Consider the following 55,987-nt stretch of genomic DNA (forward strand, 5'->3'; position numbering starts at 1 on the left):
GGCGATCTGCTGACCATTGAAACCGCCTGCGTTCCGGGTAAAGGCAAGCTGACCTATACCGGTTCACTGGGTGAGGTTATGCAGGAATCTATCCAGGCTGCGCTGACCGTGGTGCGTTCGCGTGCGGATAAGCTGGGTATTAACTCAGACTTTTATGAAAAACGCGATATCCACGTGCACGTACCGGAAGGCGCAACGCCGAAAGATGGCCCAAGCGCCGGTATTGCGATGTGTACCGCACTGGTTTCCTGCCTGACGGGTAATCCGGTGCGCGCCGATGTGGCGATGACCGGGGAAATCACCCTCCGCGGTCAGGTTTTGCCAATCGGTGGTCTGAAGGAAAAACTGTTGGCTGCACACCGTGGCGGCATTAAGACTGTTCTGATTCCTGATGAAAATAAACGTGACCTTGAAGAAATTCCAGATAACGTTATCGCCGATTTAGATATCCATCCGGTGAAACGAATCGAGGAAGTTCTGGCACTTGCACTGCAGAACGAGCCGTTTGGTATGGAAGTCGTCACGGCAAAATAGTGATTTCGCGCAAATAGCGCTAAGAAAAATAGGGCTGGTAAGTAAATTCGTACTTGCCAGCCTTTTTTTGTGTAGCTAACTTAGATCGCTGGCAGGGGGGTCAATTACAACTCTGTTGTAAGGGCATGACAGTCCTGATATAACTGCTGCGCGGTCGCGCCACGAAGGATTCTGGTGCGATATAAATTATAAAGAGAGGAAGAGAACAGTGAATAAATCTCAACTGATTGACAAAATTGCTGCCGGTGCGGACATTTCTAAAGCCGCAGCTGGACGTGCGTTAGATGCTTTAATCGCTTCTGTTACTGAATCTCTGCAGGCTGGGGATGACGTTGCGCTGGTAGGGTTTGGTACTTTTGCTGTTAAAGAGCGCGCTGCCCGTACCGGTCGCAATCCGCAAACAGGCAAAGAAATCACCATCGCTGCTGCTAAAGTACCGGGTTTCCGTGCAGGTAAAGCGCTGAAAGACGCGGTAAACTGATCGACTTCCCCACTGGGGTCTGTGACGAAGTACAAGGGCGCATCGCAAGATGTGCCTTTTTTATTTGCCAGAATGAGACTTAATGTGACTTTATACGCACTTGTGGGCTGACAATCACCCCGTTTTCTTGTCAAAATACGTCCTCACGCGCGGCGGCCATCACATGCTATGCTGCGCGAGCAAAAGTCATCTACAGCGGAGCGTTGTTACACCATGATGGACAACCTACGCACGGCCGCCAACAGCGTCGTGCTCAAGATTATTTTCGGTATCATTATCGTCTCGTTCATTTTGACCGGGGTGAGTGGTTACCTGATTGGCGGTGGAAACAACTATGCCGCAAAAGTTAATGACCAGGAGATTGGTCGCGCACAGTTTGAAAATGCCGTTGCCAGCGAGCGTAACCGCATGCAGCAGCAGCTTGGCGATCAGTTTTCTGAACTGGCGGCCAATGAAAATTACATGAAGACCATGCGTCAGCAGGTGTTGAACCGTCTGATTGACGAGGCGCTGCTCGATCAGTACGCCCGTGAACTGGGCCTTAATATCAGCGACGACCAGGTCAAGCAGGCTATCTTCAAGACCCAGGCTTTCCAGGCGGATGGCAAATTTGATAACGAGCGCTTCAGCCGTATCGTTAATCAAATGGGGATGACGACGGACCAGTACGCTCAGGCATTACGTAATCAGCTGACGACTCAGCAACTGATTAACGCCGTTGCCGGTACCGATTTTATGCTGCCGGGCGAATCCGACCAGCTGGCGGCGCTGGTGTCGCAACAGCGCGTCGTCCGTGAAGCGACGATTGACGTAAATGCGCTGGCGGCGAAGCAAACCGCCACCGACGATGAAATCAACGCGTTTTACCAGCAGAACCAGGCGCGTTTTATGGCGCCTGAGCAGTTCCGCGTCAGCTACATCAAGATGGATGCTGCGAGCATGCAGGAAAACGTCTCTGACCAGGAAATTCAGTCATGGTACGACCAGCATCAGGATCAGTTCACTCAGCCGCAGCGTAATCGCTACAGCATCATCCAGACCAAAACCGAAGCGGATGCTCAGGCGGTGCTTGATGAACTGAAAAAAGGCGCTGATTTCGCTGCGCTGGCCAAAGAAAAATCAACCGATATCATCTCTGCCCGCAACGGTGGTGATATGGGCTGGCTGGAAGATGCGGCTACCGTGCCGGAGCTGAAAGAGGCCGGTCTGAAAGAAAAAGGCCAGCTTTCAGGCGTAATTAAATCTTCCGTCGGTTTCCTGGTGGCGCGTCTGGATGACGTTCAGCCCGCTCAGGTAAAACCGCTGGCTGACGTTCGTAATGATATCGCGGCGAAAGTGAAGCAGGAGAAAGCTCTGGATGCTTACTATGCGCTGCAGCAAAAAGTCAGCGACGCGGCGAGCAACGATAACGAATCCCTGGCTGGCGCGGCTCAGGTTGCCGGTCTGAAAGTGGTTGAAACCGGCTGGTTTGGTCGCGATAACCTGCCGCAGGAGCTGAATTTCAAACCGGTTTCTGACGCTATCTTCAACGGCGGTCTGGTTGGCGAAAACGGTACGCCGGGCAGCAACTCCGATATCATCACCGTCGACGGCGATCGCGCGTTTGTTCTGCGCATCAGCGAGCATAAACCGGAGGCGGTCAAACCGCTGGCGGAGGTGAAAGCGCAGGTGAACGATATTGTTAAGCACAACAAAGCGGAGCAGCAGGCGAAGCTGGATGCCGATAAGCTGCTGACGGCCCTGAAAGAGGGTAAAGGCGATGAAGCGATGAAAGCGGCGGGCCTGAGCTTCGGAGCGCCGCAGACGCTGTCGCGTACCGGTCAGGAAGCGCTGATCCAGTCTGTCTTTGCGCTACCGCTGCCGCAGGCGGGTAAGCCCAGCTACGGCGTGGGCACGGACATGCAGGGTAATGTAGTACTGCTGGCGCTGGATGAAGTGAAAGCGGGTACGATGCCGGAAGAGCAGAAAAAGGCGATGATTCAGGGCATCACCCAGAATAACGCACAGATCGCCTTCGAAGCGCTGATGAGTAACCTGCGTAAAGCGGCGAAAATTAAGCTCGGCGACATTATCGATCAGCAACAATAATTACGTGCTGCTTCGCAAAAGCAAGTAACGTGATGCAATTATCAAAGGCCGCTTTCGCGGCCTTTTCCACTTCTGCATTTTGCCTTTTGTACTCTTTTTCCCTCATCGCTATCGTGACCTTGCTGTCTACAAACAAGGAGATAACAGCATGAAACGAGGATTGAAAACGCTTCTTACCGTCGCCGTACTGGTTTGCGCAGCAGGAAGTCAGGGCGCTTTTGCCGCGCCTTCCAGCGGGAAGACATCGCCGGCAACAAAGGAGAGCGTGCAGACGCCGCAGGCAAAGGCACCTGATGCGTTGAACGCGCCCGATAGCGAAGGCACCAGGGTGAGTATCAATAACGCCAGCGCCGAAGAACTGGCGAAGGGGCTGAACGGCGTTGGCCTGAAGAAGGCGCAGGCTATTGTCAGCTATCGTGAAGAATATGGGCCATTTAAAACCGTTGACGATCTTAAGCAGGTGCCGGGGATGGGCAATTCGCTGGTAGAGAGAAATCTGTCACATTTGAAGCTGTAAATTTTCTTCGCAAGTTTGCACAGTCGTTATTATTTGCCAGACTGAAGAGGTCACACCAGTGGTGTGACCTCTGACCTCAAAACAACAATTAAAGATAAGGCATTTGCGCTATGCAGACACAAATCAAAGTTCGCGGCTATCATCTCGACGTCTATCAGCATGTCAATAACGCGCGGTATCTGGAGTTTCTCGAAGAGGCGCGCTGGGATGGCCTGGAAAGCAGCCCGGCCTTTCACTGGATGACCGCTCGCAACATCGCCTTTGTGGTGGTGAATATAAACATCAACTATCGTCGGCCCGCGGTGTTAGGCGACGTTCTCACCGTTACCAGTAAGCTGGAAAAGCTGAACGGAAAAAGCGGGACCTTAAGCCAGGTGGTTACCCTTAACCCTAACGGCGAGGTGGTCGCCGATGCGCTTATCACTTTTGTCTGCATTGATCTAAAAACGCAGAAAGCGCTGCCGCTTGAGGGCGAACTGCGCGAAAAGCTGGAGCAACTGGAGCCTTCCCGGTAGGCAACTGTAGGAGTCTGTCCCGGAGGCGGTGCTGCGCACCTGTCCGGGCTACTTCTCCACAACCGCCTGCGATCCGGTAGCCCGGGCAGGCGCATCGCGCCGCCCCCGGGAGCAAGCGCACAGAAAGGGGCAGAACTATCCCCGAAGGCGCTGCTGCGTATCAGACCGGGCTATGCATCGTGAGCCGCCTGCGATCCCGCCACGCAGCCGGGAAATAACCGGCTACTGCAGTCCTGTTTTCTGCTTCATGACCGCCATCACCCCAACCTTATCGCCCAGATACTGGCGCAGCCCGTTGGCGCGGAGGTTACAGGCGGCGCACTGCCCGCAGCCGTCGCCTTTAATGCCGTTATAGCAAGTCAGGGTTTCATGGCGTACCAGGTCCAACTGGCCCCAATAATCGGCCAGTGCCCACGTCTCGGCTTTATTCAGCCACATCAGCGGCGTCTCAAAGCGAATATCTTTCGCCATTCCCAGGCTGACGGCCTGGTGCAGCGCTTTGACGAACTCATCGCGGCAGTCCGGGTAGCCCGAAAAGTCGGTCTCGCAAACGCCGGTGATGATAGCTTCCGCTTTAACCTGATACGCGTAAATGGCCGTCAGGGTTAAGAACAGAATGTTGCGACCGGGCACGAAAGTGTTGGGGATGCCGCTGGCGTCCGGTTCATAATCCGGAACCGGAATGCTATCGCGGGTCAGGCTGCTGACCGCCAGTTCGTTAAGCAGCGTGACATCAAGGACTTTGTGGGCAACGGCGCCCAGCTTTAGCGCCAGTTCGCGAGCAACGTCAATCTCCGCGCGATGACGTTGGCCATAATCAAAAGTGACGCAATGCACTTCATCATACTGTTGCAGAGCCTGCACCAGGCAGGTCGTCGAATCTTGTCCTCCACTGAAGACAACTACGGCGCGTTTCATGGTAATTCCTGACAATCGAAGTGAAGCGCATATGGTAGCGCCTGATGAAGATGACCACCAGCCCCGTCACAGCGTCGAAGCCGGTAGCCAGGCGCTGGCGAAATCAAACCAGCCTCGCGCGTTCAGGCGCAGCCCGTTGACGCCAGGCGGTGCGCTGATGCGATAATTATAATTAAACAGCGGCGTCATGATGGCATCGTCCATCAGTGTGTTAAAGACGTTGCGCAAAGCTTCGCTGCGGCTGCGTTCGTCCGGTAATACCTGAACGGCATCCAGCGTTGCCTGAAGATGCGCATATTGCGCCCCGGTCAACAAATTAGGCCACAGGGCATCGCAGCGTAGCCACTGCTCCAGCGCATAAACCGGCGCTTCGCCAATCAGGCGATCGCCCATCATCAGGTCCGCCTTCGCAAACTGCTGGCAACCATCCCAGTTTTTCGCGTCATGAAAAATTATCGTCAGCTCGCAGCCGAGTTCTGCCAGCCGTTGCCGAAGGCGCTCCGCCATGGCGTGTAGCTCTACGGGAAGGTGATAGAGCAGAGTTAGCCGTTCGGGCAGCGGTGTATCACCATTTTCTGGCCACTGCGGAATAGTCCATCCCGGCAATACTTCGTTGCTCGGCGCGATCAGGTCTTCATCCAGCGGCAGCGTTTCTAACAGACCGGAGCGATGAATCAGCGAAACCAGTCTTTGGGCCTGCGCTTTATTCAGGTGGGGGCTCTGACGCAGCGTCAGATAGCAAAATCCAAGGCTAATGCTATTGCTGACCTGGCGCAGTCTGGTCAGCTCATCAGGGTCGCCAATGGTTATCTGTACCGGATGACGACAGCTGGTGCCCAGATCCTGTTCGAACAGCTGCGGCGTGATCCAGAATTCAACGGCCTGCAGCAGCGGATGGGTGAGATGATAACGCTGATGGTTTTCCAGCCGCACCAGTTCCTGAGTAAATAGTTTCAGGCGAAATGGCCCGCTGCCGATCGCCGGATCGTCCGGATGCGCCAGCACGCTGCAGTAGCTGGCAAGGCGGAACGGCAGCCAGTAATCGGCGCGGTGCAGGGTGATAGTCAGGCACTGAGAGTGGGTGACGCTAATCTCGCTGATACTGGCGAACAGCGTACGCAGCGCGGGGAGCTGCAACAGCATCAGAAGGCGCTGCTGCAGCTGTGAGGTTTTTATCGGATCGCCGTTATGCCAGAACAGGGTGGAACGAATATAAAAGTGCCAGCGCAGACCGTCAGGCGACACCTCCCAGTGATGGGCTAAATCGCCTATCGGGCAGGTACTTTGCGCATCGAAACGGGTCAGGCCGGAAAATATCTCCCCTGCCAGGTGCTGCTCCGCGCGTCCCGGCATAAAACCCGGGCGCAGCGGCTCCAGCGGACGGTAATAAGGAATACGCAGGGTAGGCGTATCGTTCTGCCATTGGCCGCCGAGAAAGGGGGAAAGCAGCGCTTTAAGCTCTACAGGCGCCAGCTGCGCCAGTTCGAGGGCATTCTGCTGCTGTCCTTTATTTAGAGCCTGCTCCATCATTTCATTGCGCAGCGTTTCCGGCGCTTTGTAAAACTGGAGTAGCCCGCGCTTTCCGCGACCGGAGCTGGCCTTCCAGCTTAGCCAGCCGGATTCTTGCGCCTGGCGCAGCAGGGTACGGATATGTCGTTCGCTGCAAAAGCAGCGCTCGGCCAGCTCGCCGACGGTCACCTGCTGCGGCTCGCCGGAAGAGGGTAGCCAGAGTCGCTGATACTGATGCAGACGGTTTAATAGCCTCATCGCTGTTTAGTCCTGCGGTAGATGATAAACCCGGAACAATAAAATTTATCTATTCACTATTACTTCCGTATATCTCAGGCAATACTGCAACACAAGCAAAATCCACCACGATAGGGGGAACAGGACATGGCCAGACTGGCTGCATTCGATATGGACGGTACGCTACTGATGCCTGACCATCGTCTGGGAGAAAAAACGCTTTCGACGCTAAAACGCCTGCGCGATCGCGACATCACTCTGACATTTGCTACCGGCCGTCATGCTCTGGAGATGCGCCACGTTATCGGCGAGTTCTCTCTGGATGCGTTTTTAATTACCGGCAACGGGACGCGCATTCACTCCCTGGAAGGTGAAGAGCTGTATCGTCGCGATCTGGCCCCTGATGTGGCGGAAGAGGTGCTGCATAGCGCCTGGGATACCGCGGCGAGTATGCATTTTTTCAACGACGGCGGCTGGTATACCGGGCAGGAGATTCCAGAAATTCTGCAAGCGCACGTCTTTAGCGGCTTTCGCTATCAGCTATACGATCCAAAGCGAATGCCGGCGCATCAGGTCACCAAAATCTGCTTCTGCGGCGATCATGACGATCTCCGGCGGCTAAGGCTGCAACTAAGTGAAGCGCTCGGCGGCCGAGCGGATCTCTGTTTTTCAGCGATGGATTGTCTGGAAGTTTTGCCCGGGGGCTGTAACAAAGGCGCGGCGCTGGCGGTATTAAGCCAGCATCTGGGCCTGACGTTGCAGGATTGCATGGCGTTCGGCGACGCCATGAACGATCGGGAAATGCTTGGCAGCGTCGGGCACGGCGTGATCATGGGCAACGCGATGGATCAGCTGAAATTTGAACTTCCGCATCTACCGGTTATTGGCGACTGCCGTCATCAGGCCGTTTCCCATTTTTTGACTCATTGGCTGGATTATCCTGATCTTCCTTATTCCCCCGAATAAAGAGACCCTGCCAGCAAGCCGGATATCCTGTGATATCTGGCTTTTTTTATTTTGCCTGCAGCATTTGCGCAATTTGCGCCTGCCAGGGAGAGACGTCGCCGATATTGGCCGCCACCCACTGCGGGTTGTAGTAGCTTTCCAGATAACGTTCGCCGCTGTCGCACAGCAGCGTGACGATAGAGCCGGTGCGTCCCTCTTCGCGCATCCGTACGGCCAGCTGCAGTACGCCCCACATGTTGGTGCCGGTTGAGGCGCCGACCTTGCGCCCAAGCAGCGTTTCCAGCCATAGCGCGGTGGCGACGCTGGCGGCATCCGGTACCCGCAGCATCTCATCGACCACGTCGGGAATAAACGATGGTTCGACGCGCGGCCGGCCAATGCCCTCAATTTTACTGCCGACCGGGCTGCGCAGGCTGGCATCGCGGCTTTGCCAGTAGTCCAAAAACACGGAGTTTTGCGGATCAACCACCAGCAGCTGCGTATCGTAACCCTGACTGCGAATATAGCGTCCGATAGTCGCAGAGGTACCGCCGGTGCCCGCGCTCATCACAATATACGACGGCTGCGGATGCGGCTCATGGCTCATCTGACGGAAGATACTGTCGGCGATATTATTATTCCCTCGCCAGTCGGTAGCCCGTTCGGCAAAGGTAAACTGATCCATATAATGACCGTTCAGCTCGCGCGCCAGCGTTTCGGAGGCGGCATAGATTTCACAGGCGCTGTCGACGAAATGGCAGCGACCGCCGTAAAACTCAATTTGTTCAATTTTACGCTTTGCCGTACAGGAAGGCATCACGGCGATAAACGGCAGGCCTAAGAGACGAGCGAAGTAAGCTTCAGAGACGGCGGTCGAACCGGAAGAGGATTCGATAATCGTCGTTCCTTCTTTAATCCAGCCGTTGCACAAGCCATACAGAAACAGCGAGCGGGCCAGGCGATGCTTCAGGCTACCGGTTGGATGGGTGCTTTCATCCTTCAGATAGAGTTGGATCCCAGGGAACGCCGGCAGCGCCAGACGTATAAGGTGCGTGTCGGCGGAACGCTGATAATCGGCATTAATTTCACTAATCGCGTGTTTTACCCAGGCGCTGTTCATCTCAAATTCCTGTTTGTCATTTTGTGCCCAGCTTAGCGGAAATCGAAGGAAAAATTGTTGCCATTTAGCCTTTCAATTACAATAAAAGGAGTAAATTTTTCTCCTGAGGCGCCCAATGTTAGATAAAATTGATCGTAAGCTGCTTTCTTTACTGCAAACCGACTGCACCCTCTCTTTGCAGGCATTGGCCGATGCCGTTAATCTGACCACCACGCCCTGCTGGAAGCGGCTGAAGCGGCTGGAAGACGAAGGTATTCTTCGCGGGCGCGTCGCGCTGCTGGATGCGGAAAAGGTCGGGCTTGGGCTGACGGCGTTTGTACTGATTAAGACTCAGCACCACAGTAGCGACTGGTATTGCCGCTTTGTCAGCGAGGTCTCGCAGATGGCGGAAGTCCTCGGCTTCTGGCGTATGGCCGGCGAGTATGACTATCTGCTGCGGGTCCAGGTGGCGGATATGAAGAACTATGATGATTTTTATAAACGTCTGGTTAACAGCGTGCCGGGACTCTCGGATGTCACTTCGAGTTTTGCCATGGAACAGATAAAATACACTACAGCCTTGCCTATTGATTAACGGCATCAGCCGCTACGAATTACACACTCAGGATTTAACTGCTTGCGATTATTTGCCCAACTTAGCTGGTATTTCCGCCGGGAGTGGCGCCGTTACCTCGGCGCTATTGCTCTGCTGATTATTATTGCCATCCTGCAACTGGTGCCGCCGAAAGTGGTGGGCATCGTGGTTGACGGCGTAACAAAACAACATTACACCGCGGAAAAGGTGTGGATGTGGATTGGCCTGCTGGTCGTTATTGCGGTGATGGTCTATCTGCTGCGCTATGTCTGGCGCGTGCTGTTGTTCGGCGCATCGTATCAGCTGGCCGTCGAGCTACGTGAGGATTTCTATCGCCAGCTCAGCCGCCAGCATCCGGCCTTTTACCTGCGCCACCGTACCGGCGATCTCATCGCTCGCGCAACCAACGACGTGGATCGGGTGGTGTTCGCCGCCGGTGAGGGGGTGCTGACGCTGGTGGATTCACTGGTGATGGGCTGCGCGGTGCTGATTGTGATGTCGACGCAAATCAGCTGGCAGCTCACTCTGCTGGCGCTGCTGCCGATGCCGCTGATGGCGCTGGCGATTAAGCGTAACGGCGATGCATTACACGAGCGTTTTCGCGTCGCTCAGGCGGCCTTCTCCAGCCTCAATGACCGCACCCAGGAGAGCCTGACCAGCATTCGCATGATCAAAGCTTTTGGTCTTGAAGACCGACAGTCGGCGCAGTTTGCTGCCGACGCTGCGGATACCGGGGCGAAAAATATGCGCGTGGCGCGCATTGATGCTCGCTTCGATCCGACGATTTATATCGCTATCGGGACCGCTAACCTGCTGGCCATCGGCGGCGGCAGCTGGATGGTGATCCAGGGCAGCCTGACCCTGGGTCAGCTCACCAGCTTTGTGATGTACCTCGGCCTGATGATCTGGCCAATGCTGGCTCTGGCATGGATGTTTAACATCGTGGAGCGCGGCAGCGCGGCCTACGCGCGCATTCGCACCATGCTGGAGGAGGCGCCGGTAGTGAACGACGGCAGCGAGCCGACGCCGGAAGGGCGCGGTACGCTTAGCGTCGCCGTGCGCGAGTTTATCTATCCGCAGGCGAACAAGGCCTCGCTGGAAAAAGTTAACTTTACGCTCCAGCCCGGGCAAATGCTGGGAATTTGCGGCCCAACCGGCTCCGGCAAGAGCACCATTCTGGCGCTGATTCAGCGTCATTTTGACGTGACTGAAGGCGATATTCGCTTCCACGACGTTCCCCTGACCCGACTGCAGCTGGATAGCTGGCGCGCCAGGCTGGCGGTAGTCAATCAGACGCCGTTCCTGTTCTCCGATACCGTCGCCAGCAATATTGCTCTCGGTAAACCGGACGCCACGCAGGAGCAAATCGAACGCGTTGCCCGGCTCGCCAGCGTGCATGAGGATATCCTGCGCCTGCCGCAGGGGTATAACACCGAAGTCGGCGAGCGCGGCGTTATGCTTTCCGGGGGGCAAAAACAGCGTATTTCCATCGCCCGCGCGCTGCTGCTGGAGGCGGAGATCCTGATCCTGGATGATGCGCTGTCGGCGGTGGATGGTCGAACGGAGCATCAGATATTGCACAACCTGCGCCAGTGGGGTGAGGGGCGGACGGTAATTATCAGCGCTCATCGCCTGTCGGCGTTGACCGAGGCCAGCGAAATTCTGGTGATGCAGCATGGGCATGTTGCCCAGCGCGGTCGTCATGAGGCGCTGGCGACGCAGCCGGGCTGGTATCGCGATATGTACCGTTATCAGCAGCTGGAAGCGGCGCTGGATGATGTTCCGCTGGAAGATGAGGAGGTCGCCGGTGCGTAGTTTTACTGAACTCTGGCCGACATTAAAGCGCCTGCTGGCCTACGGCTCTCCGTGGCGTAAACCGTTAACGATAGCGGTTGCTATCATGTGGGTCGCGGCGGTGGCGGAGGTGAGCGGCCCGCTACTGATCAGCTACTTTATCGACAATATGGTAGCGAAGAACTCGCTGCCGTTGAAGCTGGTCTGCGGCCTGGCCGCAGCCTACATCGGCCTGCAACTCCTCGCCGCGGGTCTGCATTACTGCCAGGCGCTGCTGTTTAACCGCGCGGCGGTGGGCGTGGTGCAACAGCTGCGCAGCGACGTCATGGACGCCGCCCTGCGTCAGCCGCTCAGCGAGTTTGATACCCAGCCGGTCGGGCAGCTCATCTCGCGGGTGACCAACGATACCGAAGTGATTCGCGATCTCTATGTGACCGTCGTGGCTACCGTCCTGCGTAGCGCGGCTTTGATTGGCGCGATGCTGGTGGCGATGTTCAGCCTTGACTGGCGAATGGCGCTGGTGGCTATTGCTATTTTCCCGGCAGTACTGATCGTGATGATGATTTATCAACGCTACAGTACGCCCATCGTCAGGCGGGTTCGCGCGTGGCTGGCGGATATCAACGACGGTTTTAATGAAGTGATTAACGGAATGGGCGTTATTCAGCAGTTCCGTCAGCAGGCGCGGTTCGGCGAACGGATGCGCGAGGCCAGCTACGCGCACTATCTGGCGCGTATGCAAACTCTGCGCCTTGATGGTTTCCTGCTGCGCCCGCTGCTGAGCCTGTTCTCTTCGTTAATTCTCTGCGGTCTGTTGATGCTGTTTGGTTTCAGCAGCAGCGGAACGATTGAGGTTGGGGTTCTGTACGCTTTTATTAGCTATCTTGGACGACTAAACGAGCCGCTGATCGAACTGACGACCCAGCAATCAATGCTGCAGCAGGCGGTCGTCGCGGGCGAGCGCGTTTTCGAACTGATGGACAAACCGCGTCAGGCGTGGGGCGACGATAGCGAACCGTTGCGCAGCGGCTCGATTACTATCGAGCATCTCTCTTTTGCCTACCGCGACGATAGCCTGGTGTTGCAGGATATCAATCTCGACATACCGTCGCGCAGCTTTGTGGCGCTGGTCGGCCATACCGGGAGCGGTAAAAGCACCCTGGCCAGCCTGATGATGGGCTACTACCCGTTAACTCAGGGAGAGATTCGCATCGATGGTCGTCCGCTGTCGTCCTTAAGCCACAGCGCGCTGCGTCAGGGGATTGCGATGGTGCAGCAGGATCCGGTGGTGCTGGCTGACACCTTCTATGCCAACGTTACCCTCGGTCGAGACATCAGCGAAGAGCAGGTCTGGGAGGCGCTGGAGGCGGTACAGCTGGCGGAGCTGGCCCGTGAAATGGAAAACGGTATTTATACTCAGTTGGGCGAGCAGGGGAACAATCTCTCCGTTGGGCAGAAACAGCTGCTTGCGCTGGCGCGGGTGCTTGTCGATACGCCGCAGGTGCTGATACTTGATGAGGCGACGGCTAATATTGATTCTGGCACCGAGCAGGCGATTCAGCAGGCGCTTGTACGGGTGCGCGAGCATACGACGCTGGTGGTCATTGCGCACCGCTTATCGACTATCGTTGAGGCTGACACGATCCTGGTGCTGCATCGGGGGCAGGCCGTCGAGCGCGGCAATCATCAGCAGCTGCTGGCGGCCAAAGGCCGCTACTGGCAGATGTATCAGCTGCAGCTGGCGGGCGAAGAACTGGCTGCCAGCTCGCAGGAAGAGTCGCTTATCGCCTGATGCACCATAAACAGGCAGCTTCTGCTTTGCGGTTTCCGGTGGTGCAAAAACGTCACAGTACGCGCACTGAAATGGTGCAATTTAAGGCTAAAGCGGCGTTTTGCCGCTTCGTTTCCGCCTGATTCTTCTTTTTCCTCCTCAAAAAGGGCCGCCTGGCGGCCCTTTTTCATTTCTGGCATAGCCCTTGCTTTATTAGATTCGTGTTAGCTGCGGCCATTACCGAATTCTGACTGGAGGGGACTTATGAAGCTGGTTACCGTGGTAATCAAACCATTCAAACTGGAAGACGTGCGTGAAGCATTATCTTCAATGGGGATTCAGGGCCTGACGGTCACTGAGGTTAAAGGGTTTGGCCGTCAGAAAGGCCACGCGGAGCTCTATCGCGGCGCCGAATATAGCGTCAATTTTCTGCCGAAAGTGAAGATTGACGTCGCGATTGCCGACGATCAACTGGATGAAGTCGTCGATGTCATCAGTAAAGCGGCTTACACCGGAAAGATTGGCGACGGCAAAATTTTTGTCGCCGAGCTGCAGCGCGTCATTCGCATCCGTACCGGCGAATCTGACGAAGCGGCACTGTAACTTTCAGACCACACAGTGATGGGGAACGAAACAATGAAGATAGCAACAATGAAGACAGGTCTGGGAGCGCTGGCTCTTCTTCCGGGGCTGGCGATGGCCGCACCGGCGGTAGCGGATAAAGCCGACAACGCCTTTATGATGATTTGCACCGCGCTGGTGCTGTTTATGACCATTCCGGGCATCGCGCTGTTCTACGGCGGGCTAATCCGCGGTAAAAACGTTCTTTCCATGCTGACGCAGGTTATCGTCACCTTTGCACTGGTCTGCGTGCTGTGGGTGGTTTATGGCTACACGCTGGCTTTCGGTACCGGCGGCAGCTTCTTCGGCAACTTCGACTGGGTGCTGCTGAAGAATATTGAGCTGAAAGCGCTGATGGGCAGCTTCTATCAATACATCCACGTTGCCTTCCAGGGCTCGTTTGCCTGTATCACCGTCGGCCTGATCGTCGGCGCGCTGGCGGAACGTATTCGTTTCTCTGCGGTACTGATTTTTGTTGTGGTGTGGATGACGCTTTCTTATATCCCGATCGCCCATATGGTATGGGGCGGTGGTCTGCTGGCTACCCACGGCGCGCTTGATTTCGCCGGCGGAACGGTTGTACACATTAACGCCGCGGTTGCCGGGCTGGTGGGCGCTTATATGATGGGTAAACGCGTGGGCTTTGGTAAAGAAGCGTTCAAACCGCATAATCTGCCGATGGTATTCACCGGCACCGCTATCCTCTACGTTGGCTGGTTTGGCTTTAACGCGGGTTCAGCCAGCGCGGCGAACGAAATTGCCGGTCTGGCTTTCGTTAACACCGTGGTTGCCACAGCGGCGGCTATCCTGGCGTGGACCTTCGGCGAGTGGGCAACCCGCGGCAAGCCGTCTCTGCTGGGCGCCTGTTCAGGGGCGATTGCCGGTCTGGTCGGCATCACTCCGGCCTGTGGTTACATCGGCGTCGGCGGGTCTCTGATCGTAGGGATTGCCGCGGGTCTGGCGGGTCTGTGGGGTGTCACCGTACTGAAGCGCTGGCTGCGCGTTGATGACCCGTGCGATGTGTTTGGCGTCCACGGTGTCTGCGGTATCGTCGGATGCATCCTGACCGGTATCTTCGCCGCGACTTCTTTGGGCGGCGTCGGTTATGCGGAAGGCGTGACCATGGGCCACCAGGTTCTGGTACAGTTGGAAAGTATCGGTATCACCATCGTCTGGTCCGGCGTGGTCGCCTTTATTGGTTACAAAGTCGCCGATATGACCGTTGGCCTGCGCGTACCGGAAGATCAAGAGCGTGAAGGTCTGGACGTCAACAGCCACGGCGAAAACGCCTACAACGCCTGATTCATCGTTACCTTGTTAATCGTAAAAGCGGAGCCAGGCTCCGCTTTTTGCATGGTTAGCTAATCGATTGGATCCAGGGCAATAGCGTTGAGACCCAAAGCCAGGAGAGGGGCATGACGATGATCAGACCTGGTAGTAAATTGGCGACCGGGAATGATTTAATACCGCAAATTCTCAAACCCGTCACAAACATAATAAATCCGCCTAACCCGGAGAAATCAGCAACCATATCAGGCGTTAGCATTGGCATTATTGATTGCCCGATAAAGAGCAGAATCATTTGGACGATAAATTGCGGGATTGCGATAGTGGCGACCGAAAGACCAAGCAGGGTGGCAAAAATACCGGCAGTCAGGATATCGAGAAACGATTTAGTTAACAGTATCGATATGTCGCCGGTTATTCCTTCCTGCATAGCGCCAAAGATGCCCGTTCCCGAAGCCACGAAGAGCACCAGAATTCCAACGAATTTGTCGAGATACTCCTCTTGCGATAACGTGCTGCCGCTTTTCTGTGGGGCAATTTTATCAATGATAAAACGTAGTTTTGATGCGCCACGGCCAATGTTTTTCTCAATAGAAAATATTTCACCGATAATTGCGCCGAAGAGTAACGAGGCGACAACAACGGGTAGCGCATGTAATTTGATAATAACCGTAATCCCCATTCCCATGGAGGCTGCGCCAAAAGTCAGAGGTAGCGCGGTACGGAATTTATCACTTAATCGATCCCCAATTAAGCCGCCGACGATCCCGCCGATAAGCGTTGAAGTAGAGTTAATGATTGGCCCAATCATTGTTTTTCCTTGTTAGTATTTGCTAAATATCGCTTGCTGTTGTCGGACCGCAAACGCACTCACTTTCCGGCAGGTTTTGCGGATTGCGAACCTGCCAAAAGTGAACGACTATTTTTTGAAGCCGGGAATAAAGCGATTGACATCCACTTCAAGGAATTTGCTGCGCTGAAAATTCTCTTTCAGGTTCCAGGGAACGGTACAGTCAAAAATTGTTTTACAGGCGATTCCGTGGCCGAGTATTGACGGGCTGAATGCTGGGTCGGATGAAGGATCGAGCGGGTGACAGCGTACTCCGGGAATAAAAATAGTACTGACATCCCCCTGGTAACGCGTTGTCATTGCCCACATCACATCGTTAATATCAAATACATCCACATCCTCATCAACCAACATGACATGCTTCAATTCTGAGAAAGCTGAAAATGCGAGAAGTGCGGCTTGACGCTGCCTGCCCTCATCTGCTGGTCCGCGTTTTTTTACCTGTAAAACGGCGAGATACTTGCCCGTGCCCGGCGAGGGGCAATGAACGTTCTGCACGAAGCCGGGCAGTGCCTTTTCAACCATTTGTAAAATACTGGCTTCCGTTGGGATACCGGCCAGATTGGTGTGCTCATCGCTTGGCCCGATGCAGGTTTGCAGGATTGGATGACGGCGATGAGTAATGGCTTTGACTTTGATGACCGGCACCTGCGCCTGGGCGCTGCCGGTATAGCCAGGAAACTCTGGCATGGCTTTACCTGTATCAGTGTTCTGATCTTCACGAACCCTCACGTCAGGCAAGAGCTCGCCTTCGATGACGACTTCGGCATTAGCGATAGCCAACGCATTCACGCTGACACAATCGGTGAGTTCTACTGCCTGGTTGCGCAAGCTACCGGCAATTGATAGCTCGTCAAAACCTAAAGGCGTTGTCGGGGGCTCGAAGCAGGCACCGATTTCAATTGCCGGATCGACGCCAATACTAATGGAGATAGGCAGGGCTTTTCCGGCTGCTTCCGCTTTCTGACGAAAAGTATCAAGGTGGCGTCCCGGAACGAAATACATTGAGATTTCATCTTTGCTCTGGACGCACAAGCGATGGATCGTGACGTCATGCTCGCCAGTTTCTGGATCGGCGGCGTAGCACATGCCCAGCGTAAAGTACGGGCCAGCATCTTCCGGGGTATTGGTTGGCGCGGGCAAGATTTTCAGGATATCAAAGTCAGGATCGGTCGCCAGGTGGATAACTTCCTGACATACGGCCTGGTCGCGTGGAATAACAATCGGCGCAATAGGATTGGCGACGGAATCTTTAAGCATAAAAGCCAGGTTTTCAGGCGTGGTGCCAAAAAGGCGGGCGACGCGCTTGCGCGAGCAAAGCAAGCCGATCAAGACTTTGACATCATCGTATCCTTTGACTTTGTTAAAAATCATGGCCGGGCCAACTCGTGTGGGGCGCTGAACGGTGCCATGTGCGCCGACGTAGCGATAAACGCCAGATAATTCTGCGATTGGATCAACGGGTTCATCGGTATAGATCAGTTCATCATCGTAGTGGCTTAATACAGCCAATGCGGAACGCAGATCGGTCACTTTTTGCTGTTCCTTAACCATTAAATTCTCCTTTAAGTATTACTAAACGATGATAGCGGCGGCTATATAGCGCCGACCCTGATTTTTAATCATCGTGACAGGTTTAATTTTCGATAAATAGAAATAAGAGTCCAATAACATTACCCATTGTTTTAATAAGGATCTATTATTAGTGACTTCAAGGAGGCGCTATGGATTATCGGCAACTACATGCCTTTGTGGTTCTGGCTGAAGAGCTGCATTTTGGGCAGGCGGCGTTGAGGCTGAACGTGACGCAGCCTGCGCTCACGCAGCAGATTAAAAACTTTGAGAACGCGCTCGGCATAATGCTGTTTGTTCGCGATCGGCGTCATGTTTCACTGACCGCGGAGGGACTATTTTTGCTTGACGAAGCGCGGATTATTCTGGGCCACTGCGACAGGTTTCTTGAAAGTGTAAACAGTTTGCGTCGCGGGCATCAAGGGCAGTTAAAAGTGGGTTATGTTGGCTCATCTATTCTCGATCCGGCATTAACTTTGTTAATAAAAAATTACCGATATAAGAAACCCGAGACCGATCTGATAATTGAAGAACATAACGCACATGATTTATTAACATTATTATTGGATAAACGGTTGGATATTGCTTTTGTTCGCTCACCGATACCGCAATATGAACAGCTGGAATATATGAATATCGCTACTCGTTCACTTATTGCCGTCTTGCCGCGTAATCATGAACTGGGCAATCGCCGAAAAATTTCTCTGGCATCGCTGCGCGAAGAGCAATTTTTTGTGCAAAAGGATCCCTACGGCGTAGGGCTAGGCTGGTCGGCGGTTAGCGCCTGCCGGGAGGCCGGGTTCACTCCTCAGAAAATTCAGTATACGCGTGATGTTTCGGTAGCTATCGGTTTAGTGTCAATGGGCATGGGCGTTGCGCTGGTGCCTGAAACGCAGAGCTCTGTACTCATGCCGGACGTGAGCTACTGTCTGCTGGAAGAAGCGTATGCAACAACCACCTTAACCTTGTGCTGGCGGCGGCATACTCAAAATAACCTTTTACGCGGATTTATAAACTATACCTGGGACCTTACCGGCCGCCAGCAGTACCAGTCAGCGCAATGTGCGGCGGACCAGTAAGCTGGCGGTTTACGCTAAGCCTGGCGCTTACCGGCGGAAGCGCCTATTTTGCTGGGAAAAGGCTTCGGTTACGCATGACGCCTTCCTGTACTGTCGACGCCACCAGCGTACCGTCCTGCGTATAGAACTCGCCGCGGACAAAACCGCGCGCGCTGGAGGCGGAGGTGCTTTCTACGCTGTAAAGCAACCAGTCGTTGATGTTGAACGGGCGATGGAACCACATTGAGTGATCGATGGTGGCCACCTGCATTCCCGGTTCCAGAAAACCGACGCCGTGCGGCTGCAGCGCAACGGGCAGGAAGTTAAAGTCAGAAGCGTAGCCCAGCAGAGACTGATGGATGCGCAGATCTTCCGGTACAGCGCCGTTGGCGCGGATCCAGACCTGACGCGTCGGTTCTGCAACGTGACCTTTCAGCGGGTTGTGGAATTCAACCGGGCGAATCTCCAGCGGCTTATTGCAAAGAAATTTCTCTTTGACCTGCGGCGGCAGCAGATGGGCCAGCTTGCGGGCGATGTCTGTTTCAGAGGGCAGCGCATCCGGCGCGGGGGCTGCTGGCATGGTTTTCTGATGTTCGTAGCCGGGTTCTGGCGCCTGAAATGAGGCGGTCATGTAGAAAATCGGCTTCCCGTTCTGAATCGCCGCCACCCGGCGGGCGCTGAAGCTATTGCCGTCACGCAGGACTTCAACATCATAGATGATGGGTTTCTGGCTGTCGCCGGGACGCAGGAAGTAGCTGTGAAACGAATGGATCAGGCGTTCTGCGGGGACGGTCTCCTTTGCCGCATACAGTGCCTGACCGACCACCTGGCCGCCAAAGACCTGACGTAATCCCAGATCCTCGCTCTGCCCGCGGAACAATCCCTCTTCGATTTTTTCCAGATTTAACAATGCCAGCAGATTGGTTAATGCCTGACTCATAATTGCCCTCAATCAATGATGACTGCCTTGCGCAGCGCGTTATTGAGGCAAAGTATAACCTGGAATCGTAAGTGGTCCGATGGGTGTAATAAACTGAATAGGGACGTTTTTTCCGACGTAAATCTCCCAGGCTACGGGATTGTTAGTTATGGATGGTTGCAACTATTCATCGCCTGTCGGTTTCAGAACCCCGCTCGAGCTTTCGTGGCGGCCAACCCGTAAACGGGGAAGAGGCGCCATCTTCACTCTTGTGAGCCGAGGCTACGCGCCAGACGAGATGATTCATTTGCTTTTAGCTGCTTCCGGCGGGTGGTAATAACCCCTGTTTCGGCCGACAGAGGATCCCCAGAAAGCGGCATTATGCTCACCGTATCACTTTTGCTGCCGGGACGTTGCAGGCAGTAATAATCTGAATATGGCGCTTTTCCGGGCGAAAATTGAGAACTGTGCCACACTTATTCATGGTGAAAATGTTTCGCCGCATTGCATTGCGGTCGAACATGCTCAAAGGGATGAAAGGAGAAAAGAATGAAATTTGCCTATATGTTAAGTGCTATAGCCGTAGCGGCTACGTTGTCTGCCTGTGCGAATAATCACAACAGCAATGCAGCGAACCAGGCGGCGCCCGATCCTTATGGCATTGCTTCACTAAGCTCCTCGCAGCAGCAGCCTAACGTATCCGGGACTATCAATATTCGCCAGCGCGTGGCGTTACCGCCGGACGCAGTATTGACCGTAACTCTGTCGGATGCGTCGCTGGCCGATGCGCCGGCGCACGTGCTGGCGCAAAAAGCGGTCAGGACCGAAGGGAAGCAGGCGCCGTTTAATTTTGTTCTGCCCTATAACCAGGCGCAAATCCAGCCTAATGCCCGCATTCTTCTCAGCGCGGCGATTACCGTTAACGGTCAGCTGATGTTCATTACCGATACCGTACAGACGGTGATTAACCAGGGCGGCAACCGTGCCGATCTGGTGCTGGTGCCGGTCCAACAAACGGCGGTACCGGTGGCGAACAACAACGTTCCGCCCGTGCAGTAACTCCACATCATGCCCCTTCCCAGGGGCATTTTTTTGTCTTCAATAAATCCAGCGGTAGTGCTGTAGATCAATATGCCCACTGCCTGACACCTGGACTCCTTCCGCTAATAGCGCCTGGCGTTGACGCTGCAGGTCCGGCCCGGTGAGAGAGATATCGCCGTGACGGTTGACCACCCTATGCCAGGGGAGAGTGGAACCTTCCGGCAGACGTTTTAATACCCCACCAACCTGACGCGCCGCGCGCGGTGAACCCGCCAGCTGAGCAACGTCGCCGTAGGTCGCCACGCATCCTTCTGGTATTGAGGCGACAATTTGCCAGACGCGCTGCGGAAAAGTATCGTGAGAATCCATGGAAGGTCCTGTTGCCGGTAAAAGTTCAGAATAAGCGTTACATCATGGGCTGTACAGCGGGTGGATTAAGCCGGGTTTACTACGGTGAATTCCAGCGTCAGACCCAGCACCTGCATACCATGAACATTTTCATGCGGCGTATGGTTAGCAGGGCTTCAAGAAACTTCGGGCGTTCAGACTGGGCGTTAATCATCAGTTTGGCGCGCATGGCCGGGAGCTTAAGGGTTTATATCGGATACACCACGAGACCGCTGGCTTCGATGGGAAGTTTACGTAATTCAGCGTGCTGAAGGACGTCAACGGTTGAGTAAAGCAGCGCAACCGGGGGGACGGCCAGCAGCTGATTAGCGCTAATCGTGACAAAATCAATGAGCAGTCCCGGACGCAAAAAATGTAAACCGTGGAAGGGCACAGACACTTCAGGAATGGGCGGCATTGTCAGGGTGGTGATGAACGCGGTGATTCACTCATTCATATTCCGTTGAGATAGTGCCTTGATGATAAAAGGGGCGGTGAATAATCCACATTATGGCTGCCGGAAGGGGTTTTTGCTGAGAGTATGCTCGCGATCTCTTGAGGGGCGCGGGATCATTTATCGTGAAAAGCCTGTGGAGACGCGACTTTGCGCAATAAACCAGCACCCGATCGGCGGTGGCTTGCAATTCAAGGATTCAGCAGGGATAATGCGCCAGCGCGTTAGGTAACTAGCGCTCTCAATGGGGGCTCTGTTGGTTCTCCCGCAACGCTACTCTGTTTACCAGGTCAGGTCCGGAAGGAAGCAGCCAGAGCAGACGACGTGTGTGCCGGGATGTAGCTGGCAGGGCCCCCACCCATTTCAGCGTGTCCCTGGCGCGATTCGCACAAATCAGCTGCTTCATATCCCCTTCATGGTTAATATCCTTAATTAAAGTGTGAATTTATTTCGTTTCTAAAACTCCATTTTTTTATGCTAAAAATTCACTACGTCATAAATTTGAAATTTAAGTGAAATATTATTGTCATCTTAATGTCATATATCAGGTGCAGATTACTGATGGGAAACTGTTGTTAGATATAAGCCAAAAATATATCTCTGGATCAGCATGTTAAGTTCGTGTATTAGTTATATGATGATTATATTTCACGGGAAGCGTGACTATGACTACTGTGGTTCTGAACGTCAAAATTGATAGTGAGTTAAAAGAAAAGCTGCGTCAGTATGCGGAAGAAAATAACGAAAATTTAGGAACAGCTACGGAGAAACTGCTGCTGCTGGCCTTCCAGGTAGCGGAATCAGCAGACGAGGCGGGGGTTTCGGAAGAAGATATTGATAGCCAGCACACCGAAGAGGAAGCATCTCCATTAACCCCTAAAGAAATCAAAGCATTACGTAAACTCCTGAAGAAGAAAAAATGAAACAACAACTCTCTACAGCCAGCAACTATAGCGAAGCGTGCGCCATGCTGCGTTCCGGCTATGTGAAGCATGTACGCCTGAACTGGAATATCGGTAGTGATGAGTTCTTTCGCATTGCCTCCGACTGGTGTGATACGGGCGCAAAAATTAAAAAAGACGAAGACGGTTTTATTATTTCCCTTAAAGGTTTTCCGATTCCGCGACAGCATTAATGAAAATATTTCATTTTTGTCATCGGACTGACACGACACGAAGACAAACTTGAAGCGCAATTTTATAAAAACATCTCATATGCATCACGGATGATGGCTTTTGACGGGCTGGCTCCAGCCCGTCGATATTTTATTAAATAATTTTCCGTGGGCGGAAGCTCTCTTTCTGCTCCGTAAGACTATGCCATAACGGCTGCAATATATTAAAAGCGTGACGTAGTTCATCATCCGCAAGCGTAAACGGTAAGCGTAAATAGCGGTCAAAGGCGCCCGCCAGGCCAAATCGCGTTCCTGTTCCGATGTGAATTCCCCGGCTTTCCGCGCGAACGGAAAACAGCGTTGCCAGCATCCCGGGTAACTCAACCCAAAAAGAGAGTCCTCCTTCCGGCGGCGTGAAGCGCCAGTGGGGAAAATACTCCGCCATCAGCGCGCCGCACATATCCCGACGGGTTGCCAGCATGGCGCGCCGCGACGGCAACAGCATTTTCTCATTCTCCAGCAGCCAACAGCAGGCCAGCTGCTCCAGCAGCGGGGAGCCGAGATCGAGGGAGTCCCGCGCCTGAACCAGAGATGCAATGGTGCGCGAGGATGCGCGGATCCAACCTATGCGCAAACCGCCCCAGAAGCTTTTTCCCGCAGAGCCGATGGTTATCACCGGAGCATCAGGGTTATACGATGCTAAAGATGGTGGCGGCGGGGCGTCGTACCATAGGTCGACCATCGTTTCATCTACTACCAGCGTGGTGCGGGTTTGGGCGGCGATGTCTGCTACCCGCTGGCGCGTGGGGCTATCCATACAGCGACCGGTAGGGTTATGAAAGTCCGGCATCAGCCATGCCAGCCGCGGCGCCGTTTGGGCAATTGTCGCCGCTAAACCGTCGCAGTCCCATCCCTGCTGCGGTAACGCCACGCTGACCGGGCGGCATGATGCTCCCTGAATCGCGCTAATCGCCATAGGATAAGTCGGCGCATCCACCACCACCCGATCGCCGGGCCCGGTAAATAAGCGCAAAACCAATGCCAGGCCGCTAAGTGCCCCGTTAACAATCATTACTTCATCGCTTCGGGTTGGCAGGCCGCGTTCGCTATAGCGGTGGGCGATCGCTTCACGCAGAAGCGGCAGACCCTGCTGATCGTAACCGGTATTGGCTAAGTGCTGCGGCATGATTTTCAGGGCCTGGCTGAAGGCCTGATGAATTTCAGGCCCGGCGCTGAGCGCGGCGACGGCCAGATTGACCGACGGCGAGTCCGGTTTATTGGTCTTGATCTCCACCGTCCGCTCCGGCAAAGCGATCCGCGAACCGCTTCCCTGACGGCTGTAGAGATAGCCTTCTTCCCGTAGCTGTCCAAGCGCGCTGGCAACCGTAGTACGGCTGATATTCAGCGCCGCCGCCAGCTCCCGTTCGCCGGGCAAACGGGTTTCCAGCGCAAGGCGGCCATCGAGAATCAGCAGGCGCAGCGCTTCCGCCAGCTGACGCCAGAGCGGCATGCGGGAACCGGATTCCTGCCAGTGACCGAGCAGGCGCACCAGCGATTGTGAACCAAAGCGACGAGATGACATAGCAATCCACTTTTTTAAAACTGGCCATTAATTATCAATCCATTTTTACTGATGATGAGGGGAATCGCAATTGTCCTGAGGTGGAAAATGGTACGTCGCTTGCTGCAACTTTATATTGGTCTGGTCCTGTACGGCGTGTCGACCGCGCTGTTTGTTCATGCCAATCTGGGGGCCGATCCGTGGGATGTTTTTCATCTGGGGATCGGCAACCAGTTCAATCTTGATTTCGGAACGGTGATGATTCTGACGGGCGCGGCGGTGCTGCTGCTGTGGATCCCGCTACGACAAATGCCGGGGCTGGGCACGGTAAGCAATGTGATTGTGCTGGGCCTGGCGGCAAACGCCACTCTGGCTATCCTGCCGCCGTTAGAATCGCTGGTGGCGCGTAGCCTGCTGTTGGCCGGGGCTATCGTACTGAATGCGCTGGCGACGGGAATGTATATTGGCGCAGGTTTCGGCCCCGGTCCGCGCGATGGGCTGATGACCGGACTGCATGCACGTACCGGATGGTCGCTGCGCGGCATTCGCACGGCGATTGAACTTTCCGTTCTGCTGATTGGCTGGATGATGGGCGGCAAATTTGGCGTGGGAACCGTACTCTATGCGATAACCATTGGGCCGTTGATTCAGCTCTGCCTGCCGTGGTTTCATCAGTCGGCTGCACGTAAGGCGCTGGCGAAACCGGGCGAGGCCATCTCCTGATATTAAGCTGCTATCCGCGCTGGAGACTAAACTTATCACTGCAGATACGGCCGGATTGTCCGGCGGTACTGTTCACTTCGGAGAGCATACTCATGAAGTACGTTGATGGTTTTGTTGTTGCCGTACCGGCGGAAAATAAGGAGGTATACCGCGCGATGGCGGCAAAGGCGCTGCCGCTATTTAAAGAGTTTGGCGCCCTACGCGTGGTCGAGTGCTGGGCGGATGATGTCCCGGATGGCAAGCTGACCGATTTTCGTCTGGCGGTAAAAGCTGAAGATAATGAAGAGGTGGTATTCAGCTGGATTGAATACCCCTCTAAAGAGGTGCGCGATGCCGCCAACGCTAAAATGATGGCTGACCCGCGGATGAAAGAGTTTGGCGAAAATATGCCATTTGATGGAAAACGAATGATATACGGCGGGTTTTCCCCGCTCCTCGATGAGTAATTCATCTTTGCCATCCCCATAGTCGGTGGGGATGGCGATAGAAGCCCTACAGATTACGCCAGCCGTGCAGCAGCATATAGCAACCCACCACAATAATCAGCGCACCGGAAATCCACGGCGCTTTCCGTGAGAGATCGTTTAGTCCCGGCCAGCGGTTGGCGACGTGCTTCAGGCTCAGGGCGGCAATTGCGCCTGAAGCCACTAAGGTGAGCGCCAGCCCAACGCTAAAACTCATCACCAGCGTGGCTCCCAGCGAAACCTTTTTCAACTGGAGGCAAATAAGCAATACGGTAATTGACGCCGGGCAGGGGATTAGCCCGCCCGTCAGCCCAAACAAAACGATCTGTCCGGTGGTGACCCGCTGTCCGTTAAAGCGGCGGTTGATCTCCTCCGCATGCGCGCGCTGATGGGCGTCCTGCCACTCTGCGGTGGCCACTAGCGGATGCGCGTGAGGATGGTGTTGATGCGGATGATGGTGTGCATGATGGTGGTCGTGGTCGTGGTCGTGGTCGTGGTCGTGGTCGTGGTCGTGGTTATGGTTATGGTTATGGTTATGGTTATGGTTATGATCACGATCGCGTTGGTGTGTACGAGATTCGAGCCAGGTACGCCGCAGCATCCAGCAGGCAATCAGCACAATAAGGATCCCTGAGATCAGCTGAAACCAGGGTTCTGACGTTTGCGCATCCCAACCGCGGCCAAACCACAGGCCTGCCATCGCTACCAGCCAGACCACGGCCGTATGCGATACCGTCGCCGCTAGCCCCAGTAGTACAGCCTGCTTCAACGTTCCGCGCACTGCCACAATAAATGCCGCCATCATGGTTTTCGAGTGTCCGGGCTCCAGACCGTGCAGCGCGCCGAGCAGGATCGCGCTGGGAATGAATAGCCAGGCATTCCCCTGTTGCAGCAGTGAAGTGAAATCGTTCATAACGTGGTCCCTTGCCAAAAGTGATCTTATGCTACTCCCCCCTAGTATATAAATACTACCCCCCCGGTAGAAAAATACTCCCGGGGAGTAGAGCATGGTATGCTGGCCTTGTTACATACGGGGGTCGTTAATGGAAACGATCGAGTCATCAAAGAGTGGAGCGCGTAATGTCACATACTGTTCGTCACAAGAAGATGTTATTGACCCGACTGAAGAAAATTCAGGGGCAGAGCGCTGCGCTGGAAAAAATGCTCAACCGCGAGCATGAATGCGCAGAGGTTCTCCAGCAGCTGGCCGCCATTCGCGGTGCGGTAAACGGCATGATGATGCAGGTTATTCAGGGGCATTTAACGGATCATGTCGTCAAAGAGCCGGAAGAAGGCCAGCGTGAAGCTGACCTTGAAGTGGTCATGCAGGTGATTAAATCTTATCTGAAATAGGCTCAGTAGGTATTTTTCGCAGGCGGCGTTGAATACGCTTTCAGGTTGTTTTCAGCCCACAGGATAAATTTCTCCTTTGGCAGCGCTTTGCTATAAAGCCAACCCTGGGCGTACTGCACGCCGTGAACGCGCAGCCAGTCGCGCTGGCTTTCGGTTTCGACGCCTTCGGCGACGGTCGCCAGATTAAGCGCTTTCGCCATGTCAATAATATGCGGCGTCAGCGGTTTGTACTCCAGCGTATCGACAAACGATTTATCGATTTTCAGGGTGTCAACGTCCAGTTTTTGTAAATAGCTCAGGCTGGAGTAGCCGGTGCCGAAGTCATCAATAGATATACGGTGTCCGGCCTGACGATAGCCGGCGATGACGGGCAGAGTGGTTTGCGGGTCAACGAAGCCGCGCTCGGTAATTTCAAGGATGATCTGCTGAGCGCTGATACCCCAGTGCTGGAGCTGCTCCTGCAGGAGTATCGGCAGCGTTGGCGAACGCAAATCATCGACAGATAAATTGATCGAAATATGCACTTCCGGGCGCTGGCGCAGCCAGGTTCCGAGATCGGCGAAAATTTTTCGCACGATATCTTCGGTTAACCGGGTTATCAGCCGGGTCTGTTCGGCAAGCGGGATAAAAATATCCGGCGATAAATAACTACCGTCAGGCTGCCTCCAGCGGGCAAGTGCTTCCGCGCCGGCGATTTTGCCAGTCTGTAGCGAAATAATAGGCTGATAATAGACCTGTATAGCATTGGAGTTCAGCGCGTCCAGCATCCCGTAACGCGGAGAGCGCAGCCTTCGCAGCAGGCGAAGAAGCAGGAATGAGGCCAGAAGGCTGGTGCATAAACCAATCGGCAACCACAGCATTAGCTGTTGATGTAATTTTTGCTGGAGCGGTAATGTTGATGACCAGGCCGCGATCGCCAGCCCTAGTTCAGGGATGCGGCGGAGGCGATAAACGGTGCTATCAAGCGTCAAGGTTTCGACATCCAGACGCTTAATGTGCTCCCAGGCGGCGGCGTCGAGCGGTTTACTGCTGATGATAATTTGATCGCGCTTCGTGCCAAACAAGAGAGTGTGAATCTCTTCCTGGCCTGACGGAATCACATCAATAAATGAAACCGGATCGATCATCACCACATGATGTTCGCTGCCCATTGCCGTCATTTTATGCTGTAGCCCGAGATCGCTAACCGAGGTGAGCCAGGTACGATAGCCGTCGGCAGTAATATGGTCGGGAGCAGGAAACGTTACTGATACCCGATGATCTTCAAGAGAAGAGCATTGCGGAATACCTCCATGTAACCACAACACTTCCTGCACGTAGCGGTGGGTGTAGGCAATCCGCCGCATATTAAGCAGATGCTGCGGACTGCAAGTCGCGGCGGTATCGGCATCCGCTTCGTTCAGCGCCTCTCTTGCCTGATCGGCTACCTGCTGAACGCGAGCCAGTACCCGAACGGAAAAGTTGTCCAGTCCGGTATAAAACTGCGCTTTGGCCTGCTGCATTGCCAACCAAATACTCAGCGCCACCGGCAAAATAATGGCCAGTATCAGTACCCCTGTAACCAGGCTCACCTGATGCCGGGTCGTCATGAGCATTTCCTAAATTTATTAAGGGGTGCGATGAGTATACGCGAAAGATAAAAAGGACGATTAGGTAAACGGGATAAAAAGGCCCGAACCGCGAGAGAGCAGCGAATTCGGGCTAACAGTGGATGATCCGCGACGCCCGAAGCTGTAAACGGCGCGGAGAAAAACGAGGGCTGGTATGCTGGCAGCCAATAAGCATCGCCAGCACTGGTTCATATTCTAAAGCGCAATCATGACAGCCAGATGTTGCGTTTAGTGGGCATCCGGCGCGGCGATGTCGGTGCTAATCCGCAGGTCGTTTTCGTCGAACACCATGCAGTAGCGATCGTCGAAGGCAACGCTGATTTTCTGCCAGGGGCGAAAGTGAACGTCGCCTGGCAGCAGAATTTTGACGTTATCGTGGCCGTAGCACTGGCCAAATAGATAGGTATTATTACCCAGTCTCTCGACCACTTCACATTGAAACTCAACCACGGTACCGATATTCACATCGGTAGAGAGATGTTCAGGACGAATACCGAGGGTGACGGCAGCGCCGGGCTGCAGCGGTGAGGTGGTGATATTGAGCGTCAGATTATGATCTTGCGCCATCTTCACGCTAAGCTGGCCCGGCTGCCATGCGGTAACCGTCGCGGGAAGGAAGTTCATTTTCGGCGAACCGATAAATCCCGCGACGAATTTATTCACCGGGTTGTAATACAGCGACATCGGCGATCCCATCTGCTCAACTTTGCCGTAGTTCATCACCACGATTTTATCGGCGAGAGTCATCGCTTCAACCTGGTCATGAGTAACATAAACCATGGTCGTTTTGAGCTCGTGATGGAGTTTGGCGATATGCAGGCGCATCTCAACGCGCAGTTCGGCATCGAGGTTAGAAAGGGGTTCATCAAACATAAACACCCGTGGATTACGTACAATAGCGCGGCCGATGGCAACGCGCTGACGTTGACCGCCGGAAAGTTGCTTAGGCTTACGATCCAGCAGATGAGAGAGCTGCAGCGTTTTCGCCACCATTTCAACCTGACGGCGAATTTCATCTTTTGGTACTTTGTTCACTTTCAGGCCATAGCCCATATTTTCCGCCACCGTCATATGCGGATAGAGCGCATAGGACTGGAATACCATAGCGACGCCGCGATGGGCAGGAACGACATCATTCATCACCTCATCGCCAATTAGCACTTCACCTTCGCTGACCTCTTCAAGACCGGCAATCATCCTCAGTAGCGTCGATTTACCGCAGCCGGACGGGCCGACGAACACCGCAAATTCACCATCTTCAATATCAAGATTTACCTGATGCAGCGTCACCGTACTGCCGAACCGTTTGGTGACATTCCTCAGTCGTATATTGGACATCAACACTCCCCGGATTGTTAGCCATTTTTGCCGTTGGGATTTGGGCTGCGATGCGGAATTTGTATAACGTATAACAATTCAGCCGAACGATGCTCAACGACACTAAAATCATGCAGCGACTATAACTTCCACGGTTTTAGCGCCATACAACGATGTTTCATTTCTGCAATGATGATCACACAACGAGTAGCTTCCAGTAGTTTTATCAGCCTTCAAAGCGTAGCGTATAACAAATCAAACATGACGGATGTTTTGTTTATGAACTGGCGTTAATCAACTTGCTAAGAGATTTGCTGAAGTCACATTACTTAATAAAAACCATTAAATTGTTATACCTTCACATGAGGTTGATAATGAAAAAGAACACTCTTGCTGCACTGATCCTTACCACTCTGGCTGCCGGGCAGATAACGAGCCTGCAGGCGCACGCGGCCGGGCAGCTCAACGTTTGGGAAGACATCAAAAAATCCGCCGGCATCAAAGCCGCAGTCGGTGATTTTGAAAAGCAGTTCAACGTTAAGGTGAACGTGCAGGAGATGCCGTACGCCCAACAGCTGGAAAAGCTGCGTCTTGATGGTCCGGCGGGCATCGGCCCGGATGTCCTGGTGATCCCTAATGATCAGCTAGGCGGAGCGGTTGTCCAGGGATTGCTATCTCCATTGACTCTGGATCAGGAGAAGCAGGAGGCGTTTACGCCTGCGTCAATCAGCGCTTTCCATATGGATAACGTGCTTTACGGCGTACCTAAAGCGGTGGAAACCCTGGTACTGATTTACAACAAAGATCTGATCGACCAGCCGCTGGATAGCCTGCAGGCGTGGTTCGACTATTCGAAGAAGCAGCGCGAAGAGGGGAAATACGGTCTGCTGGCGAAGTTCGACCAGATTTATTACAGCTGGGGCGCTATCGGTCCAATGGGCGGCTATATCTTTGGCAAAAACGATAAAGGGGGCTTCAACCCGCAGGATGTCGGTCTCAACAAACCCGGCGCAGTGGAAGCAGTCACTTTCCTGAAAAAATTCTATACCGATAAGGTTTTCCCGGCAGGGATCCTCGGTGACAACGGGTTGAACGCCATCGATTCCCTGTTCACCGAGAAGAAAGCGGCGGCGGTGATTAACGGCCCGTGGGCTTTCCAGCCATACGAAGCGGCAGGCATTAATTATGGCGTTGCGCCTCTGCCGACGCTGCCGGACGGCAAACCGATGAGCTCCTTCCTCGGCGTGAAAGGCTACGTGGTTTCGACGTGGAGTAAAGATAAAGCGCTGGCGCAGCAGTTTATTGAGTTTATTAACCAGCCTCAGTATGTGAAAGCACGCTATGTGGCGACCGGCGAAATCCCGCCGCTGAAGGCAATGATTGACGATCCGCTGATTAAGAATGACGAGAAGGCCAGCGCGGTGGCGGTGCAGTCAGCACGGGCGACGGCAATGCCAGGAATACCGGAAATGGGGGAGGTATGGGGCCCGGCGAACGCAGCCCTGGAGCTGAGCCTGACCGGTAAACAGGAGCCGAAGGCGGCGCTGGATAACGCCGAGAAGCAGATCAAGATGCAGATCGAAGCCATGCAGGCCAGCAATCAGTAATCAGGTGAAGTAACAGAACGGGAGGAGGCCCTCCCGTTTTCAGAAGGAGTCGTGTGTGATTATCAATCCCAGCGAAAATATTGCCGAAGCGCGTGGCGCAGGACGCCACGCGTGGTGCGGCCTGCTGCTGGCTATCGTGCCGGGTTTTGGTCAGTTTTATCACCGCCAGTGGTTGAAGGGGATTGTCTTCCTGGTGCTGCTGAGCAGTTTTATGAGCATTTTCTATGACTTTCTCAGCGAAGGCCTGTGGGGGTTATACACCTTAGGCGAAGAAGTCCCGCGGGATAACTCTATCTTCCTGCTGGCGGAAGGAATAATCAGCGTGCTGATTATCGCTTTTGGTTTGTTAGTCTATTTCCTCTCGCTGCGCGATGCCTGGATTAACGGTAAAAAGCGCGATGAGGGTATGGCGCTGAACAGCGTACGCAAGCAATATCAGATGCTGCTCAGCGACGGTTTTCCCTATTTGATGATTACGCCGGGCTTTATTCTGCTGGTGTTTGTGGTCATCTTCCCGATTCTGTTTGGCTTTGCGATCGCCTTTACTAACTACAACCTTTACCACACGCCGCCCGCGAAGCTGGTCGATTGGGTGGGGTTCAAAAACTTCATCAACATCTTCACATTATCCATCTGGCGCTCGACCTTTTTTGATGTCCTGCAGTGGACGGTGGTGTGGACGCTGCTGGCGACAACCCTGCAATGCACCGTTGGTGTGCTGCTGGCGATTCTGGTTAACCAGAAGGATTTGCGTTTCAAGCCAATGATCCGCACGATTTTTATTCTGCCGTGGGCGGTGCCGGGGTTTGTGACGATTCTGGTTTTTGCCGGGATGTTCAATGATTCATTCGGGGTCATTAACAACGCCATTTTGTCTTTCTTCGGCATCAGTCCGAAGGCCTGGCTGACCGACCCGTTCTGGACTAAGACGGCGCTGATCATGATGCAAACCTGGCTGGGCTTCCCGTTTGTTTTCGCCATGACCACCGGCGTACTGCAGGCGATTCCGGACGATCTCTATGAAGCGGCCACGATGGATGGTGCCAGCGCGTTTACCCGGCTGCGGACCATTACTCTGCCGCTGGTGCTGTACTCGATTGCGCCAATTATTATTACGCAGTACACCTTCAATTTTAATAACTTCAATATCATCTATCTGTTCAACAACGGCGGGCCTGCGGTGGCGGGGTCGAATGCCGGCGGTACGGATATTCTGGTGTCGTGGATCTACAAACTCACCATGTCGTCTTCGCAATACGCTATCGCGGCCACTATTACGATCCTGCTGTCGATTTTCGTCGTCGGCCTGGCGTTGTGGCAGTTCCGCGCCACAAAATCCTTTAAAAATGACGATATGGCGTAAGGGAAGCAACATGGCTAAATCACCGAGTATTAAACGTGAAAAGTGGATTCGCCTGTCACTCACCTGGCTGGTGGTCATCTTTGTCTCGACGATCATTATTTACCCGCTGGTCTGGACGGTAGGGGCGTCGCTGAACGCCGGGAACAGTCTGCTGAGTACGTCGATTATTCCTGAAAACCTGTCGTTCCAGCATTACGCGGATTTGTTCAACGGCAATGTGAATTATCTCACCTGGTACTGGAACTCGATGAAAATCAGCTTCATGACCATGCTTCTGACCCTAATCAGCGTGAGCTTCACCGCCTATGCGTTCTCCCGCTTTCGTTTCAAAGGGCGGCAGAACGGACTGATGCTGTTCCTGCTGTTGCAGATGATTCCGCAGTTCTCGGCGCTGATTGCGATCTTTGTCCTTTCTCAGCTGCTGGGGCTAATCAACAGTCATCTGGCGCTGGTACTGATCTACGTGGGCGGCATGATCCCGATGAATACCTGGCTCATGAAGGGGTATCTGGACGCGATCCCCAAAGATCTGGATGAATCCGCGCGGATGGATGGTGCCAGCAGCTTCCGTATCTTTTTCGAGATCATCATGCCGTTGTCGAAGCCTATTCTGGCGGTGGTGGCGCTGTTTTCATTTACCGGTCCGCTGGGGGATTTCATTCTCTCCAGCACCATATTGCGTACCCCGGATAAGTACACGCTGCCGATTGGCCTGTATAACCTGGTCGCACAGAAGATGGGCGCCAGCTACACCACCTACGCGGCGGGAGCGGTATTGATTGCCGTCCCGGTGGCGATTCTCTATCTGGCGCTACAAAAGTACTTTGTTTCCGGCCTCACCTCAGGCAGTACAAAAGGATAACCCCATGAAAAGATTAACACCCGCGTGGCTTGCTGTTTCTCTGGCATGCTGTTTTTCCGCCGGTACGCTGGCGGCAGATGCGCTGCAAACGCAGGCGTTTAGCAATATGCCCGCTGATTTTATTAAAGGCGCGGATATCTCTACGCTGCTGGATGCGGAAAAACACGGCGCGAAGTTCTTTAATCACAACAATCAGCAGCAGGATCCGATCGCGATCCTCAAGGCCGATGGCGTGAACTACGTTCGTCTGCGCCTGTGGGTGGATCCCAAAGATGCTAAAGGCCAGCGCTACGGCGGCGGCGATAATGATCTGGCGACGACGCTGGCGCTGGCGAAGCGGGCAAAAGCGCAGGGGATGAAGCTGCTGCTTGATTTCCACTACAGCGATTTCTGGACCGATCCGGGTAAGCAGTTCAAGCCGAAAGCCTGGGAGAAGCTGGACTATCCGCAGCTGAAAACCACGATCCACGATTATACCCGCGACACGATTGCCCGCTTTAAGCAGGAGGGCGTGCTGCCGGATATGGTGCAGATCGGCAACGAAATCAACGGCGGTATGCTGTGGCCGGAAGGTAAAAGCTGGGGGCAGGGCGGCGGCGAGTTCGATCGTCTTGCTGGGCTGCTGAATGCCGCCATCGATGGACTGAAGGAAAATCTCACCGGCGGTGAGCAGGTTAAAATTATGCTTCATCTGGCCGAAGGCACGAAAAACGACACCTTCCGCTGGTGGTTTGATGAAATCAGCAAGCGTAACGTCCCTTACGACATCATTGGTTTGTCGATGTATACCTACTGGAATGGCCCGATTAGCGCGCTGAAAGCCAATATGGATGATATCAGCCAACGCTATAACAAAGACGTGATAGTGGTGGAGGCCGCTTACGCTTATACCCTGGATAACTGCGACAATGCGGAAAATAGCTTCCAGGCGAAAGAAGAAAAAGATGGTGGTTACCCCGCCACCGTCCAGGGACAATATAATTATATTCACGACTTAATGCAGGCCGTTGCCGATGTTCCGCAGCATCGCGGTAAAGGTATTTTTTATTGGGAGCCGACGTGGATTGCCGTGCCGGGAAATACCTGGGCGACGCCTGCCGGAATGAAATATATCCACGATGAGTGGAAAGAGGGTAATGCCCGGGAAAATCAGGCGCTGTTTGATTGCCAGGGAAAAGCATTGCCGTCGATGAAGGTATTTAATTAATTATTCAGTTTTACACTTCAGGATGTTTATTATGAAAAAATTTGCGCCTTTGAGTCCGAAGGTTAATACGCTATTGCATGGCGCCGACTATAACCCGGAGCAATGGGAGAATTATCCGGATATTATCGACAAAGATATTGCCATGATGCAGCAGGCAAAATGCAATGTGATGTCGGTAGGGATATTCAGCTGGGCGAAGCTTGAACCTCAGGAGGGCGTATTTGAGTTTGGCTGGTTGGACAGTATTCTGGAAAAACTGTATACCGCCGGAATTCATGTCTTTCTTGCTACGCCAAGCGGCGCGCGCCCGGCGTGGATGTCGCAGAAATATCCTCAGGTGCTGCGCGTTGGTCGCGATCGGGTGCCTGCCCTGCACGGCGGACGGCATAACCACTGTATGTCGTCGCCGGTCTATCGTGAGAAAACCCTGAAGATTAATACCCTGCTGGCGGAACGTTACGCTCAGCATCCGGCGGTGCTGGGCTGGCATATCTCCAACGAATACGGCGGGGAGTGTCACTGTAGCCTGTGTCAGGAGCGTTTCCGCGACTGGCTGAAAGCGCGCTATGAAACGCTGGATAATCTCAATCACGCCTGGTGGAGTACCTTCTGGAGCCACACCTATAGCGACTGGTCGCAGATCGAATCTCCGGCGCCGCAGGGAGAAGTCTCAATTCATGGTCTCAACCTTGACTGGCATCGCTTTAATACCGCCCAGGTGACCGACTTCTGCCGCCATGAGATTGCTCCGCTGAAAGCGGCGAATGCCGAACTGCCGGTGACCACCAACTTCATGGAGTATTTCTACGATTACGACTACTGGCAGCTGGCGCAGACGCTGGACTTTATCTCGTGGGACAGCTACCCCATGTGGCATCGCGATAGAGATGAAACCACACTGGCCTGCTACACCGCCATGTATCACGACATGATGCGCAGCCTGAAGGGCGGTAAGCCGTTTGTATTAATGGAATCCACTCCCAGTGCGACCAACTGGCAGCCAACCAGTAAGCTTAAGAAGCCGGGAATGCATATTCTCTCCTCTTTGCAGGCGGTGGCGCACGGCGCGGATTCGGTGCAGTATTTTCAGTGGCGTAAAAGCCGCGGTTCGGTGGAGAAGTTCCATGGCGCGATTATCGATCATGTCGGTCATCTGGATACGCGCGTGGGCCGTGAAGTGACGAAGCTCGGCGAGATGTTAAGCCAGTTGCCTGGCGTCGTGGGCTGCCGGACGGATGCGAAAGTGGCGATTATCTTCGATCAGCAAAATCGCTGGGCGCTGGATGATGCTCAGGGGCCGCGTAATCTCGGCATGGAGTATGAAAATACCGTCAACGAACATTACCGTCCGTTCTGGGAGCAGGGGATTGCGGTTGATGTTATCGATGCTGACGTTGACCTGAGTCCTTATCAACTGGTCATTGCGCCAATGCTGTATATGGTTCGTGAGGGATTTGCCGAACGCGCCGAAGCGTTTGTGGCTAACGGCGGTCATTTAGTTACAACATACTGGACAGGGATAGTGAACGAGTCCGACCTCTGCCATCTCGGCGGTTTCCCGGGCCCGCTGCGTAAACTGCTGGGCATTTGGGCGGAAGAAATTGACTGCCTGAACGACGGCGAACGCAACCTGGTACAGGGGCTGGCGGGTAATGAAGCTGGCTTGCAGGGGCCGTACCAGGTACGCCATTTGTGTGAACTGATTCATGCTGAAAGCGCGCAACCGCTGGCTACCTATCGCGATGATTTTTATGCAGGAAGACCGGCGGTCACCGTCAATCACTTTGGTAATGGCAAGGCATGGCACGTTGCGTCGCGCAACGATCTGGCCTTCCAGCGGGACTTCTTCTGCAGCCTGATGAAAGAACTCTCTCTGCCGCGCGCGGTTGAGGCTGATTTCCCGCCGGGCGTAGTGGCGACCGCACGCACGGACGGTGAAACCGCCTACGTTTTCCTGCAAAACTACAGCGCGCAGCAGCATAGCGTGGTTTTGCCGCAAGGCTATCTGGACTGCCTCACCGGTACGGCGCTGAATACGCCGCTGGTCTTAAATGCATGGGATTGCCGTATCCTCAGTCGTCGCGCGTAATTTTTCTCTCCCCGCGCCTGCTCCTGCGAGCAGGCGTTTTTTTATCTGCTAATCAGGAGACTGGTATGGTGAGTTTAAAATCCTTTCTGAATTACTTCTCGCAGCCTCGTGCGGCGGTACCTTTAAGTCATGCGGAGCAACAACAGATTGATTATTTAATTCAGGCGTTTGGTGGTGAAGGGAATATTATTAACGTTGACGCCTGCATTACCCGCTTACGCGTCACGGTGAATAATCTATCGATAGTTGATTCTCAGGCCTTACAGCAGCAGGGAGCGCTTGGGGTTATTATTCTGGGGCAGCAGGTGCATGCTATTTTCGGTAAGCAGTCGGATGCTTTACGGCAATTACTTGATGAGCACTTTGCCAGCCGGAAATAAAATAAAACGGGATAACGCAATAATGAGTTATCCCGAAAATATAACAGGCATTCAATGACAATAATCATTACCGGAGGGTAATTAACAACTTTACAGTTGGCGATAAAACAGTTAAACGGCTATTACCACCAGGCTTCGACCTGTACACCAAAGTTCCATGTATTATTGGCGGTCCGATCTTCGAACGGCTTACCATTTTCAGAATCATTCAGGTATGAAGCGAAAATTCGTAGTTCCGGGCGCGACATAAAGTCAGGTCCATCGGCCAGGCCCAGCGCAATGGTGTATTTCTCACCGGCTTGTTTGTAATCGGTATTATTTTTGTAGCTATCTTTTTGGTAGAAGCCGCCCACTTCGCCAATCAGGCGTACATATTCGGTGAACTGATACTGCCCGCGCGCCACCAGCGACAGCATGCGTGTTTTATCCGTGTAATCGGTGATGTTATCCGCGGAGCCCCAGGTCAGGACGTGGTTAATAGAGAACTTTTCAGTAATCGGAATTAAACCGGTATTGATAACGCGGTAGCCGGTGGCGTCATTGACGTAGTTCCACATGTCATACCAGCCGCCCCCCTGGGACACCATGTTCTGCGCCAGTCCTTTGTTTGCGTATTGCAGAACCGTTTTGTTGTAACCGCCCAGCATATCCTGGCTGATTTCACCGGTTAGCATGACGCCGTTTTCAGCATCATAGAGTCCGCCGTAGGTATCCTGCTTTTTAGTGGTATTCGGCATCGCGTAGTCGATACCAAATTCGGTCCAGGATCCGGCCCACGGCTTCCAGCCCGCATAGCGCAAATCAAGATAGTTAATATTGACGTTGCTATCGCCATCGACGCGGTAGTCGACGTCATTGGCATCCCCGCGGATCCAGGCAAATGAAACGGCGCCCGGACCGAGCGTATAGTTTTCGATCCCGGCGCCGGATCCGGAAATATTCCAGTATTTCGTATCGATAATGTGCAGATCGTGGCGCTGATAGTAGCGTTTGCCGCCCCAGATGACTGCATTTGGATCGCCGGGGATCAGACCTTTAATTTGCAGGTTTAGCTGCCGCAGGCCGAACTGCGCATCGTCATCAAGCGTGGTTTCATTATCGTTTGAGCCGTCAGATACCATGCTGACCATACTATCGAGGTAGAAGCTAACGTCATTCTTCTTGTAGACCTCCGATCCCAGCTCCAGCTCGCCGTAGGTATCAGATTCGTTACCCAGACGGCCAATTTTATTTTTTTGCCATTCGGCCTGGCTACCGTCGCCGGAGACCCCAACCCCGGCGCGCATATAGCCATGAAAGTCGATACCCGGGAGGGTGGCGGAAGCAGCAAACACGGATGGTGAAATCAGCGCAGCGGCCAACGCAACGGAAAGTGTGCGCAGCGTAGTGTTCATGTCTATCCTCTTATTGTTTTGTATTACGTTCACATAACCGATGTCATAAAATGCCTAAACCTGAAAACAGGCAATTGAATGATCGCCATAGTGTGATTAACTGCAAATAAAAAGGCGCGTTTTGTTACGTAAAGTGAGTCCATTCACAATTTGTAGTATTGTGAGCGTAATACTTTTTATGGCGATAGTTGGAGGAGGAATACGGCAATTAGCGTTTTTTCAGATTGCCCCTGTTACAATTCAGGGATAACAACACAAGGAACCGGACCATGAAGTCTAAAAGCGCGACCTTAGAAGACGTTGCACGCCATGCGGGCGTCTCCTATCAGACCGTGTCCAGGGTACTGAACAAATCTGCTAATGTATCCAAAGCCACGCGCAGTAAGGTGGAGAAATCCATTGAGGAGCTGCGCTATGTCCCGAACCGCCTGGCGCAACAGCTGGTAGGTAAGCAAAGTCGTACCGTGGGCCTGGTCACTATTTCCCTTGCATTGCATGCCCCATCCCAGGTGGCTGCGGCGGTAAAACGCTATGCGAACGTGGAAGGTTATCAGGTGCTCATCTCCATGATTGATGAGAGCGTCAACCAAAGTATCCAGGACTCTATTAATGAACTGAAGTCTCAACTGGTGGATAAGGTCATCATCAACGTGCCGCTGGAGACTGAACAGGCCCAAAAAATAGCCGCTGATAACGATGACATTGTCTGTCTTTTTTTAGATGTCGACCCCTATAGCTCGGTGTTTAACGTTTCGTTTAATCCGGCGGACGGTACACGGGCCAGCGTCAAGTATCTCTATGAGATGGGCCATCGGGAAATCGCGTTGCTGGCCGGCCCTGAAAGTTCGGTATCGGCCAAACTGCGTCTGAAAAGCTGGATAGAAACCCTGGAGGGTTACGGGCTGGAGCCGGTAACGGTGATTCGCGGCAACTGGGACGCGCAAAGCGGCTACGCTGGCGCGCTGCAAATGCTGCGGGAGACGCCAAACTTTACCGCCGTCTTGGTAGGTAACGATCAGATGGCATTGGGCGTACTGAGCGCATTTCACCAGCACCAGGTACCGATTCCGGGAGAAAAGTCGGTTATTGGTTATGATGACACTTATGAGAGTTCGTTCTTCTACCCGGCGCTAACCACGGTTTCGCTGGATCTTGATCTGCAAGGGAAAGAGGCCGTTCGGCGCATTCTCGACAGCGGCGATAACGAAACATCACATACGTCTTCTATCCTTCCGGCTCGTCTGGTTGTACGCCATTCTACCGGGCCAAAAACGGAGCCTGGCAAAAATCTGCAGTCTATTGCTGAGCAGCTCCGGGCTCTGGCGCATCAGCTAAGCCCTTAATCTGCAAAGGGCGCTCTCGCCGCCCTTTAATTCTTCTCATTCTCAGGGTTGATCTTTGTCTTTACACGGTGTACGGTATTGTTATGTTATAACATAATTATTGAGGTCGCTATGAAACCCAATATTCATCCGCATTATCGTACGGTGGTTTTCCACGATACCAGCGCCAACGAATACTTTAAGGTCGGTTCTACTATCAGAACCGAGCGTGAGATCGAACTGGAGGGCGAGACGTACCCCTACGTGACGCTTGATGTATCGTCCAAATCGCATCCGTATTACACCGGTAAGCAGAAGGCCTTCAACAACGAAGGTAGTACCGCGCGTTTCCGTCAGCGCTTTGGCGGCTTTATTGATGCGAAGAGGGGCAAATAATGCAGGTGCTAAACTCATTGCGTAGCGCGAAACAACGCCACCCGGATTGCCAGATCGTGAAGCGCAAGGGGCGGCTATACGTGATTTGCAAAAGCAATCCCCGCTTTAAAGCCGTGCAGGGACGCAGGAAAAGACGTTAACGAAAGCTCCCCAGCGTACGTAACTGCTGGCCGTCGGCGCTGAAGTTGTCGGCGGCCAGCCATTGCTGCATTGCCCTGTCTATCTGTGGCCACTCGGAATCAATAATGGAAAACCAGTCGGTATCGCGGTTGTGGCCCTTTATCACCAGCGCCTGACGAAATTGCCCCTCATACTGAAATCCCAACCGCAGCGCCGCCCGGCGTGACGGTTCGTTGAGACTGTTACATTTCCACTCGTAGCGCCGATAGCCGAGCGTATCAAAGACATAATCCATCAGCAGCCAGTGGGCCTCGGTGGCCATTGCGGTCCGGCTCAGTAAAGGCGAGAAGTGAACGTGGCCGACTTCAACAACGCCGTTGTTAGCGTCAATTCTCATCAGCGCCAGTGAGCCCACGGGCTGGTCTGTTTGCTTATCGATCACCGCGAAGTGAATGGGGTCGTTCTGCCCGGAAACGCTCTCAATCCATGCGCGGTACTCCTCTACGCTGCTGTCCGGTTCACGCAGCAGCCATGTCCAGCTTCGGGTATCCGGGGCTAAGCGGTGGGCGTCAAACAGCGCGCCGGCATGCGTGGAGCGCAAAGGCTCTAGCCGACAAAAGCGGCCCTGCAGGTTCACCCTTTCAGGATGTGGACAGGGCTGCCAGTCGGGCAGGGCGGTGCCAACGGGCTGATCGTATTGATTAAGATGGCTCATCAGGATTTCCTTCTATGGACGAATGCTGTGAGATTAAGCCCTTATTGGTTCCATAAAAAGGGCCATCAGAGTATGTTCTCGTAGTACCACGAGGAGCCAAAATGAATATTCCTGATGATGCTTTTTTTACTCTGTTGGAGCAGGCGCTGTGCGACAGAGGGCGTGAAACCCTGCAGCGCACGCTCTATCTCCGTCTGCGAACGGCCATTTTGCAAGGTACGCTGGCGGGCGGTAGCCGCCTGCCAGGTTCACGGGCTATGGCGCAGCGTCTGAAGCTATCGCGCAATACCGTCAATGGCGCGCTGGAGCAGCTGGCGATGGAGGGGTACCTGTTGCGTAGCCGCCAGGGGACATACGCCGCGCTTTTGAAGTCGCAGGGAGAAGAGGAAATTGCGGCGCGCGTGATTGTGCTCCCCGAGTATCTTCAGGGATTACCCGCCGCCACGCGCCGAGATTCGCCCACGCTGCTCTTTACACCGGGAATGCCTGCGGTTAACTACTTTCCTCTTGCTATCTGGCGTCGACTCCTTGACCGGGTATTGCGCGAGGAGGGAAGCGCATTGCTGGGCTACGGCGATGCGCAGGGGGAACTTGTATTGCGCAAAGCGATTGCCCGTCATCTGGCGCTCTCCCGGGGCATCCGCTGCAAAGCCGGGCAAATTGTGATTACGGAAGGAGCGCTGGAAGCCGTTGATTTATGTACGCATCTGCTGAGCGTTGCCGGGGAGACGGCATGGGTGGAAGAACCCGGCTATTTAGGGGCAAAAAGCATGTTTCTTAAAGCCGGGCTTCACATCAAGGGTATACCCGTCGATCGAGAGGGTATGCGGTTCGATACCGATGATGATAGCGCAGCACCGCGATTAATCTTTACTTCACCGTCCCATCAATACCCCTGCGGTACGGTGATGAGCGCCGGGCGGCGACTGGCTTTACTGGAATACGCCCGCCGTCATGACGCCTGGCTTATCGAGGATGATTACGATAGTGAATTTCGTTATAGCGGCGAACCGATTCCCGCCATGCTGGGAATGGTCAGGCAGGCGCCGGTAGTTTATCTGGGGACATTCAGCAAAACGCTTTTTCCCGCGCTGCGTATTGGCTTTATGGTGATGCCGGAGGGGCTGGCGGATGCCGCAAGAGGCGCGATTGGTTCACTGTTACGCGGCGGTCATCGTGCTGAACAGCGGGCGCTGGCGCTGTTTATCGAAGAGGGGCACTACGCGCGTCATCTTGCCGCTATGCGCCGCTTGTATCGCAAACGCCAGCAGCAGCTGCGGGAAACGCTGGCGGCAGAGCTTACTCACCCTTATGAAATATCAGGCGGCGAGGGGGGGTTACACCTGACTGTCGTCGTCGAAGACGTTGATGATGAAGCTATTGTGCAGCAGGCCCGGCGGTTTCAGCTCGCGCCCGGCGCATTAAGCCGTTTTTATCTGAATGAAAAAAAGGCGAGAAGCGGCTTTGTTCTGGGCTACGGTAATACGTCCGCATCACGCTTTCCTTCTGCGATACGGACGCTGGATCGCCTTATTGCGCAGCACCGATGCGGGTAAGGGAAAAGACATCGTAAAATGAGAGTTCGCCTTTGGTGGCGATCATTTTTTGCAGCTGAGCTTTCTGCTCGCCATCGACGCGCGGCGACTGCAGGATTCGGTCGATGAGCTGACCGGGAACAAATCGAGTGTTGTACCACTCCCCGTTATAACAAACGCGGAAGTCCAGAACATCAATGTCTTCATAGCGATAGCGCGGGTAAACGTCAAAGAAAAAGAAGCCGTTCAGCAGAACAAATAGTACGATTAATAGCCAGACCGAATCTACCAGCGTTTCAGAACGCAGCATCACGATGAGTGTTGCCAGGAAAGCCGCATACATCGCGACAAAAAGCCATGGATGGTTGCGAATAAAGCTTATGCTAAAGCGCGGACGGTTATCGCGCTTCTCTTGCACATTAAGCTCATCAATGGTGCTTTTCAGCAGCCGCTGTATTTCTGTCATTTTATTCCCCAAATTCTGCCATGAGCCCCTATGCAGACGCGGCGAACAGATGCGCGTTGGGCTCAGCCTGAAGGCTATTTTATGTTGCGTAAATCCGTGGGAAAAGTAACAGATTGGTTGCGGAAAAGCATAACAGTTACCGTTTTTCGCTCTCCAGCATTTTTATGATTTGGGCCGGGTTTCCGCCGACGACGGCGTTGGCTGGCACATTTTTCACCACTACGGAACCGGAAGCCACGATGGCATTGTCGCCGATAGTCACGCCAGGATTAATTACGGCCCGGCCGCCAATCCACACATTGTGGCCAATAGTGACGGGTTTTCCGTACTCTTTACCGCTATTTCGTTCAACAGGGTCAAGGGGATGCGTTGCGGTATAAATATGCACACCCGGCGCCAGCATGCAGTTTTCGCCAATATGTATCGGACACACATCCAGCATCACGCAATCAAAGTTGGCGTAGAAATTTTTCCCGAGGAAGATATTGTAGCCGTAATCGCAGCGAAAAGTGGGTTCGATATAAGCGTCGCCTGCGTGGCCTAGCAGTTCCGTCAGTAATGCTTTTCTTAATTCACGCTCTTCAGGCGCTGAATGATTGTAACGATGCAACAGTTGTCTGGCCAGTAGACGGTCGGCCTTTAGCTCAGCGTCACCTGACACATACAGTTCACCGGCAATCATTTTTTGTTTTTCTTCACTCATGGAGGCTTCCCTTATTTCCTCATTGTAGGCCGCCACAGTATAAAAAAGAAACCGGTTTCATATAGGTACAGAAACAGCTTCTGTGACCGGTGTCGCATTTATTAGCAGCATGAGGGAAGGGCGTTTTCGGCACAAGAGTTCGGGCTTTCATTTGAAATAATTAGCGGATGAATTTCCAGACCGATGGCGGGATCTTGTCATACAGTTTATTCATCGTCAGTTCAGCAAGACGATGATCGGCTGCTGAGTAAAATACCGCCAGTTCATTATCAGAAAGTTCATATTTATTTTTTTCAATTACGCGCTCCAGCGTATCAATTGTCTGACAACGTCGTAAGCGCATCAAATAGTCTATTTTGGTTAATGTTTTATCAGACATAAATTCACCTTTTGATTGTAATAATATTAACAAGAAAGACTGGCCGGGTTTTCCCGACTGGCGTTCACAAAGCAGCGGAATAACCTGTTGCCTGATTTACGCCATTTCTGCAGATCTGCAGTGTTAATGCCGTAGTTGCTGAACAACACGAAAGTGTCATCCAGATATTCGTCAAGCTGAGTCACCAGCTTATTATCCTCAGCATACTTAATTTTATAATTAAGTGCGAACGCGGCAATGTGCTCGATCAATTCATTAAGCTGAAGATTGACAGCAGAGGTTGGGTCATTAACCCAGCCATGGTTGCTCTCTTCCAGGTTTGCAAGACAGTCATGATACAGGGTTTCGCAGAGAAATTTAAGCTGCGCAATATCATGTCTTTTTGGCGAGTATTCGTCCATAACGCATCCCCCTTTTTAGTGGTTTAACGACGACTATCGACACCGTTGTGGGATGAACACGACTAACAGACCTGACACATACATTGTAATCTTGCTCTTTAACTATAATCCACTCTTAAAAAGATTTCATCGTGCTATTACGAAAAATTACAATTAACGCGGTCAATTTATCTTAAATGCCTCGGTCTTTATTATATCGTGCCTTTAACTACAACGGAAAAATCGAAGACTGACCTTATATATCATCGGGTTAGCCCGTGCGTTTAGCTGATACGTTGATACAACCATACATAATGTCAGTGATTGAGAATATTCTTAGTGTGGAGTTGAGGGAGTAAAGTCAGTGAAAAAAGGTCATAGATAAGCAGCGGTAATCATCATTAAATATTATATCTCAGGTTATAAAATAAACAATCACAATCCGTGCGTTTTAAAGTGAGACAAAGTGAAAGGGCCGCGAATGCGGCCCTTAATGGAGAGATTAATGATGCTCAACCGGATGGCTGTGCTCAATATCCTCATTTTTCCTACTGAAGCGGCGACGCACGACCACGAAGAATACCGGCACGAAGAAAATCGCCAGAACCGTCGCGGTAATCATCCCGCCCATTACGCCAGTACCTACAGCATTCTGCGCGCCGGAGCCTGCGCCGGAGCTGATAACCAGCGGCATTACACCGAGGATAAACGCCAGGGAGGTCATCAGAATCGGACGCAGACGCATACGAACGGCTTCAAGCGTTGCCTCAATCAGGCCTTTGCCTTCTTTATCCATCAGGTCTTTGGCGAATTCAACGATCAGTATCGCGTTCTTCGCCGACAGGCCGATAGTGGTCAACAGACCAACCTGGAAGTAAACGTCGTTAGTCAATCCTCGGAAGGTGGCAGCCAGCAGCGCCCCCACAACACCGAGCGGAACGACCAGCATGACCGAGAATGGAATTGACCAGCTCTCGTACAGCGCCGCCAGACACAGGAAGACGACGATCAGCGAGATAGCGTACAGCGCTGGCGCCTGGTTACCTGACAAACGTTCCTGATATGACATACCCGTCCAGTCATAGCCGATACCGGCAGGCAGTTTACCCGCCAGCTCTTCCATCAGGTTCATCGCTTCACCGGTACTCTTACCCGGTGTCGCCTGGCCGAGGATTTCCATCGATGGCAGACCGTTGTAGCGCTCCAGACGCGGCGAGCCGTATTCCCAGCGCGAGGTTGAGAAGGCGGAGAACGGTACCATCTGTCCATCGCTACCGCGTACGTACCAGTTGCCAATGTCTTCCGGCAGCATGCGGTATTTCGCTTCGGACATGATATACACTTTCTTCACGCGGCCACGGTCAATGAAGTCGTTGACGTAGCTTCCGCCCCATGCCGCGCCAAGCGTCGTGTTGATATCGCTTATAGACACGCCAAGCGCCTGCGCTTTTTCCTGATCGATATCCACTTTGAACTGCGGAGTATCTTCCAGGCCGTTTGGACGAACGCCGCTCAATACGTCAGGGTGCTGCGCAACCATTCCAAAAAGCTGGTTACGTGCCTGGGTCAGTTTTTCATGGCCCAGGCCAGCCTGGTCGATCAGCTGGAAGTCAAAGCCTGTTGCGGTACCGAGTTCAACAATTGCCGGCAGGTTAAAGGCGAAGACCATTGCATCTTTGATCTGCGAGAAATAGCCCATCGCGCGGCCGGTAATCGCCTCAACTTTGTTCTCTTCGCCTGGACGCTGGCTCCAGTCCTTCAGAGAGACGAACGCGATACCGGTGTTTTGTCCACGACCAGCGAAACCAAAACCGTTTACGGCGAATACCGATTCAACGTTATCTTTCTCTTTGGTGAGATAGTAATTGGTCATCTCATCCAGTACTTTCTGGGTACGCTCCTGAGTTGCGCCTGCAGGCAGCTGCGCCATGCTCAGGAATACGCCCTGGTCTTCGTCTGGCAGGAACGAACTTGGCAGACGAACGAACAGCCAGGCCATTCCCACAACAATGATCAGGTACAGCACCAGATAGCGACCGGTACTACGCAGGATGTTGCCTACGCTGTCGGTATAGTGATGCGTGCTCTTATCAAACATGCGGTTAAACCAACCGAAGAAGCCAGTGGTTGCGCCATGGCTGCCTTTTTGGATTGGCTTCAGCATCGTGGCGCAAAGCGCCGGGGTGAGAATCAGAGCGACCAGCACCGACAGCGCCATCGCGGAGACGATGGTGATCGAGAACTGGCGGTAAATCGCACCGGTGGAACCGCCAAAGAAGGCCATCGGGATAAACACCGCAGAAAGCACCATCGCGATACCTACCAGCGCGCCCTGAATCTGGCCCATTGATTTACGCGTGGCTTCCTTCGGCGGTAGCCCTTCCTCTGCCATTACACGTTCGACGTTTTCCACCACCACGATGGCGTCATCCACAAGCAAGCCTATGGCGAGCACCATACCAAACATGGTGAGCGTGTTTATCGAGAAACCGAACAGCGCGAGGATGGCGAACGTCCCCAGCAGTACGACCGGCACGGCAATCGTCGGAATCAAGGTGGCGCGGAAGTTCTGCAGGAACAGATACATTACCAGGAACACCAGGATGATGGCTTCAACCAGCGTTTTTACCACTTCGTGAATGGAGATCTGCACGAATGGAGTGGTGTCATACGGATAAACAATCTTCAGGCCAGAAGGGAAGAAAGGCTCCATTTTCTTCAGTTCGGCGCGAATGGCGTTTGCGGTATCCAGCGCGTTCGCGCCGGTCGCCAGTTTAATACCCAGACCAGAAGCTGGCTGACCGTTAAACTTCGCGATAACGTCATAGTTTTCACCACCCAGCTCAATGCGCGCGACATCGCGCAGACGAACCTGGGAGCCATCCTGGTTAACCTTCAGCAGAATGTTGCCAAACTCTTCAGTATTGGTCAGACGAGTCTGCGCCACGATGGAGGCATTCAGCTGCTGGCCTTTCACCGGGGGCGTACCGCCTAACTGTCCTGCTGCAACCTGGGCGTTCTGCGCTTTCAGGGCGCTGATAACGTCAACCGGCGTCAACTGGAAGTTATTGAGTTTGTTTGGGTCCATCCAGATACGCATAGCGTACTGGGAACCAAACAACTGCACGTCACCAACGCCGCTGGTACGGCTAATCGCATCTTTCATGTTGGCGGCAACATAGTCAGAAATGTCATCCTGATTCATGGTGCCGTTAGTATTAATAACGCCGACAACCATCAGGAAGCTGCTGGATGCCTTTTCAACGCTAATACCCTGCTGCTGTACTTCCTGCGGCAGCAGCGGTGTCGCCAGCGCCAGTTTGTTTTGAACCTGTACCTGAGCAATATCCGGATCGGTACCGGATTCAAAGGTCAGAGTGATGGTTGCTGTACCGGTGGAGTCGCCATTTGAAGACATGTACATCAGGTGATCGATACCGTTCATGTTCTGTTCGATAACCTGAGTCACGGTGTTCTGCACGGTTTCTGCGTCGGCACCGGGGTACATGGCCGTGATGGAAATTGCCGGCGGCGCAATCGTCGGATATTGCGCTATTGGCAACTTGAGGATCGAGAGCCCCCCAGCCAGCATAATGATGATGGCGATCACCCAGGCAAAGATGGGGCGATCGATAAAGAAATTAGGCATGTCTTAACGGCTCCTGTTTAAGTTAAGACTTGGTTTGTTCTGACTGAGCGTTGCCTGCGGCTTGCTGTTTTTCATCAGAAACGACTTCCTGCGCTTTTACCTGTACGCCTGGTTTGACTTTCTGCAGACCGCTAATAATGACGCGATCGCCAGTTTTCAGCCCTTCGGTGACCAGCCATTTATCGCCAATCGCCTGAGTGGCGGTAATCTGGCGAACTTCGACTTTATCGCCTTCGCCGACAACCATCGCGCTGGCATCGCCGCGCGGGGTACGGGTTACGCCCTGCTGCGGAACCAGAATCGCATCAGGATTTACGCCTTCTTCCAGGCGCGCGCGAACGAACATGCCGGGCAGCAGAGTGTGATCCGGGTTCGGGAAAATCGCGCGCAGCGTGATAGAACCGGTAGTCTGATCAACGGTAACGTCGGAGAACTCCAGCGTACCGTTCTGCGGGTATTTCAAACCGTCGTTAGTGACCAGTTCAACCTTCGCTTTACCGTTCTCCTGCTGCAGTTTGCCGTTAGCCAGCTCTTGTTTCAGACGCAGAAAATCGTTGCTCGATTGAGTCACATCCACGTAGATAGGATCAAGCTGTTGCACGGTCGCCAGGGCAGTAGTCTGGCCGTTCTGCACCAGCGCGCCTTCCGTGACCGCGGATTTACCAATGCGGCCGCTGATCGGGGAGGTCACCTTAGTGTAGGCCAGATTGATGCGCGCGGTTTCAACCGCGGCTTTAGCGGCGACGACGGCAGCGTTGCTCTGCTGAGCCGTGGCTACGGCAGTATCGTAATCCTGTTGGCTAATGTACTTTGTGCCTAACAGTTTCTGGTAACGTTTAACCGTCAGCTGATCCATATTGGCGGCAGCCTGCGCTTTGGCTAAATCGCCTTTCGCGCTTTCATAGGTGGCTTGATAGGTTGCCGGATCGATTTGATAAAGAGACACGCCAGCCTGGATATCGCTGCCTTCGGTGAAGTTACGTTTCAAAATAATGCCACTGACCTGAGGACGAACTTCCGCAACGCGATAGGCGCTGGTACGGCCCGGCAGTTCAGTAGTAATTTGTAGAGGAGCGGATTTGAGCGTCACAATACCGACTTCCGGCATTTGCTGGGCTCCTTGCTGAGCCGGTTTGTCGTCACATCCTGTTAGCGCTAAGCTGCCTGAGAGCATCAGAACGACCGCCAGAGGCGTTAACCCTCTGTTTTTGTTCATATGTAAACCTCGAGTGTCCAATTTCAAATTGTTCAGTGGCTCAATCGACCACAAACCCACTGCTGTGTTTCTATTATGGTCATGCTATGGTACATACATTCACAAATGTATGTAAACGTAACCTCTGTAAACTCATCGACCTATGGCACGAAAAACCAAACAACAGGCGCTTGAGACCCGGCAACATATTCTGGATGTTGCTCTGCGTTTGTTTTCGCAGCAAGGCGTATCATCCACCTCGCTGGCCGCAATTGCAAAAGCTGCCGGTGTGACGAGGGGGGCTATCTATTGGCATTTCAAAAATAAATCGGACTTATTTAATGAAATATGGGTGCTGTCAGAAGCCAATATTAACGATCTCGAAGTTGAGTATCGGGCAAAATTCCCCAACGATCCACTGTCAGTTGTGCGAGAGATCTTAGTGTATATCCTTGAAGCCACTGTGACAGAAAAACGCAGACGGCTGATGATGGAAATCATCTTTCATAAATGTGAATTCGTCGGTGAAATGGTCACGCTGCAAGAAGCGCAGCGCATTCTTTGCCTTGAGAGCTACGACCGTATCGAACAAACATTAAAGGAGTGCATTGTCGCGAAGATGCTACCCGCCAATTTATTAACCCGCCGGGCGGCGATCCTCATGCGCAGCTATCTTTCCGGCCTGATGGAAAACTGGCTTTTGGCGCCGAACGCCTTTGATCTGCAAAAAGAAGCGCGGGATTATGTCGAAGTCCTGCTGGAAATGTATCAATTTTGCCCCTCTCTGCGCAGTTCTGAAGGACTGGACGCTTAACCCGGCTAGCGGACACCAGAGGAATGATTCCTGCTGTCCGCCGCTATTTTAGTGATAACAGAAGTGCTATTCTTCGCGCTGCGACGATCCCCGGTATTCTCCGGCTTTTGCAATCACTCATGTTAACACTATGCTGCATACTATCCGTTGGCGAAATGCCCTCTCTGCTGTAGTTCTTACCCTGATGTTTTTTATCGGCTGTATTAGCGTTAATTCGGCGCTGGCGGCTGATTTACCTGAACGCTCCGAGGTCCAGAGCCAGCTCACGACGCTGAACAAGCAAAAAGATTTGACTCCCCAGGATAAGCTGGTTCAGCAGGACCTGACTCAGACGCTGGAAACGCTCGATAAAATTGAGCGCATAAAGTCGGAAACGACGCAGCTGCGCCAGCAGGTCGCTCAGGCGCCTGCGAAAATGAATCAGGCTATCGATAGCCTGAACGCGCTAAGCGATGTCCCCAACGACGAGGCGACGCGTAAAACGCTGAGCACCTTGTCGCTGCGCCAGCTGGAATCGCGCGTCTCTCAGACTCTGGACGATTTGCAAAACGCGCAAAACGATCTGGCGACTTATAATAGTCAGCTTGTTTCGCTACAGACGCAGCCGGAACGCGTGCAGAATGCGATGTATTCCGCCTCTCAGCAGCTGCAGCAGATCCGTAATCGTCTGAATGGCACGACTACGGGCGAAGAGGCGCTACGTCCTACCCAGCAGAATTTGCTGCTGGCGCAGCAGGCCTTGCTGAATGCACAGATAGATCAACAGCGTAAAAGCCTGGAAGGCAACACGGTGCTGCAGGATACCCTGCAAAAGCAGCGTGACTACATCACCGCTTACAGCAATCGACTGGAGCATCAGCTTCAGCTGTTGCAGGAAGCGGTGAATAGCAAGCGCCTGACGCTGACGGAAAAGACGGCTCAGGAAGCGGTTTCTCCGGACGAAACGGCCCGTATTCAGGCAAACCCGCTGGTCAAGCAGGAGCTGGACATTAATCACCAGTTGAGCGAAAGGCTCATTTCGGCAACGGAAACGGGTAATCAGCTGGTTCAGCGCAACATCAAAGTGAAGACCTGGCTCGATCGTGCTCTGCAATCCGAGCGCGATATTAAAGAGCAGATTTCCGTGCTGAAAGGCAGCCTGCTGCTGTCGCGTATCCTTTATCAGCAACAGCAAACGCTGCCCTCTGCGGAGGAGCTAAGCGACATGACCAACCGCATCGCCGACCTGCGCCTTGAGCAGTTCGAGGTCAACCAGCAGCGCGATGCGCTATTCCAGAGCGATGCGTATGTCGCGAAGCTGGAGGAGGGGCATAGCAGCGAGGTGAATCCCGAAGTGCATGATGCACTTCTTGAGATTGTTGATATGCGCCGGGAACTGCTCGATCAGTTTAATAAACAGCTCGGCAACCAGCTGATGATGGCGATTAACCTGCAAATCAATCAGCAGCAGCTAATGAGCGTGTCAACCAACCTGAAAGCCATCCTGACGCAGCAGATTTTCTGGGTAAATAGCAACCGCCCGATGGACTGGGAGTGGTTTAAAGCCTTCCCGGAGGCGCTGAAAGGACAGTTTAAGGCGATGAAAATCACCGTAAACTGGGAAAAGGCCTGGCCTGCGGTATTTATCGCTTTTCTGGCCGGCCTGCCGCTGCTGCTGATTGCCGGTCTGATTCGCTGGCGTCTGAACTGGCTGAAAGCGTATCAGGCTAAGCTGGCGTCGCAGGTGGGGCAACTGCGCAACGATACGCAGCTCCACACGCCGAAAGCGATTCTTATCGATCTGATTCGGGCGCTGCCTGTGGTGCTGGTCATACTCGCCGTCGGTCTGATTCTGCTGACGATGCAGCTGAATATTAGCGACCTTCTGTGGGCCTATAGCAAGAAGCTGGCGCTATTCTGGCTGGTGTTTGGCCTGTGCTGGAAAGTGCTGGAAAAAGACGGCGTGGCGGTGAGCCACTTTAATATGCCGTCACAGCTGACCAGCCACTGGCGGCGGCAGATTGTTCGCGTGAGCCTTGCGCTGCTGCCGCTCAACTTCTGGTCGGTGATGTCGGAACTGTCGCCGCTGCACCTGATGGATGACGTTCTCGGGCAGTTCGTTATTTTCCTCAACCTGTTGCTGATCGCGGTGCTGGTCTTGCCGATGTGCCGCGAAAGCTGGCGTGATAAAGAATCTCACAGCCTGCGCCTTATCACCGTTACCGTGCTATCGATCGTTCCCATTGCCCTGATGGTGCTGACGGCAACCGGCTATTTCTATACGACGCTGCGTCTGGCCGGCCGCTGGATTGAAACCGTTTATCTGGTGATGCTGTGGAACCTGTTGTATCAGACCGTGCTGCGCGGCCTGAGCGTGGCCGCGCGGCGTATTGCCTGGCGCCGCGCGCTGGCGCGTCGTCAGCATCTGGTTAAAGAGGGGGCTGAAGGAGCCGAGCCGCAGGAAGAACCGACAATTGCTCTGGAGCAGGTTAACCAGCAAACGCTGCGTATTACGATGCTGGTGATGATCGCGCTGTTTGCGGTCCTGTTCTGGGCGATTTGGTCGGATCTCATCACCGTCTTCGCCTATCTCGATAGTATTACGCTGTGGCATTACAACGGTACCGAAGCCGGGGTCAGCGCCGTGAAAAGCGTTACCATGGGGAGCCTGCTGTTCGCGATTGTCGCTTCGATGGTTGCCTGGGCGTTAATTCGCAACCTGCCGGGACTGCTGGAAGTGCTGGTGCTGTCCCGACTAAATATGCGCCAGGGTGCGTCTTATGCCATTACGACAATCCTTAATTACGCCATTATTGTTATTGGCGCGATGACGGTATTTGGCGCTCTGGGCGTCTCATGGGATAAACTACAGTGGCTGGCAGCGGCGCTGTCGGTTGGTTTAGGTTTCGGCTTACAGGAAATATTCGGTAACTTTGTTTCCGGTCTGATTATTCTCTTTGAGCGCCCGGTGCGCATTGGCGATACGGTGACCATTGGCACCTTCTCCGGCACCGTCAGCAAAATCCGCATTCGCGCCACGACCATCACCGATTTTGACCGTAAAGAGGTGATTATCCCCAATAAGGCCTTCGTGACTGAGCGTCTGATTAACTGGTCGCTCTCCGATACCGTCACCCGCGTTGTCATCCGCCTTGGCGTCGCGTACGGTTCTGACCTGGATAAGGTTAAAGAAGTACTGCTTAAGGCCGCGCACGAGCATCCGAAAGTGATGCAAGAGCCCGCGCCATCGGTTTTCTTTACCACTTTCGGCGCCAGTACGCTCGATCATGAACTACGACTATACGTGCGCGAACTTCGCGATCGCAGCTATGCGGTGGATGAGCTTAACCGGGCGATCGATCGTTTGTGTCGTGAGAACAATATTGATATCGCCTTTAACCAGCTGGAGGTTCATCTTCGCAATGAGAAGGGCGATGAAGTCACCGAGGTGAAGCGGGATAAAGGCGACGATGCCACTCCGGCGATGAGCTAAGCATGGCGGGGCGGTAAATACCCGCCCCGCAGATTTTAATGGCTGAGCGAGGAGAGTTCTTCCTGGCTCAGACCCGTCAGCTCCATCACCATCTTAGGATCCTGCCCGCTGGCGAGCATTTTCAGCGCAATGCTGTGCGAGATTTCTTTACGGCCTTCCTGTCGACCCTCCAGTCTGCCTTCTCTTCTCCCTTTTTTACGACCTTTCTCTTCCAGCCATTCGGCAATCGCCAGCAGCGCAATCAGTATCGGTTGCAATTCGGCCAGATCGCGCTGGCGGATATGCTTCTGCAACAGTTCCAGCATCGCCATTCGCTGGTGGAGGATGAATTGATTACCTGGCATAACGGTCAGGTCCACCAGTGGAAAATCACCGCCGTACAGCGCGCTGGCAAGCTCAGGATGGTCAAAGAGATGATGCCAGTTGAGCGTATGCGGCCAGGGACTGACGGCGCCGTGATAAAACAGAATGGGGACCACAAGGGGCAACGTATCGTGGCCAGCATCAAGGTGACGCTGCATGGCTGCGAGCGTATAGCGCATCAGGCGAAAAGCCATGAGCTTGTCCGGAGAGCTTTGATGTTCAATCAGCGCATAGATATATCCGGCGCCGTGCCGCGTTTGCAGAGAGTAAAGTATATCCGAGTAGCTGGAGCGCAGGTCTTCTTCGATAAAACTGCCTGAATCCAGCTGCAGCGTACTAAGATCGCAGATACTTAAAAACTGCGCCGGGAGGTAAAGCTGTAAGAAATCGCGGGCGACCTCTTTCTGAATCAACATTTGACGAAAAATGGCATCGTGCGGCGTACGTGAGAATATTTCCATGAGCATTTATCCGTTTTGGTAAGGGCAGGCGATGACTCTGCCACCCCCAACGATCCGGCAACAGGCTACTCCGGCGCGTTTTGCGAGGCCTCTTCCGCACTTTTTACTTTGTTTTCATAATCGCGACGGATAATCTCCAGCGCAGCTAGCACGGTTTGCGCAGGGACATTATTTTCCTCAAGCAGCATGATTAAATCGACGGCCAGCTTGACCTCGTCAGGCGCATTTTCCAGCGACATCTTTCTTCCTCCACTTAACGTGTTAATCGGGCCAGCCTGTTTTCAATTTTTTCCAGCGCGTCGCGACAGCGGGCAAGGCGTGCGGCGTAGGCGTCAACTTCTTTTGCCAGCCGCTGCTGTTCCTCAAGAGAGGTGGCTTGCGCCAGCTGTCTCTGGCGATCGTTGCGCATGGCCAGCAGACGCCGCTCATATTCCTGATGCTGGATACGCCGGCGCTGCCAGCGGCTAAGCGTCGGCGAAGCGCTATCCCAGGCGCGTAACGACCAGGTGGCCGTTTCCCGGCTAATGGCGGCGATTTGGGCCACAAGATGTTCCGCCAGCCAGGCAACCTGGGGGAGCTGCTGGCGTTCGACCGCCAGCTTTAATTCCGTTAAACGATCGCTGGCCTCATTGAGATAAGCCTGCATCTGCGTGCTGCGGGTCCGAAACAGCTGGCGATCGAAACGCGGGCTGAGGGTCGCGTGATTCGCCATTGGCGCTACCCGGACGGCCAGCTCCGCAAGCTGATTTTCCAGCGAATGTAAAAGCCGGGTGGTTTTCAAATAACTCCTCCATCCCCTGATAAGCAACTGTGCTACATTAGCGTTATCTTCTTGATAACGATTCGCATTATGCCACGTATTATTTTGATCATCATTGGCTGGCTGGCGGTAGCGCTGGGAACGCTGGGCGTATTTTTACCGCTACTGCCGACGACGCCTTTTATCCTGCTTGCCGCCTGGTGCTTTGCGCGCTCGTCGCCGCGTTTTCACCACTGGCTTTTGTACCGCTCATGGTTTGGCGGTTACCTGCGTCACTGGCAGAAATACCGCGCCATGCCGCCGGGAGCGAAGCCGCGCGCGATAGCGATGATTTTGCTGACCTTTGCTATTTCCCTGTGGCTGGTTAATCTTACCTGGGTGCGCATCTTGCTGCTGATCATTCTGGCCTGTCTGCTGATATTTATGTGGCGCATTCCGGTGGTTGATGCAAAGCAACAAAAGCACTGATGCGCAATAATGATGGTTGCAATTGTCGCTGACAGCCAGTAAATTCTGGCGTTTTCGAGCGCGGGTAAGCCTGGTCAAAGGTTAAACAAATGTTTCTTTGGCCCATTTGGCATGCCCGTGAGTAATACCGTTTTAATCAGGCATACACTTATGACCGCAACAGCACAGCAGCTTGAATATCTGAAGAACAGCATCCAAAGCATCCAGGACTATCCGAAACCTGGCATCCTTTTCCGTGATGTCACCAGCTTGCTGGAAGACCCGAAGGCCTATGCGCTCAGCATTGAACTGCTGGCCGAGCGTTATAAAGACGCGGGTATTACCAAAGTGGTGGGCACCGAAGCGCGTGGCTTCTTGTTTGGCGCACCGGTTGCGCTGGCGCTGGGCGTAAGCTTTGTTCCGGTACGCAAGCCGCGTAAGCTGCCGCGTGAGACCATCGCAGAAAGCTACGAGCTTGAGTACGGCACCGATCAGCTGGAAATCCATGTCGATGCGATCAAAGAAGGCGATAAAGTCCTGGTGGTTGACGATCTGCTGGCAACCGGCGGCACCA

At 53.6% G+C, this 55,987-nt stretch carries 55 protein-coding genes, 1 other RNA gene and 1 pseudogene (2 of these 57 only partly in view); 34 read left to right on the forward strand and 23 right to left on the reverse strand.

The genetic code is table 11. The features are described 5' to 3' along the window. The 5 genes from lon to ABLV12_RS14845 all read left to right on the forward strand — a co-directional run. Positions 1-534: the end of an endopeptidase La gene (gene lon, locus ABLV12_RS14825; RefSeq protein WP_004099539.1), read on the forward strand. 1,821 nt of this gene lie to the left of the window's left edge; 534 of the gene's 2,355 nt are visible here — the last part of the coding sequence; its start codon lies off the left edge, out of view; the stop codon is at positions 532-534. Positions 535-742: 208 nt separating this feature from the next. Continuing rightward, positions 743-1,015 carry a nucleoid-associated protein HU-beta gene (gene hupB / locus ABLV12_RS14830; protein WP_002444653.1) on the forward strand — a complete coding sequence of 91 codons (273 nt, stop codon included), beginning with the start codon at positions 743-745 and terminating at the stop codon, positions 1,013-1,015. Positions 1,016-1,228: 213 nt separating this feature from the next. Next, complete coding sequence (gene ppiD, locus ABLV12_RS14835) at positions 1,229-3,103, forward strand: peptidylprolyl isomerase (protein ID WP_160885700.1); 1,875 nt, start codon at positions 1,229-1,231, stop codon at positions 3,101-3,103. A 148-nt stretch (positions 3,104-3,251) separates the two neighbouring features. Further along, positions 3,252-3,620 carry a helix-hairpin-helix domain-containing protein gene (locus tag ABLV12_RS14840; protein WP_004099556.1) on the forward strand — a complete coding sequence of 123 codons (369 nt, stop codon included), beginning with the start codon at positions 3,252-3,254 and terminating at the stop codon, positions 3,618-3,620. Positions 3,621-3,730: 110 nt separating this feature from the next. Then, a complete protein-coding gene (locus ABLV12_RS14845; RefSeq protein WP_004099558.1) occupies positions 3,731-4,135 on the forward strand; it encodes a YbgC/FadM family acyl-CoA thioesterase in 405 nt (134 codons plus the stop codon). A 222-nt stretch (positions 4,136-4,357) separates the two neighbouring features. Here ABLV12_RS14845 and queC read toward each other — a convergent pair whose 3' ends face one another. Next, a complete protein-coding gene (queC, locus tag ABLV12_RS14850; protein ID WP_064397001.1) occupies positions 4,358-5,053 on the reverse strand; it encodes a 7-cyano-7-deazaguanine synthase QueC in 696 nt (231 codons plus the stop codon). A 66-nt stretch (positions 5,054-5,119) separates the two neighbouring features. Further along, positions 5,120-6,820 (reverse strand): SgrR family transcriptional regulator, encoded by a 1,701-nt coding sequence (locus ABLV12_RS14855; RefSeq protein WP_160885702.1) that lies wholly within the window; start codon positions 6,818-6,820, stop codon positions 5,120-5,122. Positions 6,821-6,946: 126 nt separating this feature from the next. Here ABLV12_RS14855 and cof point away from each other — a divergent pair, with 126 nt between their 5' ends. Further along, positions 6,947-7,765, forward strand: coding sequence for an HMP-PP phosphatase (cof, locus tag ABLV12_RS14860; RefSeq protein ID WP_004111026.1), 819 nt, complete (start codon positions 6,947-6,949; stop codon positions 7,763-7,765). A gap of 46 nt (positions 7,766-7,811) precedes the next feature. Here the strand turns inward: cof and ABLV12_RS14865 are convergent, their stop codons facing one another. Next, the gene (locus ABLV12_RS14865; protein ID WP_004099565.1) at positions 7,812-8,864 is read right to left on the reverse strand and encodes a PLP-dependent cysteine synthase family protein; all 1,053 of its coding nucleotides are present in this window, start codon (positions 8,862-8,864) and stop codon (positions 7,812-7,814) included. Positions 8,865-8,979: 115 nt separating this feature from the next. Here ABLV12_RS14865 and ABLV12_RS14870 point away from each other — a divergent pair, with 115 nt between their 5' ends. From ABLV12_RS14870 to amtB, 5 genes are all read left to right on the forward strand, one after another. Then, entirely contained in the window at positions 8,980-9,438 is a 459-nt protein-coding gene (locus ABLV12_RS14870) for an Lrp/AsnC family transcriptional regulator (protein ID WP_004099567.1), read from the forward strand. Positions 9,439-9,480: 42 nt separating this feature from the next. Beyond that, entirely contained in the window at positions 9,481-11,253 is a 1,773-nt protein-coding gene (locus tag ABLV12_RS14875; RefSeq protein WP_348867130.1) for a SmdA family multidrug ABC transporter permease/ATP-binding protein, read from the forward strand. After that, a complete protein-coding gene (locus ABLV12_RS14880) occupies positions 11,246-13,024 on the forward strand; it encodes a SmdB family multidrug efflux ABC transporter permease/ATP-binding protein (protein WP_004099570.1) in 1,779 nt (592 codons plus the stop codon). The genes ABLV12_RS14875 and ABLV12_RS14880 overlap by 8 nt, the downstream gene beginning before the upstream one ends. 243 nt (positions 13,025-13,267) lie before the next feature. Continuing rightward, the gene (glnK, locus tag ABLV12_RS14885) at positions 13,268-13,606 is read left to right on the forward strand and encodes a P-II family nitrogen regulator (RefSeq protein WP_004099573.1); all 339 of its coding nucleotides are present in this window, start codon (positions 13,268-13,270) and stop codon (positions 13,604-13,606) included. A gap of 33 nt (positions 13,607-13,639) precedes the next feature. Next, complete coding sequence (amtB, locus tag ABLV12_RS14890; protein ID WP_004099575.1) at positions 13,640-14,926, forward strand: ammonium transporter AmtB; 1,287 nt, start codon at positions 13,640-13,642, stop codon at positions 14,924-14,926. 55 nt (positions 14,927-14,981) lie between these two features. Here the strand turns inward: amtB and ABLV12_RS14895 are convergent, their stop codons facing one another. Beyond that, complete coding sequence (locus tag ABLV12_RS14895; protein ID WP_064396997.1) at positions 14,982-15,722, reverse strand: DUF554 domain-containing protein; 741 nt, start codon at positions 15,720-15,722, stop codon at positions 14,982-14,984. 108 nt (positions 15,723-15,830) lie between these two features. Further along, positions 15,831-17,315, reverse strand: coding sequence for a UbiD family decarboxylase (locus ABLV12_RS14900; RefSeq protein ID WP_004099579.1), 1,485 nt, complete (start codon positions 17,313-17,315; stop codon positions 15,831-15,833). Between the two features lie 170 nt (positions 17,316-17,485). Between ABLV12_RS14900 and ABLV12_RS14905 the strand changes: the two genes are divergently transcribed. After that, positions 17,486-18,412, forward strand: coding sequence for a LysR substrate-binding domain-containing protein (locus tag ABLV12_RS14905; protein ID WP_064396995.1), 927 nt, complete (start codon positions 17,486-17,488; stop codon positions 18,410-18,412). A gap of 43 nt (positions 18,413-18,455) precedes the next feature. Here the strand turns inward: ABLV12_RS14905 and tesB are convergent, their stop codons facing one another. After that, on the reverse strand, positions 18,456-19,331 hold the full coding sequence (gene tesB / locus ABLV12_RS14910; protein ID WP_348867131.1) for an acyl-CoA thioesterase II: 876 nt from the start codon (positions 19,329-19,331) through the stop codon (positions 18,456-18,458). Positions 19,332-19,859: 528 nt separating this feature from the next. Between tesB and ABLV12_RS14915 the strand changes: the two genes are divergently transcribed. Continuing rightward, positions 19,860-20,369, forward strand: a complete 510-nt coding sequence (locus ABLV12_RS14915) for a YbaY family lipoprotein (protein WP_004099583.1) — start codon at positions 19,860-19,862, stop codon at positions 20,367-20,369. Positions 20,370-20,408: 39 nt separating this feature from the next. Here ABLV12_RS14915 and ABLV12_RS14920 read toward each other — a convergent pair whose 3' ends face one another. Next, positions 20,409-20,720 carry an MGMT family protein gene (locus ABLV12_RS14920; protein WP_004099584.1) on the reverse strand — a complete coding sequence of 104 codons (312 nt, stop codon included), beginning with the start codon at positions 20,718-20,720 and terminating at the stop codon, positions 20,409-20,411. A gap of 65 nt (positions 20,721-20,785) precedes the next feature. Then, a pseudogene (locus ABLV12_RS14925) lies at positions 20,786-21,191 on the reverse strand (dTDP-glucose pyrophosphorylase). 255 nt (positions 21,192-21,446) lie between these two features. On the opposite strand from ABLV12_RS14925, the gene ffs reads away from it, so the two are divergent. From ffs to ABLV12_RS14940, 3 genes are all read left to right on the forward strand, one after another. Continuing rightward, an RNA gene (gene ffs, locus ABLV12_RS14930) (signal recognition particle sRNA small type) lies at positions 21,447-21,543 on the forward strand. A gap of 314 nt (positions 21,544-21,857) precedes the next feature. Next, positions 21,858-22,115 carry a hypothetical protein gene (locus ABLV12_RS14935; RefSeq protein WP_004099591.1) on the forward strand — a complete coding sequence of 86 codons (258 nt, stop codon included), beginning with the start codon at positions 21,858-21,860 and terminating at the stop codon, positions 22,113-22,115. Then, entirely contained in the window at positions 22,112-22,327 is a 216-nt protein-coding gene (locus ABLV12_RS14940; protein WP_004099598.1) for a hypothetical protein, read from the forward strand. Before ABLV12_RS14935 ends, ABLV12_RS14940 begins: the two co-directional genes overlap by 4 nt. Before the next feature lie 133 nt (positions 22,328-22,460). Here the strand turns inward: ABLV12_RS14940 and ABLV12_RS14945 are convergent, their stop codons facing one another. Beyond that, on the reverse strand, positions 22,461-23,888 hold the full coding sequence (locus tag ABLV12_RS14945) for a PLP-dependent aminotransferase family protein (protein WP_348867132.1): 1,428 nt from the start codon (positions 23,886-23,888) through the stop codon (positions 22,461-22,463). Between the two features lie 87 nt (positions 23,889-23,975). On the opposite strand from ABLV12_RS14945, the gene ABLV12_RS14950 reads away from it, so the two are divergent. Both ABLV12_RS14950 and ABLV12_RS14955 read left to right on the forward strand, forming a co-directional pair. Further along, positions 23,976-24,590, forward strand: coding sequence for a membrane protein (locus ABLV12_RS14950; protein ID WP_004099600.1), 615 nt, complete (start codon positions 23,976-23,978; stop codon positions 24,588-24,590). A gap of 92 nt (positions 24,591-24,682) precedes the next feature. Further along, positions 24,683-25,036 carry a DUF1428 family protein gene (locus ABLV12_RS14955; RefSeq protein WP_064396992.1) on the forward strand — a complete coding sequence of 118 codons (354 nt, stop codon included), beginning with the start codon at positions 24,683-24,685 and terminating at the stop codon, positions 25,034-25,036. Between the two features lie 46 nt (positions 25,037-25,082). On the opposite strand, the gene ABLV12_RS14960 is transcribed toward ABLV12_RS14955, so the two are convergent. Continuing rightward, positions 25,083-25,967 carry a nickel/cobalt efflux protein RcnA gene (locus tag ABLV12_RS14960; RefSeq protein ID WP_017146484.1) on the reverse strand — a complete coding sequence of 295 codons (885 nt, stop codon included), beginning with the start codon at positions 25,965-25,967 and terminating at the stop codon, positions 25,083-25,085. A gap of 167 nt (positions 25,968-26,134) precedes the next feature. Here ABLV12_RS14960 and ABLV12_RS14965 point away from each other — a divergent pair, with 167 nt between their 5' ends. Next, positions 26,135-26,407 (forward strand): metal/formaldehyde-sensitive transcriptional repressor, encoded by a 273-nt coding sequence (locus tag ABLV12_RS14965; RefSeq protein ID WP_004099606.1) that lies wholly within the window; start codon positions 26,135-26,137, stop codon positions 26,405-26,407. 2 nt (positions 26,408-26,409) lie between these two features. On the opposite strand, the gene ABLV12_RS14970 is transcribed toward ABLV12_RS14965, so the two are convergent. Together ABLV12_RS14970 and ABLV12_RS14975 are read right to left on the reverse strand one after the other, a co-directional pair. Continuing rightward, positions 26,410-27,996 (reverse strand): EAL domain-containing protein, encoded by a 1,587-nt coding sequence (locus ABLV12_RS14970; protein WP_017146483.1) that lies wholly within the window; start codon positions 27,994-27,996, stop codon positions 26,410-26,412. A gap of 249 nt (positions 27,997-28,245) precedes the next feature. Then, positions 28,246-29,355, reverse strand: a complete 1,110-nt coding sequence (locus ABLV12_RS14975) for an ABC transporter ATP-binding protein (RefSeq protein WP_023320456.1) — start codon at positions 29,353-29,355, stop codon at positions 28,246-28,248. Positions 29,356-29,708: 353 nt separating this feature from the next. Between ABLV12_RS14975 and ABLV12_RS14980 the strand changes: the two genes are divergently transcribed. The 6 genes from ABLV12_RS14980 to ABLV12_RS15005 all read left to right on the forward strand — a co-directional run bounded on the left by ABLV12_RS14980 (position 29,709) and on the right by ABLV12_RS15005 (position 36,842). After that, positions 29,709-30,941, forward strand: a complete 1,233-nt coding sequence (locus tag ABLV12_RS14980; protein WP_064396988.1) for a maltodextrin ABC transporter substrate-binding protein — start codon at positions 29,709-29,711, stop codon at positions 30,939-30,941. 55 nt (positions 30,942-30,996) lie between these two features. Then, positions 30,997-32,304: a sugar ABC transporter permease gene (locus tag ABLV12_RS14985; protein WP_004099614.1), complete on the forward strand. Its 1,308-nt coding sequence runs from the start codon at positions 30,997-30,999 to the stop codon at positions 32,302-32,304. Between the two features lie 10 nt (positions 32,305-32,314). Beyond that, a complete protein-coding gene (locus ABLV12_RS14990) occupies positions 32,315-33,166 on the forward strand; it encodes a sugar ABC transporter permease (protein ID WP_004099616.1) in 852 nt (283 codons plus the stop codon). 4 nt (positions 33,167-33,170) lie between these two features. Next, on the forward strand, positions 33,171-34,373 hold the full coding sequence (locus tag ABLV12_RS14995; RefSeq protein ID WP_004099623.1) for an arabinogalactan endo-beta-1,4-galactanase: 1,203 nt from the start codon (positions 33,171-33,173) through the stop codon (positions 34,371-34,373). Between the two features lie 31 nt (positions 34,374-34,404). Beyond that, complete coding sequence (locus ABLV12_RS15000) at positions 34,405-36,462, forward strand: beta-galactosidase (RefSeq protein ID WP_004111036.1); 2,058 nt, start codon at positions 34,405-34,407, stop codon at positions 36,460-36,462. 65 nt (positions 36,463-36,527) lie between these two features. After that, the gene (locus ABLV12_RS15005) at positions 36,528-36,842 is read left to right on the forward strand and encodes a glucose PTS transporter subunit EIIB (RefSeq protein ID WP_004099629.1); all 315 of its coding nucleotides are present in this window, start codon (positions 36,528-36,530) and stop codon (positions 36,840-36,842) included. Between the two features lie 122 nt (positions 36,843-36,964). Here ABLV12_RS15005 and ABLV12_RS15010 read toward each other — a convergent pair whose 3' ends face one another. Then, positions 36,965-38,236, reverse strand: coding sequence for a maltoporin (locus ABLV12_RS15010; protein ID WP_004099631.1), 1,272 nt, complete (start codon positions 38,234-38,236; stop codon positions 36,965-36,967). 269 nt (positions 38,237-38,505) lie between these two features. Between ABLV12_RS15010 and ABLV12_RS15015 the strand changes: the two genes are divergently transcribed. The 3 genes from ABLV12_RS15015 (at position 38,506) to ykgO (ending at position 40,094) form a co-directional block, all read left to right on the forward strand. After that, positions 38,506-39,579, forward strand: a complete 1,074-nt coding sequence (locus ABLV12_RS15015) for a LacI family DNA-binding transcriptional regulator (protein WP_004099636.1) — start codon at positions 38,506-38,508, stop codon at positions 39,577-39,579. A 111-nt stretch (positions 39,580-39,690) separates the two neighbouring features. Further along, complete coding sequence (locus tag ABLV12_RS15020) at positions 39,691-39,954, forward strand: type B 50S ribosomal protein L31 (RefSeq protein WP_064396976.1); 264 nt, start codon at positions 39,691-39,693, stop codon at positions 39,952-39,954. Beyond that, complete coding sequence (gene ykgO / locus ABLV12_RS15025; RefSeq protein WP_078774955.1) at positions 39,954-40,094, forward strand: type B 50S ribosomal protein L36; 141 nt, start codon at positions 39,954-39,956, stop codon at positions 40,092-40,094. Before ABLV12_RS15020 ends, ykgO begins: the two co-directional genes overlap by 1 nt. Here the strand turns inward: ykgO and ABLV12_RS15030 are convergent. After that, positions 40,091-40,789: a GNAT family protein gene (locus ABLV12_RS15030; protein ID WP_004099639.1), complete on the reverse strand. Its 699-nt coding sequence runs from the start codon at positions 40,787-40,789 to the stop codon at positions 40,091-40,093. The genes ykgO and ABLV12_RS15030 overlap by 4 nt on opposite strands. A gap of 101 nt (positions 40,790-40,890) precedes the next feature. On the opposite strand from ABLV12_RS15030, the gene ABLV12_RS15035 reads away from it, so the two are divergent. Continuing rightward, the gene (locus tag ABLV12_RS15035; protein WP_224313875.1) at positions 40,891-42,345 is read left to right on the forward strand and encodes a PLP-dependent aminotransferase family protein; all 1,455 of its coding nucleotides are present in this window, start codon (positions 40,891-40,893) and stop codon (positions 42,343-42,345) included. Here the strand turns inward: ABLV12_RS15035 and ABLV12_RS15040 are convergent. Continuing rightward, complete coding sequence (locus ABLV12_RS15040) at positions 42,320-42,790, reverse strand: YlaC family protein (RefSeq protein ID WP_004111038.1); 471 nt, start codon at positions 42,788-42,790, stop codon at positions 42,320-42,322. The genes ABLV12_RS15035 and ABLV12_RS15040 overlap by 26 nt on opposite strands. Before the next feature lie 30 nt (positions 42,791-42,820). Here ABLV12_RS15040 and ABLV12_RS15045 point away from each other — a divergent pair, with 30 nt between their 5' ends. Then, positions 42,821-42,958: a hypothetical protein gene (locus ABLV12_RS15045; protein WP_224226357.1), complete on the forward strand. Its 138-nt coding sequence runs from the start codon at positions 42,821-42,823 to the stop codon at positions 42,956-42,958. Here ABLV12_RS15045 and maa read toward each other — a convergent pair. The 5 genes from maa to acrA all read right to left on the reverse strand — a co-directional run bounded on the left by maa (position 42,927) and on the right by acrA (position 49,117). Next, the gene (maa, locus tag ABLV12_RS15050) at positions 42,927-43,493 is read right to left on the reverse strand and encodes a maltose O-acetyltransferase (RefSeq protein WP_023320460.1); all 567 of its coding nucleotides are present in this window, start codon (positions 43,491-43,493) and stop codon (positions 42,927-42,929) included. The two genes, ABLV12_RS15045 and maa, sit on opposite strands and share 32 nt — an antisense overlap. Before the next feature lie 160 nt (positions 43,494-43,653). Next, positions 43,654-43,872, reverse strand: coding sequence for an HHA domain-containing protein (locus tag ABLV12_RS15055; RefSeq protein WP_004099646.1), 219 nt, complete (start codon positions 43,870-43,872; stop codon positions 43,654-43,656). Positions 43,873-43,898: 26 nt separating this feature from the next. After that, positions 43,899-44,273, reverse strand: coding sequence for an Hha toxicity modulator TomB (gene tomB, locus ABLV12_RS15060; protein WP_004099648.1), 375 nt, complete (start codon positions 44,271-44,273; stop codon positions 43,899-43,901). Positions 44,274-44,754: 481 nt separating this feature from the next. Beyond that, a complete protein-coding gene (gene acrB, locus ABLV12_RS15065) occupies positions 44,755-47,901 on the reverse strand; it encodes a multidrug efflux RND transporter permease subunit AcrB (protein WP_004099650.1) in 3,147 nt (1,048 codons plus the stop codon). 22 nt (positions 47,902-47,923) lie between these two features. Beyond that, positions 47,924-49,117 (reverse strand): multidrug efflux RND transporter periplasmic adaptor subunit AcrA, encoded by a 1,194-nt coding sequence (gene acrA, locus ABLV12_RS15070; protein WP_004111040.1) that lies wholly within the window; start codon positions 49,115-49,117, stop codon positions 47,924-47,926. Between the two features lie 142 nt (positions 49,118-49,259). Here acrA and acrR point away from each other — a divergent pair, with 142 nt between their 5' ends. Together acrR and mscK are read left to right on the forward strand one after the other, a co-directional pair. Further along, positions 49,260-49,910: a multidrug efflux transporter transcriptional repressor AcrR gene (acrR, locus tag ABLV12_RS15075; protein ID WP_004099655.1), complete on the forward strand. Its 651-nt coding sequence runs from the start codon at positions 49,260-49,262 to the stop codon at positions 49,908-49,910. Positions 49,911-50,040: 130 nt separating this feature from the next. Then, on the forward strand, positions 50,041-53,382 hold the full coding sequence (gene mscK / locus ABLV12_RS15080; RefSeq protein ID WP_064396971.1) for a mechanosensitive channel MscK: 3,342 nt from the start codon (positions 50,041-50,043) through the stop codon (positions 53,380-53,382). Positions 53,383-53,417: 35 nt separating this feature from the next. On the opposite strand, the gene ABLV12_RS15085 is transcribed toward mscK, so the two are convergent. From ABLV12_RS15085 to priC, 3 genes are all read right to left on the reverse strand, one after another. Continuing rightward, positions 53,418-54,206: an Rpn family recombination-promoting nuclease/putative transposase gene (locus ABLV12_RS15085; protein WP_348867133.1), complete on the reverse strand. Its 789-nt coding sequence runs from the start codon at positions 54,204-54,206 to the stop codon at positions 53,418-53,420. Between the two features lie 65 nt (positions 54,207-54,271). Further along, a complete protein-coding gene (rsmS, locus tag ABLV12_RS15090) occupies positions 54,272-54,445 on the reverse strand; it encodes a pleiotropic regulatory protein RsmS (RefSeq protein ID WP_004099661.1) in 174 nt (57 codons plus the stop codon). Positions 54,446-54,459: 14 nt separating this feature from the next. Then, positions 54,460-54,987 carry a primosomal replication protein N'' gene (gene priC / locus ABLV12_RS15095; RefSeq protein ID WP_016808706.1) on the reverse strand — a complete coding sequence of 176 codons (528 nt, stop codon included), beginning with the start codon at positions 54,985-54,987 and terminating at the stop codon, positions 54,460-54,462. Positions 54,988-55,056: 69 nt separating this feature from the next. On the opposite strand from priC, the gene ABLV12_RS15100 reads away from it, so the two are divergent. Together ABLV12_RS15100 and apt are read left to right on the forward strand one after the other, a co-directional pair. Continuing rightward, the gene (locus tag ABLV12_RS15100; protein WP_004099668.1) at positions 55,057-55,434 is read left to right on the forward strand and encodes a DUF454 family protein; all 378 of its coding nucleotides are present in this window, start codon (positions 55,057-55,059) and stop codon (positions 55,432-55,434) included. A gap of 150 nt (positions 55,435-55,584) precedes the next feature. Then, positions 55,585-55,987: the 5' portion of an adenine phosphoribosyltransferase gene (gene apt / locus ABLV12_RS15105; protein WP_348867134.1), read on the forward strand. The gene runs 149 nt beyond the window's last position; the window shows 403 of its 552 coding nt (coding positions 1-403); its start codon is at positions 55,585-55,587; the stop codon falls past the right edge of the window.

It is taken from the genome of Klebsiella sp. CN_Kp100, from assembly GCF_040065315.1.
Taxonomy (GTDB): domain Bacteria; phylum Pseudomonadota; class Gammaproteobacteria; order Enterobacterales; family Enterobacteriaceae; genus Klebsiella; species Klebsiella oxytoca.

What these genes read in the sequence shown, in the direction of transcription:
- ppiD (WP_160885700.1), top strand. Translation starts at nt 1,229, where the DNA reads ATGATGGACAACCTACGCACGGCCGCCAACAGCGTCGTGCTCAAGATT.
- ABLV12_RS14840 (WP_004099556.1), top strand. Translation starts at nt 3,252, where the DNA reads ATGAAACGAGGATTGAAAACGCTTCTTACCGTCGCCGTACTGGTTTGC.
- ABLV12_RS14845 (WP_004099558.1), top strand. Translation starts at nt 3,731, where the DNA reads ATGCAGACACAAATCAAAGTTCGCGGCTATCATCTCGACGTCTATCAG.
- queC (WP_064397001.1), bottom strand. Translation starts at nt 5,053, where the DNA reads ATGAAACGCGCCGTAGTTGTCTTCAGTGGAGGACAAGATTCGACGACC.
- ABLV12_RS14855 (WP_160885702.1), bottom strand. Translation starts at nt 6,820, where the DNA reads ATGAGGCTATTAAACCGTCTGCATCAGTATCAGCGACTCTGGCTACCC.
- cof (WP_004111026.1), top strand. Translation starts at nt 6,947, where the DNA reads ATGGCCAGACTGGCTGCATTCGATATGGACGGTACGCTACTGATGCCT.
- ABLV12_RS14865 (WP_004099565.1), bottom strand. Translation starts at nt 8,864, where the DNA reads ATGAACAGCGCCTGGGTAAAACACGCGATTAGTGAAATTAATGCCGAT.
- ABLV12_RS14870 (WP_004099567.1), top strand. Translation starts at nt 8,980, where the DNA reads ATGTTAGATAAAATTGATCGTAAGCTGCTTTCTTTACTGCAAACCGAC.
- glnK (WP_004099573.1), top strand. Translation starts at nt 13,268, where the DNA reads ATGAAGCTGGTTACCGTGGTAATCAAACCATTCAAACTGGAAGACGTG.
- amtB (WP_004099575.1), top strand. Translation starts at nt 13,640, where the DNA reads ATGAAGATAGCAACAATGAAGACAGGTCTGGGAGCGCTGGCTCTTCTT.
- ABLV12_RS14895 (WP_064396997.1), bottom strand. Translation starts at nt 15,722, where the DNA reads ATGATTGGGCCAATCATTAACTCTACTTCAACGCTTATCGGCGGGATC.
- ABLV12_RS14900 (WP_004099579.1), bottom strand. Translation starts at nt 17,315, where the DNA reads ATGGTTAAGGAACAGCAAAAAGTGACCGATCTGCGTTCCGCATTGGCT.
- ABLV12_RS14905 (WP_064396995.1), top strand. Translation starts at nt 17,486, where the DNA reads ATGGATTATCGGCAACTACATGCCTTTGTGGTTCTGGCTGAAGAGCTG.
- tesB (WP_348867131.1), bottom strand. Translation starts at nt 19,331, where the DNA reads ATGAGTCAGGCATTAACCAATCTGCTGGCATTGTTAAATCTGGAAAAA.
- ABLV12_RS14915 (WP_004099583.1), top strand. Translation starts at nt 19,860, where the DNA reads ATGAAATTTGCCTATATGTTAAGTGCTATAGCCGTAGCGGCTACGTTG.
- ABLV12_RS14920 (WP_004099584.1), bottom strand. Translation starts at nt 20,720, where the DNA reads ATGGATTCTCACGATACTTTTCCGCAGCGCGTCTGGCAAATTGTCGCC.
- ABLV12_RS14935 (WP_004099591.1), top strand. Translation starts at nt 21,858, where the DNA reads ATGACTACTGTGGTTCTGAACGTCAAAATTGATAGTGAGTTAAAAGAA.
- ABLV12_RS14940 (WP_004099598.1), top strand. Translation starts at nt 22,112, where the DNA reads ATGAAACAACAACTCTCTACAGCCAGCAACTATAGCGAAGCGTGCGCC.
- ABLV12_RS14945 (WP_348867132.1), bottom strand. Translation starts at nt 23,888, where the DNA reads ATGTCATCTCGTCGCTTTGGTTCACAATCGCTGGTGCGCCTGCTCGGT.
- ABLV12_RS14950 (WP_004099600.1), top strand. Translation starts at nt 23,976, where the DNA reads ATGGTACGTCGCTTGCTGCAACTTTATATTGGTCTGGTCCTGTACGGC.
- ABLV12_RS14955 (WP_064396992.1), top strand. Translation starts at nt 24,683, where the DNA reads ATGAAGTACGTTGATGGTTTTGTTGTTGCCGTACCGGCGGAAAATAAG.
- ABLV12_RS14960 (WP_017146484.1), bottom strand. Translation starts at nt 25,967, where the DNA reads ATGAACGATTTCACTTCACTGCTGCAACAGGGGAATGCCTGGCTATTC.
- ABLV12_RS14965 (WP_004099606.1), top strand. Translation starts at nt 26,135, where the DNA reads ATGTCACATACTGTTCGTCACAAGAAGATGTTATTGACCCGACTGAAG.
- ABLV12_RS14970 (WP_017146483.1), bottom strand. Translation starts at nt 27,996, where the DNA reads ATGACGACCCGGCATCAGGTGAGCCTGGTTACAGGGGTACTGATACTG.
- ABLV12_RS14975 (WP_023320456.1), bottom strand. Translation starts at nt 29,355, where the DNA reads ATGTCCAATATACGACTGAGGAATGTCACCAAACGGTTCGGCAGTACG.
- ABLV12_RS14980 (WP_064396988.1), top strand. Translation starts at nt 29,709, where the DNA reads ATGAAAAAGAACACTCTTGCTGCACTGATCCTTACCACTCTGGCTGCC.
- ABLV12_RS14990 (WP_004099616.1), top strand. Translation starts at nt 32,315, where the DNA reads ATGGCTAAATCACCGAGTATTAAACGTGAAAAGTGGATTCGCCTGTCA.
- ABLV12_RS14995 (WP_004099623.1), top strand. Translation starts at nt 33,171, where the DNA reads ATGAAAAGATTAACACCCGCGTGGCTTGCTGTTTCTCTGGCATGCTGT.
- ABLV12_RS15000 (WP_004111036.1), top strand. Translation starts at nt 34,405, where the DNA reads ATGAAAAAATTTGCGCCTTTGAGTCCGAAGGTTAATACGCTATTGCAT.
- ABLV12_RS15005 (WP_004099629.1), top strand. Translation starts at nt 36,528, where the DNA reads ATGGTGAGTTTAAAATCCTTTCTGAATTACTTCTCGCAGCCTCGTGCG.
- ABLV12_RS15010 (WP_004099631.1), bottom strand. Translation starts at nt 38,236, where the DNA reads ATGAACACTACGCTGCGCACACTTTCCGTTGCGTTGGCCGCTGCGCTG.
- ABLV12_RS15015 (WP_004099636.1), top strand. Translation starts at nt 38,506, where the DNA reads ATGAAGTCTAAAAGCGCGACCTTAGAAGACGTTGCACGCCATGCGGGC.
- ABLV12_RS15020 (WP_064396976.1), top strand. Translation starts at nt 39,691, where the DNA reads ATGAAACCCAATATTCATCCGCATTATCGTACGGTGGTTTTCCACGAT.
- ykgO (WP_078774955.1), top strand. Translation starts at nt 39,954, where the DNA reads ATGCAGGTGCTAAACTCATTGCGTAGCGCGAAACAACGCCACCCGGAT.
- ABLV12_RS15030 (WP_004099639.1), bottom strand. Translation starts at nt 40,789, where the DNA reads ATGAGCCATCTTAATCAATACGATCAGCCCGTTGGCACCGCCCTGCCC.
- ABLV12_RS15035 (WP_224313875.1), top strand. Translation starts at nt 40,891, where the DNA reads ATGAATATTCCTGATGATGCTTTTTTTACTCTGTTGGAGCAGGCGCTG.
- ABLV12_RS15040 (WP_004111038.1), bottom strand. Translation starts at nt 42,790, where the DNA reads ATGACAGAAATACAGCGGCTGCTGAAAAGCACCATTGATGAGCTTAAT.
- ABLV12_RS15045 (WP_224226357.1), top strand. Translation starts at nt 42,821, where the DNA reads ATGCAGACGCGGCGAACAGATGCGCGTTGGGCTCAGCCTGAAGGCTAT.
- maa (WP_023320460.1), bottom strand. Translation starts at nt 43,493, where the DNA reads ATGAGTGAAGAAAAACAAAAAATGATTGCCGGTGAACTGTATGTGTCA.
- ABLV12_RS15055 (WP_004099646.1), bottom strand. Translation starts at nt 43,872, where the DNA reads ATGTCTGATAAAACATTAACCAAAATAGACTATTTGATGCGCTTACGA.
- tomB (WP_004099648.1), bottom strand. Translation starts at nt 44,273, where the DNA reads ATGGACGAATACTCGCCAAAAAGACATGATATTGCGCAGCTTAAATTT.
- acrB (WP_004099650.1), bottom strand. Translation starts at nt 47,901, where the DNA reads ATGCCTAATTTCTTTATCGATCGCCCCATCTTTGCCTGGGTGATCGCC.
- acrA (WP_004111040.1), bottom strand. Translation starts at nt 49,117, where the DNA reads ATGAACAAAAACAGAGGGTTAACGCCTCTGGCGGTCGTTCTGATGCTC.
- acrR (WP_004099655.1), top strand. Translation starts at nt 49,260, where the DNA reads ATGGCACGAAAAACCAAACAACAGGCGCTTGAGACCCGGCAACATATT.
- mscK (WP_064396971.1), top strand. Translation starts at nt 50,041, where the DNA reads ATGCTGCATACTATCCGTTGGCGAAATGCCCTCTCTGCTGTAGTTCTT.
- ABLV12_RS15085 (WP_348867133.1), bottom strand. Translation starts at nt 54,206, where the DNA reads ATGGAAATATTCTCACGTACGCCGCACGATGCCATTTTTCGTCAAATG.
- rsmS (WP_004099661.1), bottom strand. Translation starts at nt 54,445, where the DNA reads ATGTCGCTGGAAAATGCGCCTGACGAGGTCAAGCTGGCCGTCGATTTA.
- ABLV12_RS15100 (WP_004099668.1), top strand. Translation starts at nt 55,057, where the DNA reads ATGCCACGTATTATTTTGATCATCATTGGCTGGCTGGCGGTAGCGCTG.